Annotated in this window: 53 protein-coding genes and 2 tRNA genes (1 of these 55 only partly in view); 22 read left to right on the forward strand and 33 right to left on the reverse strand. The window is 62.6% G+C overall.

Going from position 1 to position 56064, the window contains the following annotated elements:
- Positions 1–39 precede the first annotated feature (39 nt).
- The gene (locus NKJ90_RS02135) at positions 40–1218 is read left to right on the forward strand and encodes a BaiN/RdsA family NAD(P)/FAD-dependent oxidoreductase (protein ID WP_023757740.1); all 1179 of its coding nucleotides are present in this window, start codon (positions 40–42) and stop codon (positions 1216–1218) included.
- Positions 1219–1245: 27 nt separating this feature from the next.
- Here the strand turns inward: NKJ90_RS02135 and NKJ90_RS02140 are convergent, their stop codons facing one another.
- From NKJ90_RS02140 to NKJ90_RS02165, 6 genes are read right to left on the reverse strand one after another with little or no spacing between them, the layout of a single operon-like run.
- Entirely contained in the window at positions 1246–1653 is a 408-nt protein-coding gene (locus NKJ90_RS02140) for a DUF1801 domain-containing protein (RefSeq protein ID WP_023757739.1), read from the reverse strand.
- A 41-nt stretch (positions 1654–1694) separates the two neighbouring features.
- A complete protein-coding gene (locus NKJ90_RS02145) occupies positions 1695–2087 on the reverse strand; it encodes a VOC family protein (protein WP_023757738.1) in 393 nt (130 codons plus the stop codon).
- Positions 2084–2557: a DUF1801 domain-containing protein gene (locus tag NKJ90_RS02150; RefSeq protein WP_023757737.1), complete on the reverse strand. Its 474-nt coding sequence runs from the start codon at positions 2555–2557 to the stop codon at positions 2084–2086. Before NKJ90_RS02150 ends, NKJ90_RS02145 begins: the two co-directional genes overlap by 4 nt.
- Positions 2558–2567: 10 nt before the next feature.
- Positions 2568–2783 (reverse strand): hypothetical protein, encoded by a 216-nt coding sequence (locus NKJ90_RS02155; RefSeq protein ID WP_023757736.1) that lies wholly within the window; start codon positions 2781–2783, stop codon positions 2568–2570.
- Between the two features lie 55 nt (positions 2784–2838).
- Positions 2839–3249, reverse strand: a complete 411-nt coding sequence (locus NKJ90_RS02160; protein ID WP_023757735.1) for an SRPBCC family protein — start codon at positions 3247–3249, stop codon at positions 2839–2841.
- Entirely contained in the window at positions 3246–3569 is a 324-nt protein-coding gene (locus tag NKJ90_RS02165) for an ArsR/SmtB family transcription factor (protein ID WP_023757734.1), read from the reverse strand. Before NKJ90_RS02165 ends, NKJ90_RS02160 begins: the two co-directional genes overlap by 4 nt.
- 153 nt (positions 3570–3722) lie before the next feature.
- On the opposite strand from NKJ90_RS02165, the gene NKJ90_RS02170 reads away from it, so the two are divergent.
- The 3 genes from NKJ90_RS02170 (at position 3723) to NKJ90_RS02180 (ending at position 7103) form a co-directional block, all read left to right on the forward strand.
- A complete protein-coding gene (locus tag NKJ90_RS02170; protein WP_023757733.1) occupies positions 3723–4283 on the forward strand; it encodes an RNA polymerase sigma factor in 561 nt (186 codons plus the stop codon).
- A gap of 2 nt (positions 4284–4285) precedes the next feature.
- A complete protein-coding gene (locus NKJ90_RS02175) occupies positions 4286–6472 on the forward strand; it encodes a vWA domain-containing protein (RefSeq protein WP_023757732.1) in 2187 nt (728 codons plus the stop codon).
- A 361-nt stretch (positions 6473–6833) separates the two neighbouring features.
- A complete protein-coding gene (locus NKJ90_RS02180) occupies positions 6834–7103 on the forward strand; it encodes a hypothetical protein (protein WP_023757731.1) in 270 nt (89 codons plus the stop codon).
- 13 nt (positions 7104–7116) lie between these two features.
- On the opposite strand, the gene bmt is transcribed toward NKJ90_RS02180, so the two are convergent.
- Positions 7117–8139, reverse strand: coding sequence for a betaine--homocysteine S-methyltransferase (bmt, locus tag NKJ90_RS02185; protein WP_023757730.1), 1023 nt, complete (start codon positions 8137–8139; stop codon positions 7117–7119).
- 117 nt (positions 8140–8256) lie between these two features.
- Positions 8257–9114: a helix-turn-helix domain-containing protein gene (locus tag NKJ90_RS02190; protein ID WP_023757729.1), complete on the reverse strand. Its 858-nt coding sequence runs from the start codon at positions 9112–9114 to the stop codon at positions 8257–8259.
- Positions 9115–9343: 229 nt separating this feature from the next.
- Between NKJ90_RS02190 and NKJ90_RS02195 the strand changes: the two genes are divergently transcribed.
- A complete protein-coding gene (locus NKJ90_RS02195; RefSeq protein ID WP_031259663.1) occupies positions 9344–10354 on the forward strand; it encodes a fatty acid desaturase in 1011 nt (336 codons plus the stop codon).
- Between the two features lie 81 nt (positions 10355–10435).
- A complete protein-coding gene (locus NKJ90_RS02200; RefSeq protein WP_023757727.1) occupies positions 10436–11263 on the forward strand; it encodes a phosphate/phosphite/phosphonate ABC transporter substrate-binding protein in 828 nt (275 codons plus the stop codon).
- Here NKJ90_RS02200 and NKJ90_RS02205 read toward each other — a convergent pair.
- The 3 genes from NKJ90_RS02205 to NKJ90_RS02215 form a co-directional block, all read right to left on the reverse strand.
- Entirely contained in the window at positions 11228–12583 is a 1356-nt protein-coding gene (locus NKJ90_RS02205; RefSeq protein WP_352485600.1) for a M24 family metallopeptidase, read from the reverse strand. The genes NKJ90_RS02200 and NKJ90_RS02205 overlap by 36 nt on opposite strands.
- A gap of 9 nt (positions 12584–12592) precedes the next feature.
- Entirely contained in the window at positions 12593–15163 is a 2571-nt protein-coding gene (locus tag NKJ90_RS02210) for a GcvT family protein (protein WP_352485601.1), read from the reverse strand.
- Between the two features lie 137 nt (positions 15164–15300).
- Positions 15301–16878 carry a trimethylamine methyltransferase family protein gene (locus NKJ90_RS02215; RefSeq protein ID WP_023757724.1) on the reverse strand — a complete coding sequence of 526 codons (1578 nt, stop codon included), beginning with the start codon at positions 16876–16878 and terminating at the stop codon, positions 15301–15303.
- A 303-nt stretch (positions 16879–17181) separates the two neighbouring features.
- Between NKJ90_RS02215 and NKJ90_RS02220 the strand changes: the two genes are divergently transcribed.
- The 6 genes from NKJ90_RS02220 to NKJ90_RS02245 all read left to right on the forward strand — a co-directional run bounded on the left by NKJ90_RS02220 (position 17182) and on the right by NKJ90_RS02245 (position 23398).
- Positions 17182–18360: an MFS transporter gene (locus NKJ90_RS02220; RefSeq protein WP_023757723.1), complete on the forward strand. Its 1179-nt coding sequence runs from the start codon at positions 17182–17184 to the stop codon at positions 18358–18360.
- A gap of 61 nt (positions 18361–18421) precedes the next feature.
- On the forward strand, positions 18422–20491 hold the full coding sequence (locus NKJ90_RS02225; protein ID WP_023757722.1) for a prolyl oligopeptidase family serine peptidase: 2070 nt from the start codon (positions 18422–18424) through the stop codon (positions 20489–20491).
- A gap of 99 nt (positions 20492–20590) precedes the next feature.
- Positions 20591–20731 carry a capsid protein gene (locus tag NKJ90_RS02230; RefSeq protein ID WP_084025154.1) on the forward strand — a complete coding sequence of 47 codons (141 nt, stop codon included), beginning with the start codon at positions 20591–20593 and terminating at the stop codon, positions 20729–20731.
- 51 nt (positions 20732–20782) lie between these two features.
- Positions 20783–22162, forward strand: coding sequence for an aspartate aminotransferase family protein (locus NKJ90_RS02235; protein ID WP_023757721.1), 1380 nt, complete (start codon positions 20783–20785; stop codon positions 22160–22162).
- A gap of 141 nt (positions 22163–22303) precedes the next feature.
- A complete protein-coding gene (locus tag NKJ90_RS02240; RefSeq protein ID WP_023757720.1) occupies positions 22304–22669 on the forward strand; it encodes a hypothetical protein in 366 nt (121 codons plus the stop codon).
- A gap of 81 nt (positions 22670–22750) precedes the next feature.
- On the forward strand, positions 22751–23398 hold the full coding sequence (locus NKJ90_RS02245) for a cytochrome c oxidase assembly factor Coa1 family protein (protein ID WP_023757719.1): 648 nt from the start codon (positions 22751–22753) through the stop codon (positions 23396–23398).
- 303 nt (positions 23399–23701) lie between these two features.
- On the opposite strand, the gene mmsB is transcribed toward NKJ90_RS02245, so the two are convergent.
- Both mmsB and NKJ90_RS02255 read right to left on the reverse strand, forming a co-directional pair.
- Entirely contained in the window at positions 23702–24586 is an 885-nt protein-coding gene (gene mmsB, locus NKJ90_RS02250) for a 3-hydroxyisobutyrate dehydrogenase (RefSeq protein WP_023757718.1), read from the reverse strand.
- Positions 24587–24611: 25 nt separating this feature from the next.
- Positions 24612–25778 carry an isobutyryl-CoA dehydrogenase gene (locus NKJ90_RS02255; protein ID WP_352485605.1) on the reverse strand — a complete coding sequence of 389 codons (1167 nt, stop codon included), beginning with the start codon at positions 25776–25778 and terminating at the stop codon, positions 24612–24614.
- 158 nt (positions 25779–25936) lie between these two features.
- Between NKJ90_RS02255 and NKJ90_RS02260 the strand changes: the two genes are divergently transcribed.
- Together NKJ90_RS02260 and NKJ90_RS02265 are read left to right on the forward strand one after the other, a co-directional pair.
- Positions 25937–26551, forward strand: a complete 615-nt coding sequence (locus NKJ90_RS02260; protein WP_352485607.1) for a dimethylsulfonioproprionate lyase family protein — start codon at positions 25937–25939, stop codon at positions 26549–26551.
- Complete coding sequence (locus NKJ90_RS02265) at positions 26551–28026, forward strand: cobyric acid synthase (protein WP_352485609.1); 1476 nt, start codon at positions 26551–26553, stop codon at positions 28024–28026. The genes NKJ90_RS02260 and NKJ90_RS02265 overlap by 1 nt, the downstream gene beginning before the upstream one ends.
- Positions 28027–28034: 8 nt before the next feature.
- Here the strand turns inward: NKJ90_RS02265 and NKJ90_RS02270 are convergent, their stop codons facing one another.
- The 4 genes from NKJ90_RS02270 to NKJ90_RS02285 form a co-directional block, all read right to left on the reverse strand.
- Positions 28035–28454 (reverse strand): VOC family protein, encoded by a 420-nt coding sequence (locus NKJ90_RS02270; protein WP_023757714.1) that lies wholly within the window; start codon positions 28452–28454, stop codon positions 28035–28037.
- 72 nt (positions 28455–28526) lie between these two features.
- The gene (locus tag NKJ90_RS02275) at positions 28527–29357 is read right to left on the reverse strand and encodes a helix-turn-helix domain-containing protein (RefSeq protein ID WP_023757713.1); all 831 of its coding nucleotides are present in this window, start codon (positions 29355–29357) and stop codon (positions 28527–28529) included.
- A gap of 102 nt (positions 29358–29459) precedes the next feature.
- Positions 29460–29630 (reverse strand): hypothetical protein, encoded by a 171-nt coding sequence (locus NKJ90_RS02280; RefSeq protein ID WP_023757712.1) that lies wholly within the window; start codon positions 29628–29630, stop codon positions 29460–29462.
- Between the two features lie 53 nt (positions 29631–29683).
- On the reverse strand, positions 29684–30469 hold the full coding sequence (locus NKJ90_RS02285; protein ID WP_023757711.1) for a TSUP family transporter: 786 nt from the start codon (positions 30467–30469) through the stop codon (positions 29684–29686).
- Positions 30470–30586: 117 nt separating this feature from the next.
- On the opposite strand from NKJ90_RS02285, the gene NKJ90_RS02290 reads away from it, so the two are divergent.
- Together NKJ90_RS02290 and NKJ90_RS02295 are read left to right on the forward strand one after the other, a co-directional pair.
- Positions 30587–31018: a TerB family tellurite resistance protein gene (locus NKJ90_RS02290; RefSeq protein WP_023757710.1), complete on the forward strand. Its 432-nt coding sequence runs from the start codon at positions 30587–30589 to the stop codon at positions 31016–31018.
- A 45-nt stretch (positions 31019–31063) separates the two neighbouring features.
- On the forward strand, positions 31064–31549 hold the full coding sequence (locus tag NKJ90_RS02295) for an NUDIX domain-containing protein (protein ID WP_023757709.1): 486 nt from the start codon (positions 31064–31066) through the stop codon (positions 31547–31549).
- A gap of 158 nt (positions 31550–31707) precedes the next feature.
- Here the strand turns inward: NKJ90_RS02295 and NKJ90_RS02300 are convergent, their stop codons facing one another.
- The 5 genes from NKJ90_RS02300 to NKJ90_RS02320 all read right to left on the reverse strand — a co-directional run bounded on the left by NKJ90_RS02300 (position 31708) and on the right by NKJ90_RS02320 (position 38319).
- A complete protein-coding gene (locus NKJ90_RS02300; protein WP_023757708.1) occupies positions 31708–33330 on the reverse strand; it encodes an ABC transporter ATP-binding protein in 1623 nt (540 codons plus the stop codon).
- On the reverse strand, positions 33327–34196 hold the full coding sequence (locus NKJ90_RS02305; protein WP_023757707.1) for an ABC transporter permease: 870 nt from the start codon (positions 34194–34196) through the stop codon (positions 33327–33329). The genes NKJ90_RS02300 and NKJ90_RS02305 overlap by 4 nt, the downstream gene beginning before the upstream one ends.
- A complete protein-coding gene (locus tag NKJ90_RS02310; protein ID WP_023757706.1) occupies positions 34193–35140 on the reverse strand; it encodes an ABC transporter permease in 948 nt (315 codons plus the stop codon). The genes NKJ90_RS02305 and NKJ90_RS02310 overlap by 4 nt, the downstream gene beginning before the upstream one ends.
- A 256-nt stretch (positions 35141–35396) precedes the next feature.
- The gene (locus NKJ90_RS02315; RefSeq protein WP_023757705.1) at positions 35397–36875 is read right to left on the reverse strand and encodes an ABC transporter substrate-binding protein; all 1479 of its coding nucleotides are present in this window, start codon (positions 36873–36875) and stop codon (positions 35397–35399) included.
- Positions 36876–37038: 163 nt separating this feature from the next.
- A complete protein-coding gene (locus NKJ90_RS02320; protein WP_023757704.1) occupies positions 37039–38319 on the reverse strand; it encodes an acetylornithine deacetylase/succinyl-diaminopimelate desuccinylase family protein in 1281 nt (426 codons plus the stop codon).
- Between the two features lie 221 nt (positions 38320–38540).
- Here NKJ90_RS02320 and NKJ90_RS02325 point away from each other — a divergent pair, with 221 nt between their 5' ends.
- A complete protein-coding gene (locus NKJ90_RS02325; protein WP_023757703.1) occupies positions 38541–38969 on the forward strand; it encodes a L,D-transpeptidase in 429 nt (142 codons plus the stop codon).
- A 70-nt stretch (positions 38970–39039) separates the two neighbouring features.
- On the opposite strand, the gene NKJ90_RS02330 is transcribed toward NKJ90_RS02325, so the two are convergent.
- The 10 genes from NKJ90_RS02330 to NKJ90_RS02375 all read right to left on the reverse strand — a co-directional run bounded on the left by NKJ90_RS02330 (position 39040) and on the right by NKJ90_RS02375 (position 49719).
- On the reverse strand, positions 39040–40023 hold the full coding sequence (locus NKJ90_RS02330) for a lipid A biosynthesis lauroyl acyltransferase (protein ID WP_023757702.1): 984 nt from the start codon (positions 40021–40023) through the stop codon (positions 39040–39042).
- A 13-nt stretch (positions 40024–40036) separates the two neighbouring features.
- The gene (locus NKJ90_RS02335) at positions 40037–41065 is read right to left on the reverse strand and encodes a zinc-binding dehydrogenase (protein WP_023757701.1); all 1029 of its coding nucleotides are present in this window, start codon (positions 41063–41065) and stop codon (positions 40037–40039) included.
- Between the two features lie 36 nt (positions 41066–41101).
- On the reverse strand, positions 41102–42379 hold the full coding sequence (locus NKJ90_RS02340; RefSeq protein ID WP_023757700.1) for a beta-ketoacyl-ACP synthase: 1278 nt from the start codon (positions 42377–42379) through the stop codon (positions 41102–41104).
- A gap of 51 nt (positions 42380–42430) precedes the next feature.
- Positions 42431–43621 (reverse strand): beta-ketoacyl-ACP synthase, encoded by a 1191-nt coding sequence (locus tag NKJ90_RS02345; RefSeq protein WP_023757699.1) that lies wholly within the window; start codon positions 43619–43621, stop codon positions 42431–42433.
- A 56-nt stretch (positions 43622–43677) separates the two neighbouring features.
- Positions 43678–43959 carry an acyl carrier protein gene (locus tag NKJ90_RS02350; RefSeq protein WP_023757698.1) on the reverse strand — a complete coding sequence of 94 codons (282 nt, stop codon included), beginning with the start codon at positions 43957–43959 and terminating at the stop codon, positions 43678–43680.
- A gap of 230 nt (positions 43960–44189) precedes the next feature.
- Positions 44190–45332: a slipin family protein gene (locus NKJ90_RS02355; protein ID WP_023757697.1), complete on the reverse strand. Its 1143-nt coding sequence runs from the start codon at positions 45330–45332 to the stop codon at positions 44190–44192.
- A gap of 336 nt (positions 45333–45668) precedes the next feature.
- Positions 45669–45743, reverse strand: a tRNA-Leu gene (locus tag NKJ90_RS02360).
- Between the two features lie 2 nt (positions 45744–45745).
- Positions 45746–45819, reverse strand: a tRNA-OTHER gene (locus NKJ90_RS02365).
- 228 nt (positions 45820–46047) lie between these two features.
- The gene (locus NKJ90_RS02370) at positions 46048–46596 is read right to left on the reverse strand and encodes a histidine phosphatase family protein (RefSeq protein ID WP_023757696.1); all 549 of its coding nucleotides are present in this window, start codon (positions 46594–46596) and stop codon (positions 46048–46050) included.
- 96 nt (positions 46597–46692) lie between these two features.
- The gene (locus NKJ90_RS02375; protein ID WP_352485615.1) at positions 46693–49719 is read right to left on the reverse strand and encodes a caspase family protein; all 3027 of its coding nucleotides are present in this window, start codon (positions 49717–49719) and stop codon (positions 46693–46695) included.
- Positions 49720–49817: 98 nt separating this feature from the next.
- Here NKJ90_RS02375 and NKJ90_RS02380 point away from each other — a divergent pair, with 98 nt between their 5' ends.
- The 3 genes from NKJ90_RS02380 to NKJ90_RS02390 all read left to right on the forward strand — a co-directional run bounded on the left by NKJ90_RS02380 (position 49818) and on the right by NKJ90_RS02390 (position 53556).
- Positions 49818–50765, forward strand: coding sequence for an AEC family transporter (locus tag NKJ90_RS02380; RefSeq protein ID WP_023757695.1), 948 nt, complete (start codon positions 49818–49820; stop codon positions 50763–50765).
- A gap of 225 nt (positions 50766–50990) precedes the next feature.
- Complete coding sequence (locus NKJ90_RS02385) at positions 50991–52448, forward strand: NAD-dependent succinate-semialdehyde dehydrogenase (protein ID WP_023757694.1); 1458 nt, start codon at positions 50991–50993, stop codon at positions 52446–52448.
- 85 nt (positions 52449–52533) lie between these two features.
- Positions 52534–53556, forward strand: a complete 1023-nt coding sequence (locus NKJ90_RS02390; RefSeq protein WP_023757693.1) for an aldose epimerase family protein — start codon at positions 52534–52536, stop codon at positions 53554–53556.
- Between the two features lie 141 nt (positions 53557–53697).
- Here NKJ90_RS02390 and NKJ90_RS02395 read toward each other — a convergent pair whose 3' ends face one another.
- A complete protein-coding gene (locus tag NKJ90_RS02395; protein WP_023757692.1) occupies positions 53698–54618 on the reverse strand; it encodes a sugar kinase in 921 nt (306 codons plus the stop codon).
- 150 nt (positions 54619–54768) lie between these two features.
- Here NKJ90_RS02395 and NKJ90_RS02400 point away from each other — a divergent pair, with 150 nt between their 5' ends.
- Together NKJ90_RS02400 and NKJ90_RS02405 are read left to right on the forward strand one after the other, a co-directional pair.
- Entirely contained in the window at positions 54769–55218 is a 450-nt protein-coding gene (locus tag NKJ90_RS02400) for a FixH family protein (protein ID WP_023757691.1), read from the forward strand.
- 7 nt (positions 55219–55225) lie between these two features.
- Positions 55226–56064 carry the 5' portion of a cytochrome c peroxidase gene (locus NKJ90_RS02405; RefSeq protein ID WP_023757690.1) on the forward strand. Its footprint extends 361 nt past the window's final position, so 839 of the gene's 1200 nt are visible here — the first part of the coding sequence; it begins with the start codon at positions 55226–55228; the stop codon falls past the right edge of the window.

A 56064-nucleotide genomic window follows, 5' to 3' on the forward strand; every position in this document is an offset into this window, starting at 1 on the left:
CGGCCCCGGATGAGCGGGTCGAGCGGGAACGAATAGCTGATGCAATCCTATGATGTCGTGATCATCGGCGCGGGTGCCGCCGGAATGATGTGCGCCGTGGAGACGGCCAAACGCGGCCGTTCGGTGCTGATCCTCGATCACGCGGCAATGCCTGGCGAAAAGATCCGCATCTCCGGCGGCGGCCGGTGCAATTTCACCAACATCCATGCCAGCCCGAAAAATTTTCTCTCGGGCAATCCACATTTCTGCATTTCGGCGCTCAGCCGCTACACACAGCGCGATTTCATCGCGCTCGTCCAACGCCACCGCATTGCCTACCACGAGAAGACGCTTGGGCAGTTGTTCTGCGACGGCTCCGCACGCCAGATCATCGACATGCTGGTCTCGGAAATGCAGGGCAGGGGCGTGGAGCTGGCACTGTCGACCAAGGTTGAGGATGTCCGCAAAACCGCCGAGGGGTTTATGCTCACCCTCTCCACGGGCACGGTCACTTGCCAGTCCGTTGTTGTGGCCTGTGGCGGCAAGTCGATCCCCAAGATGGGGGCGACCGGTTTCGGCTATGAGCTTGCGGAACGGTTTGGCCTTGCTGTTGTCGAAACGCGGCCGGCGCTGGTACCGCTGACCTTCGACGCCAACACGCTCGAGCGGTTGGCGCCCCTGGCTGGCAACGCCGTCGACGCGGAAGTCGCCTGCGGCAGCACGCGGTTCGCTGAAGCGATGCTGTTCACGCATCGCGGCGTCAGCGGACCGTCCATCCTGCAGATATCGTCCTATTGGCGCGAGGGCGATGAAATCCGCGTCGCCATGCTGCCGGGGATGGATGTGGCGGACCTCATTCGCGCCGCCAAGCACGGCAATGGACGGCAAGCGGTGCAGACAGTGCTGGCAAATCATCTGCCGAAGCGGCTTGCACAATCGATCGCTGAGCGAACCGGGCTCGACGGTAACCTCGCCGATCTTTCTGACGCCCAGATCAAAACCGTCGCCGCCGCGGTCAATGAATGGCGCATCAAGCCGGCCGGTTCAGAAGGCTACCGCACCGCCGAAGTGACGCTGGGCGGGGTCGACACCAACGGACTCGACCAGAAGACGATGCAGGCGAAATCCGTGCCGGGCCTGTTCTTCATCGGCGAAGTCGTCGATGTCACGGGTTGGCTGGGCGGCTATAATTTCCAATGGGCATGGTCGTCGGGCTGGGTGGCGGGGCAGGCAGCTTAGCGCCGATCCACGACGGGCTTGGTAGTTTTACTTCTGTGGCTTTGCTCCAGTAACCACCGGCGCCTTCTTCTTCTTTTTGGCCTGATTGTAGTCGATAGCGGCACGGACGAGCTCTTTCAGGGCATCCTCATCGAGCTTATCGCCCTCAAAGATGTCGATTGCCCGCCACACCTTGCCGCCAAAACCGTTGTTGAACAGCTTGTCTGGATCGGGCAGGCTGGCGCCATGGGAAAAGGTGAGCTTCACCTTGTCCTTGTGCGCGTTGCCGACCACGATGTTTCCGTCGAGGCACCATACCGGGCTGCCCATCCACTTCCATTCCTCGACGATGTCCGGGTTGGCTGCAAGGATGGTCTTGCGGATGCCGGCGAGCGTCTCGCCGCGCCAGTCAGTGAGGCCGGCGATCAGCTGGTCGATCTGTTCGGATGGGCTCATTGTGTGCCTTCCTGCGCTTTGACGCGTTTTCAATTGCCGCCTTACCAGCGCGCCAGCTGGGTGATCTGAACGAGGTTACCACAGCCGTCGTTCAGCTGGGCGATCGTTGAACCCGTGACCTCGGTCGGCGCCATCGTGAATGCTGCGCCCTTCGCCTTGATGCGCTCATGGTCGCCCTTGACGTCGTCGGTGAAGAACATAACCGCGGGCTGGCTCTGTTTGAAGATGGCTTCCTGATAGGCCTTGGCGGCCGGGTTGTCATTGAGCGCGAGCTGCAGCTCGGTCCCGTCGGGTTCTTCGGCAGATGCAACGGTCAGCCAGCGATAGGGCCCATTGCTGAAATCGGCTTTCTTGATAAAGCCGAGCACGTCGGTATAGAAGCGCAGTGCATTTTCCTGGTTGTCCACGTAGACGCTGGTCAGCTTGATCTTCATCGCTCTTTCTCCTCTGTCGTATTCGGTCGCTGCGGGATCCAGCCGGGCAGGGCCGCGGCTTGTTTCACCCAGTCCGCCATCCGCGCCTCGTCGAACTGGTCTTCGCGGATGTCGATCCAGCGCACATCCTTGCTCTTTGCCGTGCCGCCGGGCGGGATCGGCCGCAATGACGTGCCGCTGAAGAAGGTCACCTTCACGTAATGGGTGAAGACATGGAACGACACGAACCAGCCCTGGCCCTCGATGCCGTAGAATGGCGAGTTCCATCGCACGGCCTTGCGCACGTCAGGCACGTTGCGCTGGATGAGTGCGTCGAGGCGCTCGCCTAGGCCGCGCTTCCAGCCCGGCATTGCGGCGATGTATGCCTGCACCGGGGCGTCGCCGTCGCCTTTGGCTATCTGCGGGTTGCCGCCCGACAGCAGGACCGGTGCGGCGCTGGCCTTGGTCGATTGTCCCGGCGTCTTGGCCATTCTGCCACTCCTATCCGCCCGCATGCTGCGCGCGGTTGGCGGCATAGGGCAGCACGAACATGTACAGACCGCTGAACAGCAGCAGGAAGAGCGGCAACAGTGGTGAGTAGACCACCCAAGCGGGAGGCTGCCCGAATGCCATGGTGACGAAGTTGGCGATGACGGTCAGCGTAAAGATGATCGACAGCCAGCGATGAATTTGCCGGATCCATTTGTTCCAGTCCAATGAGACCTCCCGTCAGGCGAGCCGAAGCGGACCAGCGATCCGCTTGCCGACAGTTTCAATCCAGCCGCGCCAGCACATCCTCCAGGGCAGTGAGGAACCTTTGCCAGCCTACCGTGGCGCCGCGGAAGTAAGGCTGCTGATCCGACCGGAAGCCCGTCTGCTCCATGCGCAGATGGGTCCCCTTGCTCGTAGCGGTAAGCGTCCAGGTGACCACGCTCTCGAGATCCTTGGTATCCCAGGTGTAGGATAGCGTCTTATTGGGCTCGACTGTCTGGACCTGACAGGTGACGCCGCCCCAGTCGGCGCTGAGATTGAACCGGTGGTCCACGACTGGCTTGAAGTTGTTCTTCATCAGCCACTCCTCGATCAGATGCGGTTGGGTGAGCGCGCGCCAGATCTTTTCCGCCGGATAAGGTATCTCGCGTTCGACGACGACGGAGCGCGTTTCGGTTGCAGTGTTGGTCATTGGTCCATTCTTTTGAGCAAATTTTCGAGGTCGTCGAACCGGCTCTGCCAGAACGCGTTCATCTGGTTCGTCCAATCGGTCAGTGGGGAAAGCGCTGCGAGCTGGGCGCTATAGTGGGTCTGCCGTCCCTCATGGCGATCGCGCACCAGCCCGGCCTGCCTGAGCAGACCGAGATGTTTCGACACCGCCGGCTGTGACACGCCGGATTGAGCCGTCAACGCCCCCACCGTCTGTTCACCCTCGCGGCACAGGCGCTCGAAGATCGCCCGACGCGTCGGATCGGAGAGCGTCCTGAAGAGGACATCATGAGCGTTGGTCATTGGATTGATAACTCACCAGCTATTGATTTGACGTATAACCGCCGAGATATAGATGTGTCAAGCGGGCGTTGATGGTCACGATCCGGCTGTTTCCAAAAAAATCTTTCCATTGCCCAAAGGAATCGCCATTAGCCTTCGTCCAACAGGCAAATGATGGCGATGATGCTGGATGAAAGCGAAGCCTCCGACGCCGAACTGATAGGGCGTGCGAAGGGCGGAGACAGGGGGGCCTTCGGCACATTGCTGGAAAGGCACTATGACTTCGTCTATCGCGCCGCCTATCGCTGGTGCGGCAAGAAGGCGGACGCCGAAGACATCGCCCAGGAAGTCTGCGTGCGGTTGGGCAAGGCGATCCGCGATTATCGCGGCGGCGGCGCCTTCACGACATGGCTCTATTCCGTGACGATGAACGCCGCGCGAGACATGATGCGCAAGACCGCGCGCGAGACTATCAAGACCGAGGCCTATGGCATCCATGCGCTGATCGCGGGCGAGGCTTCGGCGGAACCGGAAGACCCGGCCGATGCGCTTTGGGCAGCGGTGCGGCAATTGCCGGACAAGCAACGCGACGCGGTGCTGCTGGTCTATGGCGAAGGATTGAGCCACGCGGCCGCCGCCGAGGCGATGGCGATCTCGGAGACGACGGTTTCCTGGCACATCCATGAAGCGAAGAAACGGCTGAAGACGCTGATGCGCACGGCCGGGGAAGTGTGACCATGGTCGACGACAACGAACTCAAGAGACTGCGCGATATCGCGGCGCCGGCGCCGGGCGGGAGCGCGAAGGCCCGTGCCTTCGAAGCTGCTCTGCGCGCATACGATCAGGAAAATATTTCTGCTGTCACCCAAGGAACGGTTGGCGGGCTTCGTCTCACAGAGCGAGCACAAAAGCTCTGGAGCGAGATCATGCAAAAGAAACTCATCGCCACACCGGCCCTTGCAGGGCTCGTCGCCCTGCCGATCGCCGGATACGCCACCTTCCATCTGCTGAGGGAACAGCCGCCTAAGTTCGGCGGCGACGAGAAGATCAGCGAGACACTGGCCGACAAGCCGGCGATCGTGAAGCCGTTGGCCGAGCCGAAGCCGGCTCGCACCGAGTTGGAGAAAGACAAGAAGACCGACGCCGATGTGGAAAGCCGCGACGCCACCGATGCGCTCGTGGCGCCGACCTCGCCGCCGAAATCCGAATCGACCGTTACCGGCGGTGCGACACAGCAGGAATCGGCGACGGGCGCTCCCCGCCAGGACGCCGCTAACGCTGGAAAGATGAACATTGCACCTCCGGCGCCAGCCCCGACGGGCGAGTTCGCACTGGATAGCCGAGCCGCGCCGTCTGGCAGAGTGGTGACGGGCCTTATGCCATCTCCAAATGCCGATGGCACGTCGCGTGCCGCCCGTATCCAGGCCGAATCCAAGCTGGTGGCGCCGCAGCAACCCGCCACCATGCCGGCCGACCAGCTGGCGCCACAGGAAGAGAACCGCGACCGCATCGAGGATTTCAAGACCAATCCGGTGCATGCCGCGCTCGAGGATCCGGTCTCGACCTTCTCGATCGACGTCGACACAGCCTCCTATTCCTTCGTGCGCAGCTCGCTGAAGCAGGGCACCCTGCCGCAGGCCGATACGGTGCGCGTCGAGGAGATGATCAACTACTTCCCGTATGACTGGAAGGGACCGGAGTCTGCGTCGACGCCGTTCAACGCGACCGTCAGCGTGATGCCGACGCCGTGGAACACACACACCAGGCTGATGCATGTCGCCATCAAGGGGTTTGACGTCAAGCCGACCGAGCAGCCGAAGGCCAATCTGGTCTTCCTGATCGATGTCTCGGGCTCGATGGACGAGCCGGACAAGCTGCCGCTGCTCAAGTCGGCTTTCCAGCTGCTGGTCAGCAAGCTGAAGGCTGACGATACCATCTCAATCGTCACCTATGCCGGTGATGCGGGCACAGTCCTGGAGCCGACCAAGGCGTCCGAAAAGGACAAGATACTCAGTGCCATCGACAATTTGACGCCCGGTGGTAGCACGGCCGGCGAGGCGGGCATCAAGGAAGCTTACAGGCTGGCGCAAAAATCCTTCGTCAAGGATGGCGTCAACCGGGTGATGTTGGCCACCGACGGCGACTTCAATGTCGGCCAGAGCGACGACGATGATCTGAAGCGGCTGATCGAGAGCGAGCGCAAGACCGGTGTCTTCCTGTCGGTGTTCGGTTTCGGCCGCGGCAATCTGAACGACCAGATGATGCAGACCATCGCCCAGAACGGCAACGGCACCGCCGCCTATATCGACACACTGGCCGAGGCCGAGAAAGTGCTGGTCGAGGATGCCTCCTCGACGCTGTTCACCATCGCCAAGGATGTGAAGATCCAGGTCGAGTTCAACCCGAACAAGGTCTCGGAATATCGCCTGATCGGCTATGAGACCCGGGCGTTGAACCGCGAGGATTTCAACAATGACCGCGTGGATGCCGGCGATATCGGTTCGGGCCATTCCGTCACCGCGATCTACGAGATCACGCCGAATGGCAGCGGTGGCGAGCAGATCGATCCGCTGCGCTATGGCCAGGCGTCAGTGGACAATGGCGGCGTTGCCAATGCGGACGAATATGCCTTCGTCAAGATACGCTACAAGCTGCCCAATGAAGACGTCTCGAAGCTGATCACCACGCCGGTGACCTCGGCCAACGAGATTTCGTCCTTCGACCAGGCCAGCACCGACCAGCGCTTCTCTGTCGCCGTTGCCGCCTTCGGCCAGAAGCTGCGCGACGAGGATGCGACCGCGAAGTTCGGTTACGACAAGATCATGGAGATCGCCACTGCCGCTCGAGGAGCCGACCCGTTTGGGTACAGGTCCGAGTTCCTCTCGCTTGTGCGCCTTGCCTCGGCGCTGGGCGGTAACCGGTAGCGGTGATAACGGCCGGTTTCTTCAGACGGGATCGTTCCGACAGGGGAACCGACCAACGGGCGGGTGAGGCAGGCCGGTGAGGGGTTATTCCCTTGCCGGCCTTTTTTCGGATCTATTGATATTCAGGTGAGACCGGCCTGCAAATGGAGGTTCTCTGCGCTTCCGGTGCTCGCGTACTTTAAGTACGCTCCACTCCGGTTCTCGAAAACCACCATTTTCGGCTCGGTCTGACCTGAATCTCAACAGATCCGAAGCGCGGCGTTAACCTGCATGATCGTTAAATTGCTCGGCATTTCCGGTACCGGATCGCAACCTCCTCCTTGCTACACGGGATAGGTCTACGGGGCTTGAGGAGGCGAAATTGCAGATCAGGACTATCGCCAACTCGATGCCGCCGGCACGAGACGCTTCGGCGGTTCCATCTGCCCCGTCATCCGAATCCAGGCGCATCGGCGACGATGTCGCGCAGGCGCGCCACACCGCCATGTCGGCGCTGAACAACGACCGCTTCCGCATCATGCTGGAGCAGATCACTGATCCGACTTCATCCGGCGCGCTGATGACGATGCGCAGCGACAGTTTGGTCGATTTCAAGTCGGCGCAGTCGAGCTACGCCGACAACAGCGAGTAAAAGACCCACAGGATCAGGCGCGGCTGCGGCGGCGCTCGCGGCGGGCTTCACTGGTCTCGGCGGTGTTTTCCGTCGCCACCTTGTTGCGCATCGGACCGATGCGCTCGACGATCTTTTCGACGGTCGGACGATCCGCCTTGGTGTGGGCGTCGAGCGCCTTGCGCATCGCGGCAAGGTGCTGGAACGAGGTGCCGCAGCAGCCGCCTATGATTTTGGCGCCGCCATCGACGGCGAGCCTGACATAATCGGCCATCAGTTCGGGCGTGCCGGAATAATGGATTTCGGTGCCGCGGAATTCAGGAATACCGCAATTGCCCTTGACGATCACCGTCGCCTCCGGCTTCGCCTCGGTCATGTCGAGCAGCGAGGCCAGGATATCGGATGCTCCGACACCGCAATTGGCACCAACGCCGAGCGGCGCCTGCGACAACCCATCGGTGACGCCGTGGATATCCCTAGGCAGCAGACCCATCATAGTGCGGCCGGCGGTGTCGAAGGAGCCGGTGTAAGTGTAGGGCAGGCCGACGCGGATGGCAGCCTCGGCAGCGGCGCGGATCTCGTCGGGAGCCGACATCGTCTCGATCCAGGCAACTTCGGCGCCGCCGGCCTTGAGGCCCTCGATCTGCTCGGCGAAGGCGTCGACCGCCTCGTCATAGGTCATGGCGCCAAGCGGTACCAGCAATTCGCCGGTCGGGCCGACCGAGCCGGCGACGATCACCTTGCGACCGGCCTTGTCGGCGACGGCGCGCGCAAGTTCGGCCGCGCGCTTGTTCAGCGCATGCGCGCGGTCCTGCGCATGGTGCAGCTTCAAGCGATGACGAGTGCCGCCGAAAGAGTTGGTCAGGATGATGTCGGCGCCGGCATCGACGAAATTCTGGTGCAGGCTTGTGATGGTGTCGGGCGCCGTCTCGTTCAGCAGTTCGGGCGCCTCGCCGGCCTCGAGCCCCATGGCGAACAGATTGGTGCCGGTGGCGCCATCGGCGAGCAGCACACCCTTTTCAGCCAACAGCGCATCGATCGGGTTGGTGGTCGTCATCGGATTGGCTCTCATGTTTCGAATTCGAATAAGGATATAAAGAAGTCTTTATGTGCAGTCAATGAAATAGCAGTGACGGCAGGATCCAGTCCGCCCATGGAATCATAATCCCGAGGCTCAGACAGTGCCTGATGGGAACGACATGCCGGCCAGTCTGTGCGCGAAGCCTGCCGCCTCGTGCGCGTTGATGTCGGCGGCGCGGATCAGATTGTCGAAATGCTGGATCAGCGTCTGGATCGGCTGCGTGGCGTTGAGCACCAGATACATGTCGCCGACATAGATGGCGGCGCGATAGGGCCCGAAGATTGTGTAGGGGATCGAATAGCGCATCCGCCCGTCATAGAGAAACAGCCGGAATGCCGGATAGAGATCGTCGAGCAGGGTCGCCATGTGCAGCAGCTGGGCGCGCCGATCGGCTTCCGGGAAACGATCCCAGACGCCCAGCCCGCGCGCGAATATCTCCAGCGTATGGCGCGGCATGCAGACTTCCATGTCGGTTTCCGGCCGCCTGTTATAGTCGATGCGGTATTGCGTTTCGCCGGCCTGCGCCAGGCGGCTCTTGTTGGTGATGCCCGCTTCGTACTCGACCAGCGCTTCGGTGCGCAGGAGATCGGGAATGCCGGCCGGCACGTAGCGGATCTTGGTGCCGGCGGCCTCGGCATGCCATTTGGCCAGCAGCGTGCGATCGAAGCCATCGGGTGCCTCCTCGATCTCGAGGCTCTCGCGGATTTCGCCGGTGAGGCCCTCGTCCTGGCTGAGGCCGAGAAGCCAGTCGAGCGACACTTTGAACTCGGCAGCGATGTTGAGCAGCGTCTCGGCGCGAGGCAGGCGGGTCGAGGCGCCTGACAGCAACTGCGACAGCGCCGAGCGATCGATGCCGACCGCAGTCGCGAAAGCCGACTGATTGAGGTCGGAGCGTGTCAAGAGCATTTTCAGGCGTTCGCGAAAGATGGTCGACAGATCACGCTTGTCCATATCGGTGCTCCGGTCCGATTGAGGAAAAATTTGCGCCGAAGCGTCTTCGAGCGCTCCCTAGGCGTAAATGAATCCCTAAGTCTGTTTACAATGTATAACATGTGCGGTCAAAAATGCGCAATCGCAACAGCTTGTGCACTTTGTCGCGTTGAGTGGAATCATTTCTCCTGACACAATGCTGTCAGGAACCAGTTGGGGTTCCGGCGACTGAGGGGCAGTGGTCGATAGCATGACGGGCAAGAGCATCAGGCGACAAAGCATACCGGCTATCGAATGGCCGACAGTGGCTCTCGCTTTCTTCTGTTACGCAACATGGCTAGCCGCCGGTTTCCTGCTCTGGCCATCATACCCCATCCCCGCGCTCGCCGTCCTCGCCTTCACCGCCGCACTCCAATCCTCGATCATGCACGAAGTGCTGCACGGTCATCCGACGCGCAATGCGCGGGTCAACGAAGCCTTCGTCTTCCTGCCGATCGGCCTGGTCTGGCCGTTCCGACGCTTCAAGACCATACATCTGCGCCACCACGCCGACGAGCGGCTGACTGACCCGTTGGACGATCCGGAAAGCTATTATCAGGCGCTGTGGCAGCATGAAGAGCTGCCGCCGACGATGAAGTTTCTCCTCAGGATCAACAACACCATGACCGGCCGTCTGGTGCTCGGCCCCTGGCTGTCATGCATCGGTTTTTTCATCGACGACACCAGGCAAATGATCGCCGGCGAGAAGGTGGTCCGCAGAGCTTGGCTGCTGCACGCGATCGGGCTTGCCATCGTGGTGCCGATCGTCCAGTTCGGCTTCGGCATTCCGCTGTGGCTTTACATTCTCGTGCCGGTCTGGCTCGGCCAGTCGCTGATTTCGATCCGTACGTTTGCCGAGCATCAATGGTCGGAACACCCGGAGGGCCGCACGGTGATCGTCGAGCGCTCGCCGCTGTCGTTCCTGTTCCTCAACAACAATCTGCATTTCATCCACCACAAGAGCCCGACAGTAGCCTGGTACCAGCTTCCAAAGCTGTTTCGCGACCGTCGCGACGAGTGGCTGCGGATGAACAATGGCTATGCCTATCCAAACTATTTCGCGCTGATCAAGGCCTATGCCTTCAAGGCGAAGGAGCCGGTCGTGCACCCGGTACTGCGGCGCCAAGCGGAGCCCGGCAGGGCGTTCAAGCCGCGCGTAAGGGCGCGCAGCATCAGCGGGCTTGGCAGCGCGCCGGTTCCCGCCGAGCCGCCCAAGGAATGAGTTTTGCGGCAGGCAGGTGCTGCCTGATTGACTGGCTGGGATCGGTTCCCTTCAGTCCAGACATAGTGGTCAGATTCGGTCATGAGTGAATTGGTTGCGGCGTTGCCGATGTATGATTGGCCTGAAGTGCGCGCCCAGATCGACGCTCAATGGGCGGGATTGCGCGATGCATTCCGGCAAAAGGCCATCGACGCGCCGGAAACCATCGTGCGCCGCAATGGTGACCTGCCGCCGATGCCGGGCGGGATTCACGATGCCCAGGGAGCACTGATCGCGTCCGACCCGGCGACATTGCCGCCGGACGAACTCGATTTTCACAGACTGTGGCTGCACCCGGCGCTGCTGTTCGCGCAGACCTGCTGGGGGCCGATGGAGCTTGGCCTGTCCAGGCATGTGCAGGTGATCGGCCAGCCGAGCTACGACGGCTATGAAGGCGGGCAGGGCGAGCTCTACTCCAGCGCCATCGTCATGCTGGCGGATGGCGCGCCATCGGTTGCCTCGCCAGCTGACGGCGGCCCGCTGATCCCGCTCGATCGCATCCGCGGCAAGCGCTTCACCTTCAACAATCTCGATTCCATGTCCGGCCTGATCGGACTGACGCGCGACCTGGAGGCGATGGGCGAGAGCCTTGACCTCTTTGCCTCGCGCAGCAAAAGCGGCGGGCACCGTTCCTCGATCGTCGCAATTGCAGAGGGCAAGGCCGATGTCGCGGCCATCGACTGCGAGAGCTGGGTGCTGGCGCAGCGCTTCGAGCCAGCAGCTCGGAAAGTAAGGGTCGTTGGTTGGACGGGACGGCGCAAGGGCCTGCCTTACATCACCGCCGCAACGACACCGGAAAAGACGGTAACCTCACTGCGCGAGGCGCTTGCCGGCCTACCCGAGCAACCGCTGGTCAAGCGGATAGGTTGAAAGCTGCTCGTTGCCGGTCTCAGTGATGAGGATCTGCTCCTCGATCTTCACGCCTTCGCGCCCGCCAAGCCTGCCGATATAGCTTTCGGCGCACAGCACCATTCCCGGTTCCAGCGCGCCATCCGGCGTATCCGACGTCCAGTCGCCGGCATGCGGCAAGGTCGGGTATTCGTCGGCCAGACCGACCCCGTGATAGAGCACGCCGTAACGAGCCGGGTAGCTGTCTCCCGGTGGCACCGCCGAGTGCTCGACGAGGTCGCGGAACGACATGCCGGGCTGCAACAATCGCGTGTTGTGCTCAATCTGGCCGGCGGCGATGCGAAACAGCTCGCGCTGCTCGTCGGACGGCTTTGCATCGCCGCACAGCCATGTGCGCGATAGGTCAGCGCAAAAGCCGTAGGGACCGATCAGGTCGGTGTCGAAGGCGACGAGATCGCCTGATACAATTTTGCGTGACGAGCATTCCTGGAACCACGGATTGGTGCGCGGGCCTGACGTCAGCAGCCGCGTCTCGATCCATTCGCCGCCGCGGGCGATGTTGCCGCGATGCAGTTCGGCCCATAGCTCATTCTCGGAAATCCCTGGCTTCAGAGCCTGTTCCATCTCCCCCATCGCCGCCTCGCAGGCTGCGATAGCGCGGCGCATGGCAAGGATTTCGTCCGGCGACTTGATCAGCCGCGCATTCTCCATCACCGCCTCGCCATTGCCGATCGAAACGCCAAGGCGCGCCAGTTCCTCGACGCCTTCAGGGTTGATGTGGTCGACTGCGATGCGGCTGTTGGCGCCGCCATGTTCCCGAACCAGATCGGCGATGCCGGCGGCCCAGCGGCGGACCTTTTGCTCCGTAAGCTCGCCGCTATAGAGGTACATCCACGACACAGCGGGGCGAACCTCGTCAACGATGCCGGAATGGTCGGAGAGGTGTTCGCAGGAGAAATAGTCGAACAGCACCACCGGTCCGTCGGTGGCAACGAAGCAATGCCGCGTCGGATTGTGCGCCACCCACGACTGCATGTTGGTGGAGTCCGTCGCGTAGCGGATGTTGACGGGGTCGTAGAGCAGGGCGCCGGCATAGCCGCGGCGCCTCAACTCGGCGCGGATACGCTCCAGCCGGTATTGACGCATCGCAGGCAGATCGGGAGCGGCAATGCCTGCCGCGGCCCATTCAGCCTCCGCCTGCGCGCCATAGCCCAGCACATGCCGGTTGAGCGCCGCCGCCTTCTGCCGGGAGGCGTCGCGCAGCGCCTCGATCGAGCCCGGCTCGAACGGCATGATCTTGCGATGCCGGCCAAAGCTGCCCTTTGGCCCCGCGCTGTCCATGATCGAACCTCAGGTCCGCATCTTTTCGCCGCTCGGATCGAAGGGTGCTGCGACATTGATGCGGGCCGGGCGCCGATGTCCGAGGATTTCGATTTCGAACAGGCCCGCGCTTTCGTCCTCGGCAAGAGCCGCCGGCACGTAGCCCTGCGCCATCGACTTCCTGACATAGTGGGCATAGCCGCCCGACGTGACCCAGCCGACCACGCGCCAGTCGCCGTCGACGATGCCGCGCACGGCCGAAGCGCCTTCGGCCGCCTTGGAGCCGCGTATCTCCTTACCGCCCGTGTCGAAGCGCGGCGCGCCATAGCCATGCGGCTTCTCAACCGTGCCGTAATCCTTGCTGACCCTGGCCCAGATCGGCTCGTCGCCCATGACATCGGCATCCGCGGCATCGACGATGAAGGAAACGCGGCGCAGTTTCGGCCCCTCGGCGTGTTCCTTGGCGGCAGCCTCGCGGCCGATGAAATCGTTCTTCTCCAGCTTGATGAAGCGGTCCATCGCCCCTTCGAACGGTCCGTAGATCGGCCGCAGCTCGCGGAACCAGGTCGGAAAGTTCTTTTCAAGACGCATCGACAGCAGAGCCCGCATGCCGAAATCGACGAGGCCGAATTCCTCGCCGGCATCCTTGATCTGATGATAGACGAGGCGTTGGTAGGTTGGCGCCATCCAGATCTCATATCCGAGATCGCCGGTGTAGGTGATGCGGTTGACCAGGCACGGCGCGCCGCCGACCGCCATCTCGCGGAAATCCATGAAGCGGAAGGATTTGGTCGAGATGTCGATATCGACCAGCTTCTGTAGCAAATCCCGCGATTTCGGTCCGGCGATCGACAGGCCGACCAGCGTCTGGTCGAAGCGGTGGATGCGCACCGAACCGTCCTTCGGCAAATGCTTCTCGAACCAGCGCATGTGGTATTTCTGCGCCGCCGATGAGCCCCAGATCATGAAGCGGTCTTCAGCGGCCTTGGCGATGGTGAAGTCGCCGATCAGCTTGCCGAATTCGTTGAGCATCGGCGACAGCACGATGCGGCCGGTCTTCGGCATGCGGTTGGTCATCAGCCGGTTGAGGAAGTCCTCCGCCGCCGGTCCCGACACTTCGTATTTGGCGAAGTTGGCGATCTCGGTGACGCCGACACGCTCACGCGTGGCGCGCACTTCCTCGCCGATCGGCCCAAAATCGTTGGAGCGATGGAAGGAGACGATATCCCTGGGCTCCTGGCCTTTCGGTGCGAACCAGAGCGGTGTCTCGAGACCCCAGGAGTCACCCATGACGGCGTTGTTGGCCAGCATGATGTCGTAGAGCGGCGTTGTCTGCGCCGGGCGTGCGGCCGGGAGTTCTTCATTGGGGAAGCGGATGGAGAAGCGGCGCGAATAATTTTCGCGCACCTTGGCGTTGGTGTAGCGCAGCCCGGCCCATTCGCCGAAGCGGGTGACATCCATGCCCCATACGTCGAAGCCGGGATCGCCATGAACCATCCAGTTCGACAGCGCCAAGCCGACGCCGCCCCCCTGGCTGAAACCGGCCATGACGGCGCAGGCGCACCAGAAATTGGTCAGGCCCTGCACTGGGCCGACCAGCGGGTTGCCGTCCAGCGCGAAGGTGAAGGGGCCGTTGATGATCTGCTTGATGCCGGCCTTCTCGATGCCGGGGAAATGCTTGAAGCCGATTTCCAGCGACGGCGCGATGCGGTCGAGGTCGGGCGGCAGCAATTCGTGGCCGAAATCCCACGGCGTGTTGACCGGCGACCACGGCTTGCAGGCCTTCTCATAGGTGCCGAGCAGGATACCGTTGCGCTCCTGGCGCGTGTAGATCTCGCCCTTGAAGTCGAGCACGCCGATCATCTCGCGGCCGGTCGATTTGTTGAATTCCTCGACCTCCGGCATCGGCTCGGTCAGGAGATACATGTGCTCCATGGCCAGCACGGGCAGTTCGACGCCGACCATGCGGCCGATCTCGCGCGCCCACAGGCCGCCGCAATTGACGACATGCTCGGCCTTCACCGTGCCCTGTTCGGTGACGACATTCCAGGTGCCGTCGACCTCCTGCGTCAGTTCGACGACGCGGTTGCGCAGCACGATCTCGGCGCCGAGTTTCTTGGCCGCCTTGGAATAGGCGATCGTCGTGCCGGACGGATCGAGATGGCCTTCGACCGGATCCCACATGGCGCCAACGAAATTGGTTTCGTCCATCAGCGGAAACATCGCCTTGGCTTCGGACGGGGTGATCAGTTCGGTGTCCATGCCGAGATAGCGGCCCTTGGCGTGGGCAAGGCGGAGGAAGTCCATGCGTTCGGGCGTATCGGCCAACATCACGCCACCGGTCAGATGCAGCGAGCAGGATTGGCCGGATATTTCCTCGATCTCCTTGTAGAGTTGCACCGTGTAGGCCTGCAGCTTGGCGACATTGGGGTCGCCGTTCAGCGTATGGAAGCCACCGGCCGCGTGCCAGGACGAGCCGGAGGTAAGCTCCGAGCGCTCGATCAGCATGATGTCGGTCCAGCCGGCCTTGGCCAGATGGTAGAGAACCGAGCAGCCCACGACGCCGCCGCCGATCACAACCGCTTTTACATGAGATTTCATCTAGATAGGTCCGTTTTTGAAGGGAATGAATCGATTGAGAGCGGCGTGCGCCCTTCCTCTACCCCGTCGATCGGGGGAGAGGTGTCGAGCGCCGCTCGACGGAGGGGGGGTCGACTGTTCATCAACAACACAGATGATCAAAAATCGGTCGGGGCGCCGCCCTCGGACCGGCGCTTGGCGACGAAGGCGTTGAGTTCCTCGCGGATGGCCGGGTCCATGTAGGGCTCTTCGTAGGACGTGAGCCGTTCCTTCCAGACCTTGTTGGCCTTTTCGAGTGCCGTCGGCGAGCCGGCTTCCGCCCAGGTCTCGTAATTGCGCCAGTCGGACAGGATCGGCGAGTAGAACGCGGTCTTGTAGCGGTCCTGCGTGTGCTGGGTGCCGAAGAAATGGCCGCCGGGACCGACCGACTGGATCGCGTCGAAGCCAAGCGCCTCGTCGGAAAGGTCGAGCGGGGTCAGGAATTCAGCCACCATCTGCAGCAGGTCTATGTCGAGAATGGTCTTCTCGTAGGAGCAGCGCAGGCCGCCCTCGAGCCAGCCTGCGGCATGCATCATCAGATTGCCGCCGCCCTGGATGGCACCCCACAGCGAGAACACGCTTTCATAAGCCGCCTGGGCGTCGACCGTGTTGGCGGCGCAGGTGTTGGAGGTGCGGTAGGGGATGTTGTAGCGGCGGGCAAGCTGGCCGCCGACGAGCTGCGCCTTCATGTATTCCGGCGTGCCGAAGGCCGGCGAGCCGGACTTCATGTCGACATTGGAGGTGAAGCCGCCGTAGCCGACCGGCGCGCCCTTGCGCACCATCTGGGCGAAGGCGATGCCGGACAGTGCTTCGGCGTTCTGCTGCACCAGCGCGCCGGCGATGGTGACCGGCGCCATGGCACCCGACAGGGTAAACGGCGTCACGACGACGACCTGGCCCTTGCTCGACATCTGGATGATGCCTTCCATCATCGGCACATCGAGCTTGAGCGGCGAATTGGTGTTGATGATGGTGAAGACGGACGGCTCTTCGAGCAGCTGCTCGTGGCTGATGCCGCGCGCGATCCTTGCGATCTCGATGCCGTCCACATTGCGCTCCTTGCCGAGCGAATAGATGTGGAACACCTTGTCAGTGAGCACGCTGAGATCGCGGATGCATTCGAGGTGGCGCACGGACGGATGGATATCCGTCGGCTCGACCGGATAGCCACCCGTGCAGTTCAGGATGTTGTGCATCTGTGCGAGTTTTAGAAAGTTGCGATAGTCCTGCTGATTGCCGGGCCGGCGGCCATGATCGAGGTCGGAGCAATTGGGCGCCGACGCCATCATCGAGATGATCACATTGTTGCCGCCGAAGCGCACATTGTGCGCCGGATTGCGGGCATGGATGGTGAATTCCGACGGGCAGTGCGACACCAGATCCAGGATCATGTCGCTGTCGAAGCGCACGCGCTCGCTGCCGTCGCGCACGTCGGCGCCATGTGCCTTCATGATGCGGCGGGCTTCGTCATGCAGAACGTCGACGCCGATTTCCCGCAGCACGCGCAACGAAGCGAGGTGGATCGACTCCAGCTCGTCGTCGGAGACCAGCCTGGTCGGCGCCAGCGGGTTTTTCAGTTGGCGGAAAGCCGGCTGCTCGAACGCGGCCGAGCCGCCGGCGCGCTTTCCGGCGCGGCCGCCGCGGCGGGCACGATCGGTGGCCAATGCCGGTTCTGCTGGTTGTAGGGCGGCGGTCATGGTGGTCCTCGTACGATGCGATAGCGGGCGGCATAATGGACCGGCGGCTGTCCAGCCATTGCGGAGGCGGCGACCACTAGGGCTAGGGAAGCGACATACCGGAACGGCAGTTGCGCGGCCAAATGCGTTGCCCCGTTGGCGCAAACGGATTTCGCCGGCCGGCCCTTCCTTTCCCCGGATCGAACCGGTAGCCAGTCGGGCTTGCCGGCCGGATGGCCAGCACATTTCACACGGATGACGGCATGGTCGCGACCACCACGTAGCTCAATCGATAATCCTGCAACCCCGATAGCGGTGCGCACAATGAACCTGGCGGAATCGAACGACGAGACGATGCAGTGGGCTGGTATCACCGGCGTGATCGCGACCGTATCTGTGTTCGCCATCGCGCAGGGCCTGTCCTATCCGCTGCTGAGTTTCATCCTGCAGCGCCAGGGCGTTTCTCCAGCGATGATCGGCCTTTCGGCGGCGATGACGCCGATCGGCTTCATCGTGTCGTCGCCATTGATCCCGTCGCTGGCGCGGCGGTTCGGGGCAGGGCGTACGGCGCTCATTTGTGCCGCGCTTTCTGCGGTTGTGCTGGCGCTGGTCGGCTGGACGCAGAATGTTTATCTCTGGTTTCCACTGCGCTTCCTGATCGGCGTCGTCACCAATCCGCTTTACGTGCTGAGCGAGATCTGGGTGATCGCGCTGGCGCCGCCGGCGCGACGCGGTCGCGTCATGGGCGTTTACTCGACGATCATCTCGGCCGGTTTCGCGGCTGGCCCGCTGTGCCTGCTTGCCGTCGGCACGGAGGGCTGGCCGCCATTCCTCGTCGGCATTTTCGCCTTCGTGCTATGCGGCATCTGCCTGGCCTCGGTGCTGCCGCGCTTGCCCAAGGTCGACGAGGCCGGGCATCAGGTTTCCGTCCTAGGTTTCGTGCCGCTGGCGTGGCTGCTTTTGTTTGCCGTCATCGTGGCCGCCGGTTTCGAACAGGGCGCGCTGGCCCTGCTGCCGGTCTATGGCACTCATCACGGCATCGCCGAAGCCCGCATGTCAGCGCTGTTGTCGTTGATGATCGCCGGCAACATCGCCATGCAGGTGCCGCTCGGATTGCTGGCGGAAAGGCTTTCCGCACACCTGGTGCGGCTTGCCTGTGTTGCGCTGACGGTGCTCGGCTGCGTGCTTCTGCCGCTGCTCATCGAGACGCCGCTGATCTGGCCGATGATTTTCGTCTGGGGTGCTGTTTCCTACGGCATCTACACGATGTCGATCATCGAGCTCGGCGAGCGCTTCACAGGCTCGACACTGGTCGCCGGCAACGCAGCATTCTCCTTGATGTGGGGCGTCGGCGGCATCGCCGTGCCGCCGCTGGCGGGCGGCGCCATGGATATTCTGGGCGCCGGCGGGCTGCCGATCACGCTCGGCCTGATGTGCCTGGCGCTGGCCATCGCGAGCCTGGCTGGCCGGCGGAAAGCCTCAATTGTGCGCCGAACATATTGAATATCGGACATAGCATATCGATGTTGGCAATCCCCAAAGCGACGCGTTTATCGGAGACCTCATGACCAAGCCCATCCAAAAACCAGGATCCGCCACCGAGACCAACGATCCGTTTCTCTGGCTGGAAGACAGGACAGCCGCGCAGTCGCTTGACTGGGTGCATCGCCAGAACGAGGTCACGGTTGGCGAGCTGCAGGGTGATCCTTCCTATCAGGCGTCGTTCCAGACCGCGCTCGATCTGATGACGGCCGAAGACAACATTGCAGTCGGCGCATCACTCAAAGGCCATGTCTATAATTTCTGGCAGGACAAGACTAATGTGCTCGGCCTCTGGCGCCGCACGACGGTTGCTTCCTACAAAACCGAAAAACCCGACTGGGAAACGATCATCGACTTCGACCAGCTTGCGGCGAAAGAGGGGATCAAATGGGTGTTCGGAGGCGCAAGCCGACTCTATCCGGACTTCAATCGCTGTCTGGTGAGTATGTCGCCGGATGGCGGCGACGCCAGCGAGATGCGTGAATTCGACATCGAAACGAAATCCTTCGTGGAAGGTGGGTTTCGCGCGCCCGCATCCAAGTCGGGTTTCAGCTGGCTGGACAAGGACACGGTCATCGTTTCGGCGGCGTTCGAGGAGGCCGACAAGACTGAGTCCGGGTATCCGCGCGTGATCAAGCTCTGGAAGCGCGGCACCAAGCTCGAAGACGTGACACCGATCTTCGAGGCGCAGAAAGAGGATCTCGCCGTTGGCGCAGCTGTCGAGTTCGACGGCGACAGGCGCTATTTGATCTTGGCCCGGACGCTGAATTTCTTCGCTTCGCACATCTTCCTGCGGCTGCCGTCCGGCGAAAACAAACAGCTGCCGGTGCCGGACGACATGACCGACACCGCGATCTTCAGGGATCAGCTCGTCTTCGGCCTGCGCAGCCCGTGGACGGCGCCCGATGGCACGTTGTGCAAGCCTGATGGCCTCTATTCGCTGGATCTGGCGCTCTGGGTCGAGACCGCTACGCTCGGTCCGGTGGAAACCGTGTTGGAGCCGGCATATCGGGTGTCCATCGCCGGCATTGCCCGCACGCAGGACCGGCTGTTCATCAACCTGATGGACAATGTGCGCGGCAAGGTCGTCGTCTGCGAGCGCAAGGAGGGCGGCTGGTCGCTGAAACCGGTCGCGTTGCCCGAAAACGGCAATGTAGGCATCAGCCATGCCGAGCAGTTCGGGTCGAGTGTGTCGTTCTCCTTCACCGATTTCCTGACGCCGAGCTCGATCATCTGGTCGGACGACAATGGCGAGACACTGGCAACCGTGAAGTCTCAGCCGGCGCGTTTCGATGCCTCGCCGCTGATCTCAGAACAGTTCGAGGCGCGCTCGAAGGACGGCACGATGATCCCCTATTTCGTCGTCAGGCGGCGCGACCAGAAGAGTCCGGTGCCGACGCTGCTCTATGGCTATGGGGGCTTCGAAGTGCCGTTGCTGCCTGGCTATGCCGGCGTGCGCGGCAGGCTGTGGCTGGAGAAGGGCAACGCCTATGTGCAGGCCTGCATCCGCGGCGGCGGCGAGTTTGGCCCGGCCTGGCATCAGGCGGCGCTCAAGGGCAATCGCCAGAACGGCTTCGACGATTTTGCGGCAGTAGCACAAGACGTCGTTAGACGCGGGATTGCGACAGCAGCCTCGCTCGGCATCCAGGGCGGCTCGAATGGCGGCCTGCTGACCGGCGTTTCCTTGACGCAGCGCCCCGAACTCTTCGGTGCCGTCATCATCGAGGTGCCGCTGCTCGACATGCTGCGCTACACTGAATTGCCGCCGGGTGCTTCCTGGATGGCCGAATATGGCGACCCGTCGAAACCGGAAGACGCGAAGTGGCTTTCCGCCTATTCGCCCTATCAGCATGTCGATGCCGGTGCTGCCTATCCGCCGGTTTTGCTGACCACCTCGACCGCCGACGACCGGGTCCATCCCGGACATGCGCGCAAGATGGCCGCCCGTCTGCAGGAAGCCGGTCATACCAAGACGATGTTCTTCGAGGAGACCGAGGGTGGGCATGGCGGCCGAGGCGACCGCCGGCCGCAGGCGGCGCAGACCGCGATGAAATATGTCTTCCTGCAAAGGGCGCTGGGTGGAACGGCATAGACGGCAGATTTTGATGCAATTCCCGAGGAAGAGCACTACGCACTTTCCTCCGGGAAAACCGTTTCACACTTTTCCCGAAATTGCTCTAAGGTGCCATCCATGGCTCTCGAAGGGACATTGGCTGGCGCATTCGGGCTTCGCGCATTGCGGGTCGCGGTGACACCGTCACCGCGCACGCTGCGCGCCGAGCTTTTGCGGCTGTGCGCCCGCATCGGTTATTCGCCACCTGTCTGCCTCTGACGCATTCGCCCCGGCTTGGGCCGGATAGAATCCAGAGGAAAGATCAGATCCATGACTTATCAGAATTATTCGCTGAAGCAGCTTCAGCAGATCGATGCCGCGCATCATCTGCATCCGTTCACCGATCACAGGGAACTGCGCGAAGTCGGCTCGCGTATCATCACCCGCGCCAATGGGCCGTTCATCTATGATTCCGAGGGGGCTGAAATCCTCGACGGCATGGCCGGGCTGTGGTGCGTGAACGTCGGCTATGGGCGCGACGAACTGGCCGAGGCAGCCTATGCCCAGATGAAGGAGCTGCCCTACTACAACTCCTTCTTCAAATGTTCGACGCCGACGCCGGTGCTGTTGTCACAAAAACTGGCGGAAATCGCACCGAAGAACGTCAGCCAGGTGTTCTACGGTTCGTCCGGTTCGGAAGCCAACGACACGGCGCTGCGCCTTGTGCGCCATTACTGGGTGTTGGAAGGCAAGCCGGAGAAGAACCGCATCATCTCGCGCAAGATGGCCTATCACGGCTCGACCGTTGCCGGCACCTCGCTCGGCGGGATGGATGCCATGCACAAGCAGCTCGGCGGTGCGGTGCCCAACATCGTCCATGTGATGATGCCCTATGCCTATGAGCTGGCGCTGCCGGGCGAGAGCGATCATGATTTCGGCTTGCGCGCGGCCGGGGCTGTCGAGGTCGCGATCCTCGAAGCCGGCGCCAACAAGGTTGCTGCCTTCATCGGCGAGCCGGTCATGGGAGCAGGCGGTGTGAAAATTCCGCCGGTCAGCTACTGGCCGGAGGTGCAGCGCATCTGCCGCAAATATGATGTCCTGCTGATGCTGGACGAGGTCATCACCGGCTATGGCCGCACCGGCGAGTGGTTCGCCGCGCAAACGCTCGGCATCGAGCCGGACACGATCACCACGGCCAAGGCCCTGACCTCCGGCTATCAGCCGCTGTCGGCATTGTTGGTCGGCGACCGCATAGCCTCTACGCTGGTCGAGAAGGGCGGCGAGTTCAATCACGGCTACACCTATTCCGGCCACCCGGTGGCCTGCGCCGTGGCGTTGAAGAACCTCGAGATCATCGAGCGAGAAGAGCTGGTCGACCGCGTCCGGAACGATACCGGCCCCTATTTCGCCAAGGCGTTGCAGGAGCGCATTGCCGGGCATGATCTGGTCGGCGAGGTGCGTTCGATCGGGCTGATGGGCGCGATCGAGATCGTCAAGGACAAGGCGACCAAGGAGCGGTTCCTGCCGGCGGGAAGCGCGGCGGTGACCGTGCGCGACCACGCCATCGCGCACGGCATGATGCTGCGCGCCACAGGCGACACGATGATCCTGTCGCCGCCGCTGATCTGGACCCGTGATACGATCGATATGGCTTGCGAGCGCATCTCGAAGGCGCTGGATTTGGCGCAAGCCGATCTGCGCAAGCGGTAGGGCTCGAGCCCCGACCGGGCGTTCCTCGGCAGGAGCGCCCGGTCTCGACAACATGATCAAGCGGCGAGTGAACGAAATGCATCCCCATCGCGTAGTGTGTGGGGCAGCGGCTGATTCGGCCGCGACAAGGGGTTTGTCTGGATGAGAAAGATCGGCAAGAGCCGACGGACGCAACAAGCGGCCAGCATCGGCGGTGATCTGATGCTGGCGCCGCTGGTGGCGATGATGCGGCTGCCGCTGATGGCCATGGATGGCGGGAGCAGCCAGCCATGGGGCACGGAGACGGCGCGTGCGGTAAACGAGAAGACCGCCGCCATGGCCGAAGGCGCGTTTGCGGCGCAAATGTCTTTCCTGCAGTCGGCATCGCGGTTCTGGCCCGAGGTCTTTTCCGGCCGCACGCCGTCGCTGTTCAACGGTGTTGCGGCGGAACGCTCGATCAGCGCTGCGCTGAAGCCGGCAAGCCGTGCCGTGAAGGCGAATTTTCGTCGACTGTCCAACAAGACCTGACCGAGTTGCAGACCTTTGATTTTGCGCATCGAGGAGTGCATGCGCTAGAACCAGTCGGTACAGTTACCGATGGGGGACACGATGGCCGGACAACCGCTCAACCAGCCGGCTGAAATTCCAGCCGAACTCGACCGCTGGAATTGGGGCGCCTTCTTCCTCAACTGGATCTGGGGCATCGGCAACAGCACCTTCATCGCGCTGCTGGCGCTGATCCCGTTCGTCAACATCATCATGATCATCGTGTTGGGTGCACGCGGCAGTCGCTGGGCCTGGCGGAACCGCGTCTGGCGCGACGCGGAACAGTTTCGCAGGACGCAACGCAACTGGGCAATCGCCGGCGTTGTCGTGTGGGTGGTCGGGATCGGCGGTTGTGCGACGATGGTCGGCAGCATCCCCTACGTCCTGAAAGGCAGCGATGCCTATCACATGACCATGGACAGACTTCGCGCCGACGATCGCGTGAAGGCCGCGCTCGGTGATGATGTGGCGGCCGACAGTTTCTGGGTCGGTGGCCATCTCAATATCAATGCGAATGGTTCTGGCGACGCCCTGTTCAGCATTCCGGTCCACGGCGCCAAGGGCAAGGGCACTGTCTACTCAACCGCAGTCCGCGCTGCCGGCACGTGGAGCCTGCGCCTGCTGGTCGTCAGGCTCGAGGGGGCCGATGCACCGATCGTGCTGATCAACGAAGATCATGTCCCGATCCCGAATGCGGCAATCGGAATATAAAAACCAGACAGTGCGGATAAACTGGCGGAAACGCAAAAACCGCGCTCCATCGGGAACGCGGCTTTGCCAGATACGCATGGCGCTTCGCTACTCAAATACTTTGCGAAACCAACGGCATTTGTCGAAACTTACAGGCTCCGGTACGCGAGACCTGATCCGGAGCGCCGGGCGGATGCGATATGTCCGCCTCGCAATCCGTTTTATAGGAACATCGTTACCGCAGAGTTATCGAGAGCTTAAGCAAATCTAAATTTGCATTTTTTCTGCCGAAGGAAATCGGAAAAAGCCCGCCAAGTCCGTTGGTTACGCTGGATTGCCGCGCAGAAAATTAATTATGCCGGAGAAATCGGCGCCGCCATGTCCCTGGGCGTTGAACAAGGCATAGAGCTGGGCTGCTTCGGCGCCAAGCGGCGTCACCGCACCCGCGCTTTGTGCTGCTTCCTGGGACAATTTCAGATCTTTCAGCATCAGTGCCGCTGCAAACCCTGGCTTGTAGTCCCTGTTGGCGGGTGAAGTCGGCACAGGGCCGGGCACCGGGCAATAGGCGGTCAAGGACCAGCATTGCCCCGACGAGGTCGAGGCAACATCGAACAGTGCTTGGTGCGAGAGGCCGAGCTTTTCCGCCAGAACGAAGGCTTCGGCGACACCGATCATCGAGATGCCGAGGATCATGTTGTTGCATATCTTTGCCGCCTGTCCGGCGCCGTCGCCGCCGCAATGGACGATGCGGCCGGCCATCGGCTTCAGGACCGGCTCGGCGGCGGCGAAGGCATTGCCGGAGCCTCCGGCCATGAAGGTGAGCGTGCCGGCCGCGGCACCGCCTGTGCCGCCCGAGACGGGCGCATCGATGGACAGCAGGCCGTGTTTGGCGGCAACGGCATGCGCCTTGCGCGCCGATTCGACGTCGATGGTCGAGGAATCGATGAACAACGCGCCTTTTTTCGCCTTGGGCGCGATGTCCTGATAGACCGACAGCACGTGCTTGCCGGCCGGCAGCATGGTGATCACCACGTCGGCGCCCTTCACCGCGGCTGGTGCGTTGGCCATGACGACCACGCCATGCTCGCGCGCGACGGTAAGGTTCTCCGGCACCAGGTCGAAGCCGTGCACGGCATGCCCCGCCTTGACCAGGTTGGCGGCCATCGGATTGCCCATGTTCCCGAGGCCGATGAAGGCAATCGTCGTCATTGTCTGTCTCCCAGAGTTGCTGGCTTCAGCGGCCAATCAGCGCGCGAGCGATGATGACGCGCATGATTTCGTTTGTGCCTTCGAGGATCTGGTGCACGCGCAGGTCCCGCACCAGCTTCTCGATGCCGTAGTCGTGCAGGTAGCCATAACCGCCGAGCAGTTGCAGTGCATCGTTGGCGACATTGAAGCCGGTGTCGGTGACGAAGCGCTTGGCCATCGCTGACCATTTGCCGGCATCCGGCGCCTTGCGGTCGAGCTTCGAAGCGGCGGCATAAAGGAAGATGCGCGCCGCCTGTAGCTCGGTCTCCATGTCGGCCAGCTTGAACTGCAAGGCCTGGAACTGATTGATCTTCGAGCCGAAGGCCTTGCGCTCGGCAGTGTAGGCAAGCGCCTTGTCGAGCGCCGACTGTGCGCCGCCAAGCGAACAGGCGGCGATGTTCAGCCGGCCGCCATCGAGGCCCGCCATGGCAATGCCGAAGCCGGCGCCTTCGCCCGACAGAAGGTTCTCCGCCGGCACCTTGCAATCCTCGAAGATGACCTGGCGGGTAGACTGCATGTGCCAGCCCATCTTGTGCTCGTTGGCGCCGAAGGAGAGCCCTGGTGCATCTTTCGGCACGACGATGGTGGAGATGCCTTTCGGCCCCTCAGTGCCGGTGCGCACCATGACGGCATAGACATCGCTGTCGCCGGCACCCGAGATGAACTGCTTGGTGCCGTTGAGGACATAGTCGCCGCCACTCTTGACCGCGCGCGTCTTGAGCGCCGCGGCATCGGAGCCCGAGCCCGGCTCGGTCAGGCAGTAGCTCGCCAGCCATTCCATCGAGGTAAGTTTCGGCAGGAAGCGCTGGCGCTGTTCCTCATTGCCGAAACGGTCGATCATCGAGGCCACCATGTTGTGGATCGAGATGAACGACGAAAAGGCCGGATCGGCGTGCGACAGCGCTTCGAAGATCAGCACGGCATCGAGCCGGCCCAGCGCCGAACCGCCGACATCGTCCCTGATATAGATGCCGCCGAGGCCAAGCGGCCCGGTCTCGCGGATCACATCGGCGGGAAAGTGTTTCCGTCGATCCCAGTCGAGCGCATTCGGCGCGACGCGGTCGGCGGCGAAGGCCTGCGCCATCTCCTGGATGGCGCGCTGTTCCTCATTGAGTTCGAACTGGCTGGTGCTCGCATCGACCGAGGCGTCCATTGGCGTGCTCCCTATGTGCTGGCCCAGCTAGCCCGCTGGCCCGTCGTTTTTGGCTTTGCGCGCGCCCCAATCTAGACCAATGATGCCGCCGCGCAACCCGACCCATCAACCGCCCATTTGGGGAGCGGCTGTGCATCAATGCCTGTCCGGAGCATGACGTGACGACAAAATTCGATGATTTGCTGGGGCAGTTCCACGCATACCTTGCGTCCGTCGATCACGCCCTGGTGCGCGATGCCGTGGCGCGGATCGGCTGGGACATGCCCGCCCGCACGCTGGAGCCGCATCCGCTTGCCTGCCTGCGCCATCTCGATCGCGTCGTGGAACTGGCGCCGCCGGATGCCAAGCCGCTGGTGCGGCTGCTTGCCGAGCATCGGAACGATTTCCGCTGCGGGCAGACCTACAGCGAGGCGGATTTCGGAAAAGAGTTCATCGACAATTACGGCTGGCTCGAAGTGTTCGGCACGCGAGGCCACTTCGCCAATGACGAGGTCGCCGCCGGCCTGCTGATCCTTGGGCCCGACATCGTCTATCCCGACCACCATCATGTTGCCGAGGAAATCTACATTCCGCTGACCGGTGGCACCGAATGGCGCATGGGCGAGAGCGCTTTTTGCCCGCGTATGGCCGGCGAGGTCGTCCACCACGCATCCAACGTCAATCACGCCATGCGCACCGGCAAAGAGCCGTTGCTGGCGCTCTACATCTGGCGCGGCGGGCCGCTGGCGCAGAAATCGAACATCACCGGAACCGTGACGCAGGGCAGGGGCTGATGGCCAGAGCGATCATGCTGCAAGGCACGGGTTCGGATGTCGGCAAGACGGTTCTGGTCGCCGGCCTCTGCCGCGCGGCAAAAAAGCGTGGGCTGAAGGTGCGGCCATTCAAGCCGCAGAACATGTCGAACAATGCTGCCGTCGCCGACATTCCGGGTGACAACAACCATGGCGGCGGCGAGATCGGCCGTGCCCAATGGCTGCAGGCGATCGCTTGTGGCGTCGCGCCATCGGTCCACATGAACCCGGTGCTGCTCAAGCCGCAGACCGATGTCGGTGCGCAGGTCATCGTGCAGGGCAAGGTGTTCGGCGAAGCGCGGGCGCGCGACTACCAGGCGCTGAAGGGCCGGCTGATGGATGCCGTTCTGGACTCCTGGGGCAAGGTCGGCGAGGGCGCCGATCTGGTCATCGTCGAGGGCGCCGGCTCGCCGGCCGAGATCAATCTTCGCAGCCGCGACATCGCCAATATGGGCTTTGCCACGCGCGCCGACGTGCCGGTGGTGCTGGTCGGCGACATCGATCGCGGCGGCGTCATCGCTTCGGTTGTCGGTACGCATCTGATCCTGTCGGAAGAGGACCGGCGCATGATCGTCGGCTATCTCATCAACAAGTTCCGCGGCGACGTTTCACTGTTCGATGACGGCATCAGGTCGATCGAAAAATTCACGGGATGGCGCTGTTTCGGCGTCGTGCCGTGGCTGAAGGCAGCGTCACGCCTGCCTTCGGAGGATTCGGTGGTGCTGGAACGGCTGGCGTCCGGCGAAGCGCGCGCGTTGAAAGTCGCCGTGCCGATGCTTGGCCGCATCGCCAATTTCGACGATCTCGACCCGCTCAAGGCCGAGCCGCAGGTCGAGGTGGTGTTCGTGCCACCGGGAAGACCGCTGCCAGCCGATGCTGGGCTGGTGGTCATTCCAGGCTCGAAGTCGACGATCGGCGATCTCCTGAAGTTCCGCGAAAACGGCTGGGATCGCGACCTTCTCGCGCACGCCAAGCGCGGCGGCCATGTCGTCGGCATCTGCGGCGGCTTCCAGATGCTCGGCCGTATCGTGCGCGATCCCGACGGCATCGAAGGCAGCGTCACCGAGGCAGAAGGCCTCGGCCTGCTCGACATCGAAACGGTGATGGAACCAGAAAAGACGGTGCGCAACGTCAGCGCCCGTTCGGTCCTGTTCGACCTGCCGCTCGAAGGCTACGAGATCCATCTCGGCCGCACCACCGGACCGGATACGCTGCGACCGTCGGCAGTCATCAACGGCGTCGATGACGGGGCAGTCTCGGCCGATGGCAAGGTGATCGGCACCTATATGCACGGGCTGTTTGGTGCCGACGGCTTTCGCGGGAAATTCCTCGAAAGCCTCGGCATCAAGGGCGGTGGCATCGACTATCGGGCCGAGGTCGAGCGGGCCTTGGACGAGGTCGCAGCCGAGCTGGAGACCCATCTCGACTGCGACGCGATCTTTGGCTTGGCGCGCTAAGGTCCAATTCAGGCTTTTTCGCCTGCCTTCGGCCAGTAGGTGCCGAACGACCAGACATTGCCTTCCGGGTCGCGGCAGATGAATTCGCGGCTGCCATAGTCGCGGTTCGTCAATTCCTGGATGATCGTGGCGCCGGCCTTCCTGGCCTTCGCATAGGCGGCATCGGCGTCGTCGACGGCGATGTAGATAGACTTGCCGCCGCCTGAGCCGGGTTCGCCGACCATCTTCCCGTAGTCGTCGTCGCGCACCGTGCCGAGCATGATCATCGAGGAGCCGAAGACCAGTTCGGCATGGTGCACGACATCGCCTTCGCCATAGCGGGCCTGGACGCTGAAGCCGAAAGCCTCGCTCAGCCAGTCGATCATCTCTGCCGCGTTCTTGTAGCGCAAAGCGGGGTAGAGGCGGGGCGCTTCGTTGCTGGTGGTCATGTCGATCTCCTTCAATGGGGTTGGTCGATGCCCCACTCTGGGCGAAGGCCGTTCCAGCGTCTTGAAGAAATGTTACCTGACTGAAAGCGAGGTCGGCGTCTCGCCGGCAAGGTCACGGAACTCGCGCACCAGATGCGCCTGGTCGGCATAACCGCAATCGGCGGCGATATCCGCCCAGTCGGCGGTCTGCTGCCTCGACAGGCCGAGCGCGCGGTTGAAGCGCACGATGCGCGACAGCGTCTTGGGGCCGATGCCGATGGCGTTGGAAAAACCGCTGGCGAGATGCTTGCGGCTCCAGCCCAGTCTTTCTGCAATCGATGAAATGCGGGTCCGGCCTCCGGATGTGATGATGCGGTCATACGCCCAGGCGATTTCGAGGGGTGTTTCCGCGGCATTCTTGAGACGAGCGGTGACGAAGGCTTCGGCCATGTCGAAACGTGCCGTCCAGTCCGGCGCGTTGCCGAGCCGTTCACGCAGCGCCATGCCCTGCGCGCCAAGCACGTCGTCGAGAACGACCATGCTGTCGGCTAACTCGCTCATTGGCAGGCGGAAGAAACGGCGCGCGCCAAGCGGCGTGAAGTTGACCTGGACGCAGCAGGCGCCGCCGAAGGATTCGATCACTACCGGTCCGGCATAGAGACCGGCGGCGAAACTCGCGAAGCGGTCATTGTCGCCGGGCGCCTTGCCGAGCCCGATGGCGAAAGCTTCGGCGAAGCTGATGACCAGGGGTACGGTGAGCGACGCGTATTCGACGTTACGCATATGGCCGGGCGCCATTTCGCGATAGCCGCAAATGTCCGACACAATGCCCTGAAGTCGAGGATCGGGCAGGCGCCGGCGCATCTCGAACCGCCCGGCGACGGATTGGTCCTGCTCTTGCTGGAGTTGCATCTCGACTGGCATCGGCCATCCTTGCGCCAAGTCAAATCTAGCAGATCCAGGGCCGGAAACAAAAGCGCCCGGCTTTTGGCCGGGCGCTCTTCATCCCCACTTCAAGGGAATTGGTCAGGCGCCGCGCATCAAGCAGCCGCCGGCAAGCACGATGAAAGCAATAAGAACAATCCACACCGATGCGAGTGGAATGAACGCAAGAATGCCAAGCGCGGCGAGAACGCCGATGATGGCGATAACAACGGAAATGATAAAAACGATCTGGGTGGGTGCGCTAAGATTCATGTTTGGCTCCTCGCAACATGATTCGAACAGCGGCAGTCTATCAGTGCACGTGATCACACACCAATCATGGCACGCAGCGGATTCGCCGGGTCGGCCAGAAGCTTCGCGGCCAGCGCCAGACAGACGATCACCAGTAACGGCTTGATCAGTCTTGCGCCGATGCGCATGGCCAGGCTGGCGCCGACGCGGGCGCCGAGGAACTGGGCAATGCCCATCATCAGGCCGATCTTCCAGTAGACGACGCCGACCGCGGCGAAGACGATGAAGCCGCCGATGTTGGAAGCGAAGTTGAGCAGCTTGGTGTGCGCCGTCGACTTGAGCACGCCGTAGCCGGCAAGTGCCACGAAACCCAGCATGTAGAAGGAGCCGGCGCCTGGCCCGAACAGGCCATCGTAGAAGCCGATGGCGGGCACTAGTGTCAGTCCGAACAGGAACGGCGACAGGCGCTCGGCGCGGTCGACATCGTTCATGTTGGGTTTGAATGCGAAGTAGACCGCGATGGCGATCAGCACGATGGGCAAGGCCGCCCGCAGAATGTCACCGGGCACGATCGTTGCCAGCAAGGCACCGATGGCGCTTCCGACAAGGGCCAAAAGCGCCGACGGCAATTGCCGGCGCAGGTCGACATGACCCTTCGACGCGTAGTGGATAGTCGCCGAGCCCGACCCGAACATACCTTGCAATTTATTGGTTCCAAGCGCCTCGACCGGCGAGAAACCGGCAAGCAGCAGTGCTGGAATGGTGATCAGTCCGCCGCCGCCGGCGATCGAGTCGACAAAGCCTGCAGCAAAGCCGGCGAAGGCGAGCATGGTGACGGTCTGGATGCTAAGGTCGATCATCTGATGTATGGAGGGATCCGGCTGGCTGAGATGTCGGGCGTTCGACCACGACCGCCCTGTTTGCGCAAGACCGATTCCGCGCTACCTCTATTCAAGAGGAATCGGAAAGGGACCCTGATGGCGTTCGCATTGCTGGACCAGATACGTCAGATCTTCGACGGCGACCCGGGCGTGCGCAAGGTGGCTGACGATCCAGTCCTGTCGGCGGAACTGCTGATGCTGTTTCGCATGATCCTGGCCGATGGGTCGGTCAGTGAGAGCGAGATGGTTGCCTTCCGGCGCATCTGCAGGGACGCCTTCGGAATTGCGGAAACCAGCGTCGACAGCGTCATCCAATATCTCAACGAGTTCGGCTACGAGACCAATGGCTCGCAAGCGATCGCGCTGTTCCGCGACCTCGACATCGAACGACGCAAGCAATTGGCCCGCCATATGGCTGACATCGCCAAGGCGGATTCGCAACTGGCCGAGAGCGAGGTGCGCCTGCTGCGCCGCACGCTCGACCTGCTCGATATCAACCCGGTCGATTTGGTGAAGCCGGAAGGCTAGGCATTGCCTGGGCAACGGTTCGCTGACGTCAAAGGGGGTATTCAAGTGGCCTTTGCCGACAGCTATCTGGGACAATTGCGGGCATTGATCGGAAGCCGTCTGGTGTTGATGCCGGGTGCGCGCATCGTCATCGAACGCGCCGACAGCCGCATCCTGTTGCAGAAACGGACCGATTTTGGCCTGTGGGGCCTGCCCGGCGCCAATGCCGAGGAAGGCGAGGGCCTGGAAGCGGTGGTCATCCGGGAGGTGCTCGAGGAAACCGGGTTGATCGTCAGTGATGTCGAACCATTCGGGTTCGGCTGCGACCCGCACTATGAAACCTTCCAGTTTCCGAATGGCGACCGCGCTCAGTTCTTCGCGCTGATGTTCTATACGCGCTCGTTTGAAGGCGAGCCGGCGGTCGCCGATGACGAGAGCACCGCTGTCGGCTGGTTCGCGCCTGACAGCTTGCCCGAGATGCTGCCCAACATGGCGCGCAGCATCGAGGCCTATCTCCGGTTCAAGGCCACCGGAAAATTCCAGATGATCTGAGAGACTGTTTGGAAATTCTACTCCGGCGGCCATCTGGAGGCGTTTTCTGCGCTTCTCACGGACCCAAATGTCCGCTGCGCTCGTCGCTCCGCGACCCCGAAACAACCACCACCTGGCTCGCCAGAGCGAATTTCGAAACAGTCTCTGAGACGCTTTAGTTAGCCCTGTTCCCGCATCCGCCGAGCGATCGCCCGGTACAAATCAGGGGCGGCGGTGACAAGCGCCTTGGCCGCCTCGGACTGCGGGTGATCGAGCACGTCGCTGGTCTTGCCGCGCTCGACGATCTTGCCATCATGCATGACCAGCACCTCGTCCGTGATGGCGCGGGCGACGGTCAGGTCGTGGGTGATGAAGAGATAGGCGATGCCGAGCTTCTGGTTCAGCTCTGCGAACAAATCAAGGATCTGGGCACGGATGGAGACATCGAGCGCCGAAACCGGCTCGTCGGCGACGACCAGTTTCGGGCGCGTGATGATGGCGCGGGCGATCGACAGACGCTGGCGCTGGCCGCCGGAAAATTCGTGCGGGTATTTGTCCATGTCGCGCTGGTCGAGGCCGACTTCGTGCAGTGCGTGCGCCACCATCTCGCGGCGCTCGGCGCGCGTCGGCTTTTTGTCCAGCACATGCAGGGGTTCGGCGACCAGTTTTTCGACCTTCTGGCGCGGATCGAAGGAACCATAAGGATCCTGAAAGACAACCTGCATGTCACGGCGCGCCGGCTTCAGCTCGGCTTCGCTCTTGCCGGTGATGGTTTCGCCGCGAAACCGGATGGTGCCCGAGCTTGGCCGGTCCAGCGCCAGGATCATGCGGGCGAGCGTTGACTTGCCGCAGCCGGAGCGGCCAACCAGCGCCAGCGACTGACCCGGCGCCATCGACAAGGACACCTGGTCGACGGCGCGGATATCAGGCGCCCGCCTGAACAGCGAGGTGCGCCGACCGGCATAGTCGCGGGTCACGCCCTCGACCTGGAGCAAAGATCGGCCCGTCTCGAGACCATGCGGCTTCGAGCGCGCCGGCACATGGATCGAGGCCTGCGCCAGCTGGCGCGTGAAGGGGTGGAGCTGTTCGGACAGCGTGCGCGCCGTGTCGCCGGTTTCCATTACCTCGCCGCGGCGCAGGATGGTGATACGGTCCGCCATCTCGGTAACCACGGCAAGGTCGTGCGAGATCAGCAGCAGCCCCATGCGGCTCTCGGCGACGAGGTCGCGCAGGAGGTCGAGGATCTGGGCCTGCAGCACCACGTCGAGAGCCGTGGTCGGCTCGTCGGCGATCAGGAGCTTCGGCTTCAGCGCACAAGCGATGGCGATGACGACGCGCTGGCGCTGGCCGCCCGACAGTTCGTGCGGATAGCGCGACATTGGGAATTTCGCCGAGGGCAAGCCGACCCGGTCGAGCATTTTTCGCGCCCGGTCTTCGGCTTCGGCGCGGCTTGCCTTGGTGTGCCAGCGAATGCCTTCGGCGACCTGTTCGCCGATGGTCTTGACCGGATTGAGCGCCGTCATCGGCTCCTGGAACACCATGCCGATGTCATCGCCGCGCAGTGCGCACATCTGGTCCTCGGTTGCCGCGAGGAGGTCGATGCCGTCGAATGTGACGCGTCCAGTAGCGCGCGCGGCATAGGGCAGAAGCTGCATCACCGTCAGCGCGGTCATCGACTTGCCCGAGCCGGATTCGCCGACCAGGCCCATCACTTCGCCGGGCGCGACGGAAAGTTCCATACCCTTGAGGATCGGCGTGTCGTCGATGGTCAGCGAAAGGTTCTTGATGTCGAGCAGGCTCATCGCTGCCGCCGCGATTTTGGATCGAGAATGTCGGCGATCCCATCGCCCAGGAGGTTCAGGCCGAGCACGGTGACGACGATCGCCATGCCGGGAAAGATTGCCATCCATGGCGCCACTACCATGCGGGTCTGCGCGTCGAACAGCATGCGGCCCCAGCTCGGCATTGGCGGCTGGGCGCCCAAGCCTAGATAGGAAAGCCCGGCCTCCGCCAGGATACCCAGCGCGAACTGGATGGTGCCTTGCACCAGGAGCAGCGTGGCAATGTTGGGCAGCACATGTTCGATGGATATCTGCGTGCTGCTCTTGCCGGCGGCGCGCGCGGCAAGAATGAACTCGCGTGGCCAGATCGCCAGCGCGCCGGCCCGGGCGACACGGGCAAAGACCGGTATGTTGAAGATGCCGATGGCGATGATGGCGTTGACGGCGCCCGGCCCGAAGATAGCGGTGATCATGATGGCCGACAGCAGCGCCGGAAAGGCGAAAACGAGGTCGTTCAGCCGCATCAGCGCCTCGTCGACGAGGCCGCCGCGTGCTGCGGCAAAGGCTCCGAGCGGCACGCCGACCCCCATGCCGATGCCCACAGCGACCAGCGCCACGGCAATCGAATTGCGGGCGCCGACCATGACCATCGACAGGATGTCGCGACCGAAATGGTCGGTGCCGAACCAGTGCGCCAGCGAGGGTACTTGGGTCTTGTCCGATATCATCAGTTTCGTGACGTCGTAGGGCGTCCAGGCATAGGAGACGATTGCCATTGCCAGGATCAGCACGGTGATGACGAAACCGGCAACGAAGGCGGTGTTCCTGAATGCCTTGGCCAGGATGGTGCCGAAGGTCTCTTCGGGAATGTCGATGTGCAGCGTCATTGCCGGGTTCTCAGGCGCGGATCGACGACCGCATAGGAAAGGTCGACCAGAAGGTTGACGGCGATGACGGCGGCGACCAGCAGCATGACGACGCTTTCGACGACGATCAGGTCGCGCTGGGTGATTGCCTGGAACACCAGCCGGCCGAGGCCGGGCAGGTAAAAGACATTCTCGATGATGATGGTGCCGGCAAGCAGGAAGGCGAATTGCAGGCCCAGGATGGTCAGCACGGGGATCATCGCGTTGCGCAGCGCGTGCCGCCACAGCACGGCGCGATAGGGCAGGCCCTTGGCGCGGGCGGTGCGGATATAGTCCTCGTTCAGCACCTCGATCAGCGCCGAGCGGGTGACGCGCGCCAGGATCGCGGCTTGCGGCAAGGCAAGTGCAACCGCCGGCAGCAACAGCGATTTCAGTGCCGGCCAGATGCCGGCACTCCAGCCGGGAAAGCCGCCGGCCGGAACCAGCTGCAGCCAGACGGCGAACACATAGATCAGCATCAGGGCGAACCAGAAATTGGGCACGGCGACGCCAAGCTGTGCGGCGCCCATGGAAATCGTGTCACCGGCGCGTCCACGCCGGCTGGCGGAAAACAGGCCAACGGGAATCGCGATCATTGTGGAGAGCGCAAGCGCAATCAGCGCCAGCGGCAGCGAAACGGCAAGCCGCTCGCGCACCAGGTCGATGACCGGCACCGAATAGGTATAGGAGCGGCCGAAATCGAGACTGAGCAGGCCGCCGGCCCAGTGAAGATAGCGCAGGGCCAGTGGTGCGTTGAGGCCCATCTGGTTGCGCAGCAGTTCGACCTGGTCGGCGCTGGCGTTCAAGCCCAGCATCAGCCGTGCCGGATCGCCGGGCAGGACTTCCAGCACGGCGAACACCACCATGGAGGCCAAGATCAGAGTGGCGATGGCGATGGCGAGGCGTTTTAGGAGATAGGCGGTCATGGAAGGTCGGGGACCGCTGTTTTGCCGGGGGCAGGCAAGAGGTGACTATAGCGTTCTACGGCGCCCCCCTCTGTCCTGCCGGACATCTCCCCCTCAAGGGGGGAGATTGGAAGTTTCAGCGCCGGTGGCACAAATACAGCGTTGATGATTGGCGAAAGCAGCAGCGAGAGCGCAATCTCCCCCCTAGAGGGGGAGATGCCCGGCAGGGCAGAGGGGGGCGCGAAGGAACGCAAGGGTCGCCTTTTGGCCAGCAACCTCACTCGCTCCACTTCACCTTGGTCAAATCATTGGCCTGGATGGGTGCGTTTTCCCACAGGCCTTGCAACTTGGCGTCCCAGACGCCGACCTTGGGCAGTTCGTAGAGGAAGCCGACCACGGCATCGTCGGCCAGGATCTTCTGCGCCTGCCCCAGCAATTCCTTGCGCTTGGCCTCGTCGGAGGTGACGCCGAGATCGGCGATCACCTTGTCGAAGGCCGGATTGTCGTAGTTGAAATAATAATCCTTGCGCGAATAGATATCGATGTCGTTGGGTTCGGTGTGGGAGACGATGGTCAGGTCGTAGTCTTTCTTGGTGAACACCTGATCCAGCCACTGTGCCCATTCGACCGGGATGATCTCGAGATCGATGCCGACGTCGCGAAGCTCGGAGGCGATGATCTCGCCGCCAAGCCTGGCATAGGTGGGCGGCGGCAATTTCAGCGTCGCCTTGAAGCCTTTCTCCAGCCCCGCCTCCTTCAGCAATTCCTTTGCCTTGGCGACATCATGCGGATAGCGGCCGGTGAGATCGACATAGTCCTTGTTGGCGGGCGACATGTGCGAGCCGATCGGCACGCCGAGGCCGGCCGAGGCGCCGTCGATGATCGCCTTGCGGTCGAGCGCATAGGAGATCGCCTGTCTCACCTGCAATTTGTCGAAGGGAGACTTCTTGTTGTTGATCGACAGGATGGTTTCGCCTTCGGTCGCGCCGATCACCACCTTGAAGCGCGGGTCGTCCTTGACCTGCGCGACGCTGTCGGGATCAAAGAAGGGAAAGGCCTGGATATCGCCGGAGAGCAGCGCCGGCACGGCGGCCGCGGCATCCGGAACGATGCGGAACTCAGCCTTGTCGAGAGACGCCGGCGTGCCCCAGTAATTGTCCGATTTGACCAGGGTGATCGAGGATCCCTTGGCCCAGCTCTGGAACTTGAACGGGCCGGTGCCGATCGGCTTCTCCTTGTTGGTGCCGGCAGTCTCAGGCGCCACGATCACCGCGTCGCCCCAGCCCATATTGTAGAGGAAGGAGCCCTGCGGGTTCTTGAGCGTGACCTTGACTGTTGCGGGGTCGACGATTTCGACCGTGTCGATGGCCGCGAACAGGCCCTTCTGCGCATTGACCGAATTGTCGGCGCGGGCGCGGTCGAGCGAGAATTTCACGTCACTGGCATCGAAGTCGGTGCCGTCGTGGAATTTCACGCCGGTGTGCAGCTTGAAGGTGTAGACCTTGCCGTCATCGGAAATGGTCCAGCTTTCGGCCAGATCCGGCAGCACCTCGCCATTCGGCCCGATGCGCGTCAGGCCCTCGAACACGTTGGCGTAAAGCACCTCGTCGATCGCCGCGGCGGCCCCGGCGGTCGGATCGAGATGCGGTGGTTCGAGCGCGATGCCGATGACCAGGTCGGTTCGCGCGGCAAACGCGGAGGTGCTGGCGGCCAGTGACAGCACTGCGGCGGCCAGGATGGTTTTCCACAATTTCATCGTGCAACTCCCCATGCGTTTCAGACAGGTGCTCAAACCCGGGCGATAGAAGCGTGATTTCGCCGCGGAGTAAATTGCGTTTCGTTCTGCCCGTTGGCATCGTCGGGAATGTTTTTGTCCTGGGGGCCTCATCGGCAGGTCGAAGCTTGTCGCCGTGCGCGCCTTATCCCGTGGCTGTGCCACGCAACAGCACGTTGAGCCCGATCGCCATCACCTTGGCCGCTTCCACCATGTCCGATATCCCGACCCATTCGTCCGGCCGGTGGGCAAGGTCGAGAATGCCTGGACCATAGGCGATGCAATCGTAGATGTGGCCGATACGGGCAATGTGCTTCTGGTCGTAGGTGCCTGGCGAGATGACGTAGTCGGGTTCGCGGTCGAACACCGCCATGATGCCTTGCGCCACCGCCTTGACCACCGGCGCGTCGCGCTCCGTCATCAGCGGCAGCACTTCCATCAGGTCGCGGATTTCATAGTCGAATTTTTTCCGCTCGCGCTTCAGGCGCTCGAGAATGCCGGTCACTTCACCTTTGACGGTATCGAGATCTTCCTCGAGCAGGAAGCGACGATCGATGGTCAGCCGGCAGGAATCGGGCACGTTGGGCGAGGGCAGGCCTGGCCGGAAATCCTCGGTCTGGCCGCCGTGGATCGAATTGATGTTCATGGTCGAGCGTTTTGCGCCTTCGGGCACGACCGGCATGCGCGTCATCTTGCGGTCGAGTGCGGGGAACAATTCGTCCTCGAATGCCCTTAGCACGGCACCCATGTGGCGCACCGCATTGTCGCCGAGGAACGGCATGGAGCCGTGCGCGATCTCGCCCTTGGTCTCGATCTCCGCCCACCAGACGCCACGATGACCCAGACAGATGCGGTCCTTGTTCAGCGGCTCGGGAATGATGACGTGGTCGACCCTGGGTTTCGAGAAATAGCCGAGGCTGGCCAGATGGGCCACGCCGCCGAAGCCACCGGACTCCTCGTCGACCGTGCCGGAGATTTCGATAGCGCCGGGAAAGTCGGGGAAGACTTCCAGGAAGGCCTCGGCGGCGATGATCGAAGCGGCCAGGCCGCCCTTCATGTCGCAGGCGCCGCGACCATAGACCTTGCCGTCCTTGACGACACCGGCAAAGGGATCGACCGTCCAGCCGTCGCCGGCTTCGACCACATCGATGTGCGAGTTGAAGTGGACGCAGGCACCGGGCGACCTTCCGTCGAAACGGGCAACGACATTGACGCGCGGGTAGCGGTCGGTGTCGCCGGGCGTGCCTTCGGCGCGAATGAATTCGGTCTCGAAACCGCTCTTCTTCAGCCGCGCGCCGAGATATTCGGCGCATGGCCGGTAGGCATCGCCGGGCGGGTTGATGGTCGGAAAACGGATCAGATCGGCGGTCAGCGCGACGACATCGTCGCGCCTGATATCGATTGCCTGGAGGAGTCGCTCGTTCATGCGCAGAGTTGAGCAACGATCGTCTTGATTTTGCAAGCCCACCGGTGACCAAGCCCGAGCGGCGTGTCGTTGCGGCAACTATTGCGGGAAATCGTTCAAATTGGCTGCTTTGGATTGGCGAATTGGTCAAGGAGTGTGTGTTACCCGGTTCACCTGCCATTAAAAAGGTGAAAACAACGTGATGGCAGGCAAGTAAGGGGCAATCAAAGGGGTTTGATCGCATGAAAAAGACAGTTCTCATGGCGGCCATTTTTGTCGCGATGCTGTTCGGTGCTTCGGGGCAGGGCTGGGCAGCCAGCCTCGTTGCAAACATAGACGTGTCGTCGCAGACGATGACGGTCAGATATGGCTTGTCGGTTTACCGGTGGAGCGTGTCCACCGCGCGTCCCGGTTATTTCACGCCGCGCGGCAGCTATAAGCCGCAGCGTACGGCACGGATGTGGTATTCGCGCAAATACCATATGTCGCCAATGCCATACTCCGTCTTCTTCCATGGCGGCTATGCCATCCACGGGACCGGTGCCGTCAGGCAACTCGGCCGCCCGGCGTCGCACGGCTGCGTGCGGCTGCACACGGCCAATGCCGCAACTTTCTATGCGATGGTGCGCGAAGTGGGTTTCGGCAACACGCGGATTGTCGTGACGAACTGAGGCGATCCAGAGTCGCTGAAGTCGGCATTATCGGCTGGTGTAGGACTAATCTCCCCGCCAGCGGCGAGGCTTAAGCGTTTGCGGCCGGAGCGGGCTTCGGCCGGCGCTTTCGTCGTCCGCCGCCGATCTCCCACCTTTTGTGGAACCACATCCACTGGCCGGGATCTTCGCGTACCCAGCGTTCGACCACGTCGTTGAGACGCTGGGTGGTGGCGCGGACATCAACGCTGCCGTCAGCGGTGCGCGGCAAGGTCAACTTGTCCTCGATCTCGAGCCGGAAGCGGTTGCCTGGCAGCCTGACGCAGCGCGCCGGATAGACGTCGCAGTCGTAGTGACGGGCAAGGGTGGCCAGCACCCGATTGCTTTGGCAGGGGCGGCCGAAGAATGTCGTATCCAGGCCGTTGGAGAATTTCTGATCGACAAGGATGCCGATGTTGCCGCCATTCTCCAGGACCCCAGCCAGCGCGAATGAGGCGCCGGCCATCGATGGCAGCAATGAGCCCATGGTCGAGCGGCGCGTTGAGAGGATGTAGTCGGCGAGATAGGGATTGTTGGGCGGCCGAAACAGCGCCGTGATGTTCATGCCGAAGGTCGCCGCCGCCACCGGCAGCAACTCGAAATTGCCGAGATGGCCGGTGAAAACGATATGCGGCTTCCGTTCACCTGCGATCTCGACGAAATGCTCTGTTCCCTTGACCTCGACGCGGCCGGGCTTGCTGGCCGCAGGATCGTAATCGAACAGGGCGTCGAGAAAGATGTATTCGGCGGCAAGACGGGCCATGTTGCCCCACATGTCGGAGGCGATCGCCTGGATTTCGGCTTCGCCCTTTTCCGGATAGGCCTTGCGCAGATTGTCGACGGCGACCTGATGGCGTCCCACCCAGGGGCCGATGCGGCGTGCGACGCGGTCGGCGAAATTCAGCGCACTGTCGGCCGGTAGCAGACGCAGGATCGAGATGATCATCATCGCCGCGCGCGCAACCAGCCAGTAGTTGAACTGGCGCAACTGCCTGCCGTAGCGAAATTTGAGATCTCGGCGAAACTTCTTGAACACAGAGGTCAAGGCTCTAGCCGACGCGCAGGATGATCTTACCGAACACGTCGCGGCCTTCCATGCGCTTCAGGGCGGCATCGATACCGTCGAAGTCGACCTCGGTGTCGATGACCGGTGCGACCTGTCCCGCCGCCATTTTCTGCATGGCGTTGGCCATGTTCTCCATGCGGCAGCCGAAGGAACCGAGCAGTTTCAGTTGCTGCTGGAAAAGTTGCATCAGATTGATTTGCGTCGATACGCCGGAGGTCGAACCGCAGGTCACAAGGCGGCCGCCACGCTTCAGGCACAGCATCGAAGCGGCAAAAGTATCGGCGCCGACATGTTCGAAGACGACATCGACGCCTTTCTTTTTGGTCAGCTTACGCACGACGCCCTCGAAACGGTCGTCACGGTAGTTGATGACATGGTCGGCGCCGAGCGCCTTGGCCTTGTCGATCTTGTCGTTCGAACCGACCGTGGTGATAACGGTGCAGCCCATCCGCTTTGCCAGCTGGATAGCCGCCGAGCCGATGCCGGATCCGCCGGCATGGATGAGAATGGTCTCGCCGGGTTGCAGCCTGGCATTGTCGAACAGCATGTGCTCGACGGTACCGAAGGTGACGGGCGCCACCGCGGCACCGACGTCGGTCACGCCGGGTGGCGCAGGAACCAGCAGGCGAGCCGGCAGGTTGATTTTCTCCTGCGCGAAGCCGTCGAGATGGAAACCGTGAACACCCGAAACATGCTCGCAAAGATTGTCTCGGCCTTCGCGGCAGGCTCGGCAAAGGCCGCAGGTGCGGGCTCCATAGATCGACACCAATTGTCCGGGCAGCAGCCTGGAAACACCGGGGCCGACCGCTTCGACCTCGCCCGAGGCTTCCGCGCCGACGACCAGCGGCAGCTTGCGCTTGGCGAAGGCCATGCCGCGCCAGCCCCAGACGTCGATGTGGTTCAGCGCCACCGCCTTGATGCGCAGCGTGACTTCGCCGAGTGCCGGCGGTGGGGGAGGCGGCAGGTCCACCGTTTCAAGACGGCGGTCCTCGATAAGTTGCAATGCGCGCATGGGGCCTGTCGGTTCAGTCTGGCTGAAAAAGGTCGCTTAGACCGGTTCCCGCGCCATGACAAGGCAAGTGTTCTGGCCGCCGAAGCCGAAGGAGTTCGACAGAACCGTGCGTACCTCGGCATTGCGCTTCTTGTTCGGCACCACGTCGAGCACGATCGCGGGATCGGGATTGTCGTAGTTGATGGTTGGCGGAATGACGCTTTCGCGCATCGTCATCAGCGAGAACGCCGCCTCGACTGCGCCCGCCGCCGACAATGTGTGGCCGATCATCGACTTGTTCGACGAGACAGGCATCGAGCCGATCCGCTCGCCGAACACCGTCGACAGTGCCAGATGTTCCATCTTGTCGTTTTCTGGCGTCGACGTGCCATGGGCGTTGACATAGTCGATCTCGTCTTCCCTCAGGCCGGCATCGGCGAGGGCAGTGCGAACCGCGGCGATGGCCGGCGAAGCGTCGGGCTTCGAACGGGTGCGGTGGAAGTCGTCGGCCTTCTCGCCGCAACCGCCCAGGATACCGAGGATGGTCGCGCCGCGAGACAATGCCGCTTCGAGCGATTCCAACACGAGCGCCCCGGATCCCTCGGCCAGCACGAAGCCGTCGCGGTCCTTGGAGAAAGGCTTCGATGCCTTTTCGGGAATGTCGTTGTGCGTGGAGAGCGCCGAAAGCAATGAGAATCGGATCAGTGCCTCGGCGGTGGCAGAGCCATCGGCGCCGATCGACAGCGCGCGTTCGCATTCGCCGCGTCTAATCGCCTCGACCCCGAGCTGAATCGCGGTGGCACCCGAAGCGCAAGCCGTCGACAGGGTGATCGGCAGGCCGCGTGTGCCGAGGCGTTCGGCAAGGCGGTCGGCAATCGAACCGAACTGAGTCGTCTCGAAGATATCCAGCTCTTTCAAGCTGCGCGCCACCCGAAGCAGTTTTTCGGCGGCGGTGTCATCTTTGTCCTTGCCGGAATTGTAGAGCGAGAAGCGCTCGGCCCAATCGAGTTCGACCGGTGGCGAGGCGAGGAAGAGCGGTCCGCCGAAATCGCTGGAATCAAGACCGGCTTCGGCCACCGCTTCAAGGCCCGCAAGCTCGGCCAACTCGTATGTGAGGGGGCTGGCGCCCTGCGAACTCGACGGCAGGAAATCGACCATGCCGGAGATGCGGGTGTTCAGTTGATCGATCGGAAAGCGCGTGATCGGGTGGATGCCTGACTTTCCCGAGGTCAACGCCGCCCAATTGTCTGTCTTGCCGACACCAAGCGAGGTCACCACGCCGATGCCGGTGACGGCGACAATCGGCCTGCCCTTGTGATCGTTCAGATTGGCCATCCGGGAGTTCTCGACTTCTTATCGTTGCAGCATGGATTGCGGAGCGCCGTCTCAGGCGGTGTTGACCAGCGCCATGCCCTCGAATTGGTGATAGCCGACCGCCGTTGCAAGGACAGTTGCGGGAACGCCTTCGAACGGCTTCTCGGCTGCGGCATCAAAAACAGGATAGGCGGCCCTGCGGTGGACAGCGAGAGCCGCCAGCGCTACGGCGAAGGGAAACTGTGCTTCCTTCATGTGTCCGGTCAGCGTCGAGAAACCGCGCGCTGATATCGCCGGATTGGCATCGAGTGCTGCTTTCTCGGCTGATGTCGCGGCATGGGCGCCCGATGCGCCCGACAGGGCCAGCAATTTGCCGTTCGGCAATACAGCCTGCTTGAGCAGCGCGGCGATCGCCATATCGAGTTCTCCTCGCTGCCGCCTGGAGCGGCCGGAGACCACCGGCCCGAGCTCGGCATAGATTTTGCGCCCACGGCTTATCGCGTGTTCGCGCTGCTCCAGCACCAGGAAAGCGCCGCCAGACCCGGTCACGACGCCGCCGCCCTCGCCACCCTGTCTTTGCCAGACGGGTTTCCACGGGCCGCGATGCAAATAGCCGGCAAGCTCATAGCCCAGCAGCATGTCGGAATGTTCGGTCTGGAAGGCGCCGCCGACCAGGATGTGCGTCGACTGGCCGGAACGGATGCGTGCGGCGGCGGTCTCGACGGCGGCGACGCCGGCACCTTCCTCACCCATGAAAGTTCTGGACGATCCCGTCACCTTGTGGACGATGGAGATGTTGCCGGCGAGCAGGTTGGAGAGTTGGGCCAGGAACAAAGTAGGCCGCAATTCGGTGGTCAGCTTCTCGTTGAGCAGCACGTCGCGGTCGTTGCGGCTTTCCGAAGCGGCGAGAATGGCAGCATCGACCGCCTCGTCGCGCTCGCCGCCACCGGCGGCGACGACCATGTCCATGGTTGTGCAGAGTTCGTCATTGCCCTTGATGCCGGCGTCGTCCAGTGCAAGTCCCGCGGCATAGGTGCCAAGCCTCTGCCAGGTTTCCATCTGGCGCTGGTCGCCACGCTTGGCGATCTGCAGGTTCCAGTCAATCTCCGGCAAAGGATGGATAGTGTAGGGCGAAAAGCGCGCGGTTTCGAGCACCGGTTCCAGGCCCGGCTGCGCGAGCTTCTGCCAATGGGCGTCCGGACCTTCCCCCAAGGAGGAGACCAGGCCGATACCAGTGATGATGACGTCGCGGGGGCTGCTCATGGGCGGCTTTGTGGGTCAGGCGGCAGAGCGCGTCAAGGTCGCGCGCTCAACTGACGTCAGGCGGTTTTGGCGGCGACCAGTGCGTCGATCTTGGCGCACAAGTTCTTCATGACGAAGTAATCGTCGGTCGAAGCCTTGCCGTCATTGACCTCCTGGGTCCACTTTTCAAGCGGCACCTTGATGCCGAATTCCTTGTCGATGGCGAAGACGATATCGAGGAAATCGAGGCTGTCGATGCCGAGATCGTCGATCGTGTGGCTCTCCGGGGTGATGGTGTCGAGATCGATCTCGCTGGTGTCGGCAATGATCTTGGCGACTTTGTCGAACGTGCTGGACAAGGGCTTTTCCTTCGGTTGCGGGCGGAATCTGTCCGCATCTGGTTTCGGCGCTGTCTAATCGGTTTTTCCCTGCAGGAAAAGGCCTCATACGCCGGGCGCAGATGGGAACCCGCTCTGCAAAGGCAAGAAGGGCCGCTGGCTGACCGGCGGCCCTTCCCTTGACGTTACGTCAGCCTTTGTTTCGATGCAGGTCGCTTTCCCAAGCTGGAACCAGTCTTGGGCGGCATGCATCAGCTGTCGCGGAGCTTGACCAGGTCGTTGAGCAGTCCGCCCGTTCCGTTGTGGACGGTCAGCCGCTCGACCTTGCCGGCGATGGTTTCCAGAGCCTCGAGCTCCTTCAGCCGCAGCATTACCGGGTTTTCCGCCATCACCCTGGCCGTGTTGAGCAGCGAACGCGTGGCGTTCGTCTCCTCGCGGCGACGGATGATGTTGGCCTCGGCCTGCTTTTCGGCCGACACCACCTGGTTGAGGATCTCGCGCATCTCGCCCGGCAGGATAACATCCTTGAGGGCGATATCGCTGACCTCCACTCCGATCTCGGCCATATCGGCGCGAACCTTGGCCGCCGCCTCCTCGTCGATCGTCACCTTCTTTTCAAGGATCTGGTCGAGCGTCAGCGCGCCAAGCGTCTTGCGGAAGGCATACTGCAGGGCGCGGTAGAGGGCTTCGGAGAAGTCCTTCACCATGCTCACCGCCTTGACCGGGTCGACGACCCGGTATTCGGCGGCGATGTTGACGCGGATCGTCACGCGATCCTTGGTCAGCACTTCCTGCCCGGCAACGTCAAGCGACTGGCGCTTGAGGTCGACGACCTTGATCTGCACCATGCGTCCGACGTTCCAGAAGCCATGCACACCCGCCGTCAGCGTCCTGACCAGGACACCGTCGATGAACAGCAGTCCGGCCTGACCATCGACGACCGGATGGACGGACATCAATTCCGCCTTCCGGGCCTGGCCGAGCCGGCGCATGACCGCCGCATCGATGGCGAGGTCGACCGATGTGTCGATCAGCGTCACCTTCCACGGACCGGCATCCGTCCACAGCACCAGCTTGCGGTCCGGCGCCAGCACAGCGTGCAAATTGCCGTCACGTTCGATGATTGCGACGTCCGTGCGCCCGGTGCGAACGACGGTGAAATGACGCGCGGCCACCTCCGGGAGCTTGTCGAACAACGCCTTCTCGTATCCCGAAACGAATTCCGGGTTCTTTAGGTCGTGCCGGGACACTTCGAGGCTGCCGCGCCGGTTGGCGAGCCAATGCTCGCCCGGCATCAGGACAGCCTTGATCTCACCCTTGTGCAGGGTCAGGGCACGTTCGTTTTCCCTTACGAGGACGCGCTCGCGTCCAAGAACCTGATCGAGAATAGTCATTGTCTTTCACTCCAGTCGGGCATGGCCCCATGCGAGGCGTCAAGTCATGCGTCGATCGTCCTTTTCGTTTCTCGTTTCACATCGTTTCGTCCGGGCACGAATGATCCGGGGACTGGTGGCATCAATCCGTGGCGGGCCTGCGGGAGCGGATCGCGAGGCAGCGAAGCGAGCGCCGGAGGCCTTGGCCTCCCTTGCCGGCGACACTGCGCCTTGATCGTCACCGCGGGCCTGGCCGCGAGCCGATGGCGGAAGACGCTCAGGATGATCCGTGCCCGAGGGCCTGGGCCATCCGTCCAGTCTTTCGCATTCCAATCCCCGGACCGTTTTCGAATGGCTTGGAAGCCAATGGAGAAGGAATCGAACCTTCGACAGTCAGATTCTCGATCTGATGCTCTACCCAACTGAGCTATCCGTGGTGCAGATGAAGGGAATTGAACCCCCGACCTCCGGACCCAAATCCGGCGCTCTCCCGCTGAGCTACATCCGCGATCCCAATCCCCAAAGCGGCGCCGTATACAGGGCGGCAAAGCCGCCTGCACGGGCGGAGACGAAAGCTCCAACCGTTGTGCTCACTCCAGTTCTCGTGACCGGGAGCGCGCCTATAGCCCCTGCGACGGGTTGTCGCAAGCGGGATTGTCGCGGCTGATTTGCGGCGTCTTTCAATGGTGGCATTTCGGCAACACTGCTTCAAACCATCCGTGATGGAGTGCAGTGCCTAAAAGGTGACCCGGCCGAGTACGCGCAGGCCATCGTCCTGCGGTTCGACGACCACGGCCTCGCCTTCGCGGGGCGAAACGCCGGTCAGTGCCTGGATATTTTCCAGATGGGTGACCATGACCAGATTGTCGGAGCCGGAATAGGCGCGGATCTCCTTCAGGATCGCTGCGATCTGAGAGGCTTTTTGCGCCGCGTCGCCCTTCAGGAGATCGAGCGGTGCAAACAGCTTCGGTTCGGCCTCGAAAGCAATGCGGGCGGTGTCCACGCAGCGGCAGTAGCGGCTGGACAGCACGCGCTCGATAGGAGCTGCACGAGCGGCGAACAAGGCGCCGATCTTGCTCGCCTGCTGCTTGCCGCGTGCGGACAGGTTGACCTGGGTGGCACAGCTGTCGATGTCGAAATTGACCGGATCGGTGGTGCCGGTGACCATGGCATGACGCAGTAGTACGACATGGCCGCCATCGCGTAATAGTGCCCAGCCGGCGTCCGTGGCGTGGGTTGCGGCCGGGATGGCCAGCAGAAGCAAAGCCAGCACAAGTCGAATCATAGGCTATCCTTCTCCGGTTCCCGGCAATGGGTTCCGGTGACCGGACATATAGGGACGTAAAGCCAGCCGAAAGACAAGGCGCGGTCGGGCGGAGCCTTACTTCTTGGCCATCTGCTTCTTCGCTAGATCGATTTTCTGGTCGGTCAACGGAATGGGCATCGTGTAGCCGGCTTCGGTAAACCCCCGCTTGGCGCTCTCGAAGAATTCGATGGCTTTCAGATATTCCAGCCTACCCGCGCCATAACTGGCGTGGTTCCAATGGACGTCGCCGAGGTTGTTCTGTTCGAACGCCCACTGCAAGGGCTGACTCTCGCGGGTGAATACCTTCAGCGTCGCCGTGAAGGCTGCCTCTGCGTCATCGAGGTATTTGTCCGTGCGTTCGAGATTGCCGAGGTTGAGCAGACTCAAGCCTATGCCGTTCTGGGCGTTGGCCCAATCGATGGGGGCGGCTTCGATAGTCAGCACCTCAAGCGCTGCCCGCCGGGCCGCGATTGAATCCTGCAGGGTTTTGGGATTGGCATCGCTCATGCTCAGCCAGTGCAGCGCCGACCCGAGACCGGCCTCACTCAGCGCCCATTGCCGCGGGTTCGTCTCGCGCTTGTACTCGCGCAACGCATCGCGATAGGCGGCGATCGCCTCGCCGTAATGTTCGGGCTTGTCCGTGACACCGGCGAGAAGCTGCAGCGTGTTGCCGAGATTGTAGTGGCTCATCGCCCAGTCGAGGGGGAATTTTCGCCTGACATAGACGTGCCGCGCGGCCCGGAAGGCGCTCACCGATTGCTCGAGCTTGGCCGCGTCGCGGGTGCGCTGGCCAAGCGTCTGGTAGATCGAGCCGAGATTGTTCTGCGCCGACGCCCAGTCCATCGGGAAACGCTGCCGAGTAAACACCGTCAGAGCATCGTCATAGGCCGCCGCTGCCTCTTCGAGCGCGCCGGTTCCCATATCGAAGCGGGCGACACCGCTCAGTGCGTTGCCGAGATTCAGCCGGCTGGTTGCCCACGAGACCGGGAAGGTTTCGCGGGTTCGCACCTCGAGCGCGGCACGGAATGCATCGGCCGCCTTGTTGATCTTCTCCTTGGCGTTGAGCTGAATGCCGAGCGACACCAGCGTGTTGCCGAGATTGTTCTCGACCATCGCCCATTCCACCGGCGCTTTTTTGCGGGTGTATTCCTCGAGCGCCAGCCGGTAGGCGGCTTCGGCTTGCATCAGATGCTCGCTAGTGGGTTCGCGTTCGGAAAGCGCATAGAGCGCCAGACCGAGATTGTTTTGCGAAGCCGCCCAGTCGAGCGGCACCTTGTCGCGCGGGCGCTTCTCGAGTGTGGCGCGCATCGCCACCACCGCTTCATTCAGGCGCTTCGGGTCGCTCTCGCGTTCGCCGATCTTCAACAGCACATTGGCCAGATTGTTCTGCGCGGCGGCCCAGTTGAGGTCGTCCTTCTCGCGCTCGAACACGACAAGGGAATCGCGAAAGATCCGTGCTGCCTCTTCAAGGCGCGCGGTCTCCGTCTCGCGCTCGCCGATGGTCTGCAGCACCACCGCCATGTTGTTGCGGGTGATCGCCCAGTCGCGGTTCTGTTCGCCATTGGGAATGAAGTTGAGGATGATGCGATAGGCCTCGATGGAGTGCTGCAGCGCATCGAGGTCACCGGTGGCGTAGCCGTAAGCGTTCAGCGCCTCGGCTTCCTGGTTCTTGTAGTTCCAGCGCAGCTTGTCGTCCCATTTTTCCGCCAGCGAAAACGCCTTGGCATAGTCGCCGGCGGCGGATTTGTAGTCGAAGACCAGTGCCGAGGCACCGGCGCGCCTGGCGTAGATCGCGGCATCGGCAAGACGCTTCTGCTTGACGAGATCCTCGGCCTCATCAACTGCATCGTTGGTCTGCTCGACCCGGCCGACGGCGTCGTCGAGGAATTTCCGCGCCGTCACGATGGCGCCCTGGCCGATCGCCTTGTCGGCGGAGGCGACCAGCCGTTTGATCTCCGGATCGTCGGTGCGCAGTGCGGCGCGCTCGGACATCATCTTCTTCAGGCGCTCGGCCTGGGCGTCGAGCACTTTTTGCAGGTCGGTCGGATCTTCGGGGATCTTTTCCGTGCCTAGCGCCTTCAGCACGCCATAGAGTGCGTCGAGCGGCACGCCTTCCTGCAGCGACGCCAGTTCCACCTGTGCCCGTTTTGGGTCGGGCAGCTCGGAAATCGTCAACAGCAGCTGGCGCCGTTCGCCGGTGATCAGCCCGTCGTCGCCGGTCGGCTCCGCTGGTGCGACGCCGAAATAGAGCAGCCGGCGCAGGCTTTCATTGACCCAGGGACGCTGTTTTGCCTTGGTGTCGAGATAGACCTCCTCGGTCACCATGCGCATGACCGAGCCGAACTCGGTGCCCTTCATCGCCGCGAGGTGGCGCAGCAGGGCGGCCGCGTAGGGGCTGTTTTCGCCGGCGGCGCCATCGAGCGCCGGACGGCCTGGCTCGGCGGCAAAGCCGACCACCGTGCCCAGGCTTGCGTCCGTCGCAGGCGCATTGCCGAGCGCCTTGGCGCCGCGCACCGGTTCCAGCCCGCCGGCACCGATCGGCGAGGCGGAGGCGGTCGGGGCGTGCCGCACCGCGGCGCCCGCGGGAAACGGGTTAGTGCGGCATGCATCGAGCAGCACGATCGTCACCGGCACGGTCGTTTTCAGCGCGTCCATGACGGCGGATATCGGCACCAATGCCTTGTCGGCATCTCTGAGTGACGACACGTCGGCATCGACCGGAACCAGATAGTTCTCGCCGCCGGCCTCGATGCCGTGACCGGAATAATAGATGAAGGCGACATCTGCACCTTCGGCATCTTCCGTGAAACGCTCCAGGTCGCGCTTCAGCTTGGCGGCGTCGCGATCGGTGACGCTGCGGGCGTCGAAGCCGAGATCAGTCAGCATCTTGGCCATGTCGCGGGCGTCATTGGCCGGGTTGGGGAGGGGGGCGATGTGCTCGTATTTCGACTGGCCGATGATCAGCGCCACGCCCTTGAGGTTCTTGGTTTCCGCGGCCTGAGCCATACCAATCCCGAGGCAAAGCAGCGCGGCGACGAGAGCTGCCAACCGTCGGACAAGATTGCCGTTCCAAGTGCCGACAAAGGCCATTTGTCGTTTCATCCGCCCGATGCTTCAAACCCTCTATAAGCCTGCCAGCCGACGATGATCAAATTCGGGCGCGATTGCGCCGCGACCATGGCTCGCCTATCACGGGAAAAATGTCTCCGCTCACCGAAACCGTCCTTTTTGTCTTCAGTCTTGTCGCGCTCGGCTATCTCGCCGGGTTTACCGGCTATCTGAAGCCGGCGAGCGGCGAGGGCATAGCCGATTTTGCGGTGAGCGTAGCGATGCCGCTGCTGTTGTTCCAGACCATGGTGAACGCGGATTTCCACGGAGTGGCACCTTGGTCGCTGTGGGGCGCCTATTTCGCGGCCGTGGCAATCACCTGGGCCGCCGGGCATCTCGTCACCAGGCGGATATTCGGGCGAGATGCACGCGCCGGCGTCGTCGGCGGAGTTTCGTCGGCCTTTTCCAATATCGTGCTGCTCGGCGCCCCCTTTATCCTCGGCATATTCGGAGCGGATGGTTTCGAGGTACTGTCGTTGCTGGTGTCAGTGCATCTGCCGATCATGCTGATGGCCTCGATCGTGTTGTTCGAAGCCTTCGGGCGCGCCAGCGGCGAACCGGTGCATCCGTTGCGCGTTATCCATAGCTTCCTCAAGCGGCTTTTCATGAATCCGTTGATCATCGGCATTCTGGCAGGACTTGCATGGCGCATCACAGGTGCGCCGCTGCCTGATGTCGCCATGCGCCTGGTCGATGCATTGGCCGGTACGGCGGGGCCGGTGGCGTTGTTCGCCATGGGGCTCAGCCTGCGCCGCTTCGGCATTTCGGGCAATATCAGGCCGGCGCTGGTGCTTTCGGCGTTGAAGCTGTTCCTGATGCCGGCGCTGGTCCTCGCCTTCGTCTGGCTGCTCGGCCTGCCGCCCTTGACTGCCAAGGTGGCGGTGATGGTTGCCGCGATGCCATCCGGCGTCAATTCCTATCTGATCGCGGTGCAGTTTAACACGGGCCAGGCGTTGGCGTCGAACCAGATGATCATCGCGACCGCCTGCGCCGCCATCACCACCGCTTTCTGGCTGACGGTGGTGCTCCACGTTTTCTGATACCATGTGTGCCGATTTTCGGGCGATGCCCGCCTGCGATCGGCATCTCATAAGCGAGCCTGCTCTCGCCCCCGACTGGCCCAACCCCTATATGCCATGTAGCGATTGCTTGCGGGCCTTGCCCTAGGTAAAGAGCAATGGCTCCGGCGTGCGGGCTTCAGTCCATGGCGCGCGCTCACCGAAGACTTCACAGACCGGCCGTCAGTGCCGAACGGAGGATAGACCATGCTTCAGAAAACCAGCCATTTCATGCGGCAGGCCAATCTCATCAACGGCGAATGGGTGCAGGCCGACAGCGGCCAGACGGTCGACGTCAACAATCCGGCCACCGGCCTCAAGATCGGCACTGTACCGAAGTCGGGCAAGGCCGAGACCCGCCGCGCCATCGAAGCCGCCGCAGAAGCTTTCAAGAGTTGGCGGAAGACGACTGCGCTCGAGCGCTCGAAGCTGCTGCGCAAGTTGCACGACGCGATGATGGACAGCCAGGACGTGCTGGCCGAGCTGCTGACCATCGAGCAGGGAAAGTCGCTGTTCGAATCGAAGGGCGAGATCGGCTCCGCCGCATCCTATGTCCTGTGGTTCGCCGAGGAAGGTCGCCGCACCTATGGCGACGTGGTACCATCGCCGTGGGCGGACCGCCGCATCCTGGTGACCAAGGAGCCGGTTGGCGTCATCGCCGCCATCACGCCGTGGAATTTTCCGTCCTCGATGCTGGCCCGCAAACTCGGCCCGGCGCTCGCCGCCGGCTGCACCGCGGTGGTAAAGCCCGCCTCGCAGACGCCTTACTCGGGTCTTGCCTGGGGCGCGCTCGCCGAGGAAGTCGGTTTCCCGAAGGGCGTCATCAACATCCTGACCGGCTCGGCCAATGAGATCGGCGACGAGATCTGCGCAAATCCGCTGGTGTCGAAGATCACCTTCACCGGCTCGACCGAGGTCGGAAAGCTTCTCATTCAGAAGTCGTCGGTCACCGTCAAGAAGGTGTCGATGGAACTCGGCGGCAACGCGCCGTTCATCGTCTTCGACGACGCCGACCTCGATCGTGCCGTCGCCGGTGCGATCACCGCCAAGTATCGCAATTCCGGTCAGACCTGCGTTTGCACCAACCGCTTCCTGGTTCAGTCTGGCGTCTATGACAAATTCGTCGAGAAGCTCGCCGCCGCCAGCAACGGGCTGAAGGTCGGTTCCGGCCTCGAGGACGGCGTGCAGCAGGGACCGCTGATCGACGAGAAGGCGGTCGAGAAGGTCGAGGAACTGATCGCCGACGCGACGTCCAAGGGCGGCAAGGTCGTCGCCGGCGGCAAGCGCCATGCGCTCGGCGGTTCCTTCTTCCAGCCGACGGTCATCGCCAACGCGACACCCAAGATGCGCTTCATGAAGGAAGAGATCTTTGGCCCGGTGGCACCGGTGTTCAAGTTCGACACCGAAGAGGAAGCCGTCGCGCTCGCCAACGACACCGAATTCGGTCTCGCCTGCTATTTCTACACCGGCGATCTCGGCCGCGCCTTCCGCGTCATGGAAGGACTGAAATACGGCATGGTCGGCGTCAATGAAGGCCTTATCACCACACCGGAAGCTCCGTTCGGCGGCGTCAAGGAATCCGGCCTCGGCAAGGAAGGCGGACATCAGGGCATCGAGGATTATCTCGATACCAAATATGTCTGCATTGGCGGCCTCGGCCTCTGATAATCTATTCCTGAGATGGGGAGGCCGATGGCCTGCCCGTTTTGTGCGGGAAACCAGCCGACTGGATCAACTGGCATTTGCGGGCATGGCGATGAAGGACGGCGAGGTTTTCGGTACGACGCAGGCAGGCGAGGCGGTGCGTCGCTTCACGATCAGGGGCGGCGGCATCACTGCCAACATCCTTGGCCTGGGAGCGATCATCCAGGATCTGCGCCTAACCGGGCACGATGCGCCGTTGGTGCTCGGCTATGACAATCTGGGATCCTATGAGACCGATAGGGCCTTCTTCGGCGCGGTCGTCGGCCGCTATGCCAACCGCATCCGCGATGGCCGTTTCACCATCGCCGGCAGTCGCTATCAGACCGAGCAAAATTTCCTCGGGAAACATACGTTGCATGGCGGCTCGCAGGGCTATTCCCACAGGCCGTGGACGGTTTCGCTGCATGGCAGGGATTTCGTCACCCTGACGCTGCATGACCCCGATGGCTCGATGGGCTTTCCCGGCGCGCTCGACGTCACCTGCACCTATCGGCTGAAGATCCCGGGCACGCTCAGTGTCGAGCTGACTGCCACCTGCGAGGAGCCGACGCTGTGCAATCTCACCCAGCATTCCTATTTCAACCTGGATGATGGCGGCGCCGGCGACATTCTCGACCACAGGATGATGCTGAATGCCGGTGCCTATCTGCCGGTCGATGGCGACATGATCCCGACCGGGGTGGTCAAGCCGGTTGACGGCACGCCGTTCGATTTCCGCCAGGCGCGGCCCTTGCGCATGGAGATCGAGGGCGAGCAACTGCCCTACGACCAGAATTTTTGCCTTGCCGCGTCACGTGGACCGCTCAAGCAGGCGGCATGGACGCAAGGCGCCAGTTCCGGTGTCGAGATGGAAGTCTGGACCACCGAGCCCGGCGTTCAGCTCTATACCGGCCAGTACGTGACGCTGCGTACCGGCCTCGAAGGCCGCAACTACAAGGCCTTTTGCGGTTTCTGCCTGGAGCCGCAGATATGGCCGGATGCGCCGAACCGGCCCTACTTCCCGCAGGCAACCTTGTGGCCGGGCGCGATCTATCATCATGTGACGGAGTATCGCTTCCGCCTGCCTTAAGGTCCGCCGATATTCAGGTGAGACCGGCCTGCAAACAGCCGTTTCCTGCGCTTCCGGTGCTCATATTCCCAAAAAGGACGTCCGCTCCGGTTCTCGGAACCTGCTGTTTTCGGCTTGGCCTGACCTGAATCTCACCGGACCTTAGCCTTCGAAAGCGTTTCGCAGCGTCTCGAACGGCGCCAGTGCGCCGCGCACCTGCACCACGGCGGCGGCGACGCGATGGGCACGGCGTGCGGCTTCCAGCGCCTCATGGCCGGCAAGACGAGCCGCAAGATAACCGCCGTTGAACGAATCGCCTGCGCCGGTCGTATCGACGGGGTCGGCGACATGGATCGCCGGGACCTCGCACAGCGTTTCTCCTTGGGCAATCAGTGCCGGCGCTTCGCCATTCTTGACGACGACCTCACCGACGAGTTGCCCGAGCCGCTCGGCCGTCGCCCGCGGTGTTTTATCACCAAACAGCATCTGCTCGTCGGGGTAGGTCGGCAGTGCGATATCGGTGACGACAAGGGCTTCGGCGATCGCGGCCTGCGCCTCCTCGCGATTGCGCCAAAGCCGCGGCCGGTAATTGGGATCGAACGCGACAGTCGAGCCGGCTGCCCGCGCCTTGGCGACAGCCGCCAGCAATGTGGTGCGCGCGGCCTCGCTCAGAATTGCCAAAGTGATGCCGCTGAAATAGACAAGGGCCTGATTTTCCAGGTTTTTCGATAGTGCTGCAGGATCCGAGGCAAGCTGCCGGGCAGCAGCGTCGGAACGCCAGTACGTGAAGGAGCGCTCGGCGCCGGTGAGCGTGATGGCATAGAGACCCGGTCGCGCCCCCGCTATGATGGGGCTGGAGCCGATGCCGATGCCGTTTTCCGCGAAGAAGCCGATTTGGCCTTGGGAAAACGGATCGTCGCCGAAGGCCGAGACATAGGTTGCGGGCCGCTCAGTGCTCAACGCGTGCAGTGCCCAAAGCGTGTTGAACGTGTCGCCGGCAAAGCCCATGCGCCAGTTTGGTCCCGTCTGACCCGACAGTTCGAGCATGCATTCGCCGATCGAGGCGACGCCGTTTCCCGCCATCTGCAATCCTCCAGTGATCTCGCTGCTGTAGCTTTTTGCCACCGGCAGCGCCATGCTTGGCAAGCAGGGTTTTTTCCGCCATGGCGTTTTCCCACAGCTGGCGGGATGCGATCCGTCCGGCAGAGCGTTGTCTGCAGAAGAGGAAACGGTTTGGCATCGATATGGCGCTATCTTCTCGCAGGTTTTGGTCTGGCTGCCTTGCTGGTCGGAATTCTCGCGGTGGTCTATCTGACGGCGCCGCGGTCGTCGCACCCTGCCGGCCCGGATGTTTCGCGCACGAAGAACACCGACAACGGGCTATTCGTGGCTAGTTTCTTGCCGGAGCGGGGCGTTGTGCGGCAAGGCCAGCTGCAATCGTGGCTGCTGACGCTGAAGACAAAGTCTGGAACTCCGGTCGAGGGGGCCGCGATCACGATCTCCGGTGGCATGCCGCTGCACAGTCATGGCCTGCCAACCAGCCCGCAGGCGACCGACTATCTCGGCGACGGACGCTATCGCATAGAGGGGGTGAAGTTCACCATGAGCGGCTGGTGGCAGCTGCATTTCGCCATTTCGGCCAATGCCGGCTCCGACACCGTGCTCTTCAATGTGGTGCTGTGAGCGAGAAATGAGGTGGCTTTCACGTTTTCTGGCAATGATGGTTGCCGTTATGCTTGCCGGTTGCGGCGAGCCTGACTTCTCCGACGCCGAGAAGAAGACCATCGCCTCGCTGGCGCTGTCCTCACTGCCGCCGCCCAAGCCCGACACCACCAACCGCTTTGCCGACGTGCCGGCCGCCGCCGCACTCGGTTCGACGCTGTTTTTCGATCAGGGCATGAGCCGTGATGGCACGGTATCCTGTTCGACCTGCCATAAGATCGACCGGCAATTCCAGGACGACCTGCCACAAGCCGTCGGCGTCGGCCACACCAACCGGCGCACCATGCCGCTGGCCGGAGTGGCGCGCGATCCCTGGTTCTTCTGGGACGGCCGCCGCGATAGCCTGTGGGCGCAAGCGCTAACACCGCTCGAAAATCCACTGGAGCAGGCAGGAAACCGCGCTGCCTACGCCCATTACATCAAGGCGCGCTTCGGCGAACGCTACGAGCGCATCTTCGGGCCGCTGCCCGATTTTTCCGACATGCCGTCGAATGCCAGCCCGCTTGGAAACGATGCTGAGAAGGCTGTTTGGGACGCGATGAGCGGCGTGCAGCGTGACGCCATCAACGGCGTCTTTGCCAATATCGGCAAGGCGATCGCCGCTTTCGAACGATCGATCGAGCCAGCGCCGACGCGCTTCGACCGCTTTGCGATGGACCTCGTCACCGGCGCCGAGCCGAAAGGCGACGCTGTTTTTTCGAAGGAGGAGATCCTTGGGCTAAAACTGTTCATCGGCAAGGCCAATTGCGTGACCTGCCACAACGGCCCGCGCTTCACCGACAACGGTTTTCACAACACCGGCGTGCC

It is taken from the genome of Mesorhizobium sp. M0051 (assembly GCF_040323235.1).
GTDB lineage: Bacteria > Pseudomonadota > Alphaproteobacteria > Rhizobiales > Rhizobiaceae > Mesorhizobium.

Excerpts from the sequence above, each read along its gene's own strand:
- NKJ90_RS02245 (WP_023757719.1), top strand. The coding sequence starts at position 22,751 with ATGGCCGGACAACCGCTCAACCAGCCGGCTGAAATTCCAGCCGAACTC.
- NKJ90_RS02215 (WP_023757724.1), bottom strand. The coding sequence starts at position 16,878 with ATGACCGCCGCCCTACAACCAGCAGAACCGGCATTGGCCACCGATCGT.
- NKJ90_RS02270 (WP_023757714.1), bottom strand. The coding sequence starts at position 28,454 with ATGACCACCAGCAACGAAGCGCCCCGCCTCTACCCCGCTTTGCGCTAC.
- NKJ90_RS02335 (WP_023757701.1), bottom strand. The coding sequence starts at position 41,065 with ATGCGCGCATTGCAACTTATCGAGGACCGCCGTCTTGAAACGGTGGAC.
- NKJ90_RS02395 (WP_023757692.1), bottom strand. The coding sequence starts at position 54,618 with ATGGCGGGAAACGGCGTCGCCTCGATCGGCGAATGCATGCTCGAACTG.
- NKJ90_RS02195 (WP_031259663.1), top strand. The coding sequence starts at position 9,344 with ATGACGGGCAAGAGCATCAGGCGACAAAGCATACCGGCTATCGAATGG.
- NKJ90_RS02190 (WP_023757729.1), bottom strand. The coding sequence starts at position 9,114 with ATGGACAAGCGTGATCTGTCGACCATCTTTCGCGAACGCCTGAAAATG.
- NKJ90_RS02390 (WP_023757693.1), top strand. The coding sequence starts at position 52,534 with ATGGCGATGAAGGACGGCGAGGTTTTCGGTACGACGCAGGCAGGCGAG.
- NKJ90_RS02375 (WP_352485615.1), bottom strand. The coding sequence starts at position 49,719 with ATGAAACGACAAATGGCCTTTGTCGGCACTTGGAACGGCAATCTTGTC.
- NKJ90_RS02305 (WP_023757707.1), bottom strand. The coding sequence starts at position 34,196 with ATGACGCTGCACATCGACATTCCCGAAGAGACCTTCGGCACCATCCTG.
- NKJ90_RS02150 (WP_023757737.1), bottom strand. The coding sequence starts at position 2,557 with ATGGCCAAGACGCCGGGACAATCGACCAAGGCCAGCGCCGCACCGGTC.
- NKJ90_RS02265 (WP_352485609.1), top strand. The coding sequence starts at position 26,551 with ATGGCCAGAGCGATCATGCTGCAAGGCACGGGTTCGGATGTCGGCAAG.
- NKJ90_RS02200 (WP_023757727.1), top strand. The coding sequence starts at position 10,436 with ATGAGTGAATTGGTTGCGGCGTTGCCGATGTATGATTGGCCTGAAGTG.
- NKJ90_RS02175 (WP_023757732.1), top strand. The coding sequence starts at position 4,286 with ATGGTCGACGACAACGAACTCAAGAGACTGCGCGATATCGCGGCGCCG.
- NKJ90_RS02285 (WP_023757711.1), bottom strand. The coding sequence starts at position 30,469 with ATGATCGACCTTAGCATCCAGACCGTCACCATGCTCGCCTTCGCCGGC.
- NKJ90_RS02255 (WP_352485605.1), bottom strand. The coding sequence starts at position 25,778 with ATGGACGCCTCGGTCGATGCGAGCACCAGCCAGTTCGAACTCAATGAG.
- NKJ90_RS02240 (WP_023757720.1), top strand. The coding sequence starts at position 22,304 with ATGAGAAAGATCGGCAAGAGCCGACGGACGCAACAAGCGGCCAGCATC.
- NKJ90_RS02235 (WP_023757721.1), top strand. The coding sequence starts at position 20,783 with ATGACTTATCAGAATTATTCGCTGAAGCAGCTTCAGCAGATCGATGCC.
- NKJ90_RS02145 (WP_023757738.1), bottom strand. The coding sequence starts at position 2,087 with ATGAAGATCAAGCTGACCAGCGTCTACGTGGACAACCAGGAAAATGCA.
- NKJ90_RS02355 (WP_023757697.1), bottom strand. The coding sequence starts at position 45,332 with ATGACTATTCTCGATCAGGTTCTTGGACGCGAGCGCGTCCTCGTAAGG.
- NKJ90_RS02325 (WP_023757703.1), top strand. The coding sequence starts at position 38,541 with ATGAAAAAGACAGTTCTCATGGCGGCCATTTTTGTCGCGATGCTGTTC.
- NKJ90_RS02165 (WP_023757734.1), bottom strand. The coding sequence starts at position 3,569 with ATGACCAACGCTCATGATGTCCTCTTCAGGACGCTCTCCGATCCGACG.
- NKJ90_RS02160 (WP_023757735.1), bottom strand. The coding sequence starts at position 3,249 with ATGACCAACACTGCAACCGAAACGCGCTCCGTCGTCGTCGAACGCGAG.
- NKJ90_RS02205 (WP_352485600.1), bottom strand. The coding sequence starts at position 12,583 with ATGGACAGCGCGGGGCCAAAGGGCAGCTTTGGCCGGCATCGCAAGATC.
- NKJ90_RS02280 (WP_023757712.1), bottom strand. The coding sequence starts at position 29,630 with ATGAATCTTAGCGCACCCACCCAGATCGTTTTTATCATTTCCGTTGTT.
- NKJ90_RS02135 (WP_023757740.1), top strand. The coding sequence starts at position 40 with ATGCAATCCTATGATGTCGTGATCATCGGCGCGGGTGCCGCCGGAATG.
- NKJ90_RS02340 (WP_023757700.1), bottom strand. The coding sequence starts at position 42,379 with ATGGCCAATCTGAACGATCACAAGGGCAGGCCGATTGTCGCCGTCACC.
- NKJ90_RS02210 (WP_352485601.1), bottom strand. The coding sequence starts at position 15,163 with ATGAAATCTCATGTAAAAGCGGTTGTGATCGGCGGCGGCGTCGTGGGC.
- NKJ90_RS02320 (WP_023757704.1), bottom strand. The coding sequence starts at position 38,319 with ATGAACGAGCGACTCCTCCAGGCAATCGATATCAGGCGCGACGATGTC.
- NKJ90_RS02275 (WP_023757713.1), bottom strand. The coding sequence starts at position 29,357 with ATGCCAGTCGAGATGCAACTCCAGCAAGAGCAGGACCAATCCGTCGCC.
- NKJ90_RS02345 (WP_023757699.1), bottom strand. The coding sequence starts at position 43,621 with ATGAGCAGCCCCCGCGACGTCATCATCACTGGTATCGGCCTGGTCTCC.
- NKJ90_RS02300 (WP_023757708.1), bottom strand. The coding sequence starts at position 33,330 with ATGAGCCTGCTCGACATCAAGAACCTTTCGCTGACCATCGACGACACG.
- NKJ90_RS02170 (WP_023757733.1), top strand. The coding sequence starts at position 3,723 with ATGGCGATGATGCTGGATGAAAGCGAAGCCTCCGACGCCGAACTGATA.
- NKJ90_RS02230 (WP_084025154.1), top strand. The coding sequence starts at position 20,591 with ATGGCTCTCGAAGGGACATTGGCTGGCGCATTCGGGCTTCGCGCATTG.
- NKJ90_RS02315 (WP_023757705.1), bottom strand. The coding sequence starts at position 36,875 with ATGAAATTGTGGAAAACCATCCTGGCCGCCGCAGTGCTGTCACTGGCC.
- bmt (WP_023757730.1), bottom strand. The coding sequence starts at position 8,139 with ATGACGACCACCAACCCGATCGATGCGCTGTTGGCTGAAAAGGGTGTG.
- NKJ90_RS02140 (WP_023757739.1), bottom strand. The coding sequence starts at position 1,653 with ATGAGCCCATCCGAACAGATCGACCAGCTGATCGCCGGCCTCACTGAC.
- NKJ90_RS02385 (WP_023757694.1), top strand. The coding sequence starts at position 50,991 with ATGCTTCAGAAAACCAGCCATTTCATGCGGCAGGCCAATCTCATCAAC.
- NKJ90_RS02310 (WP_023757706.1), bottom strand. The coding sequence starts at position 35,140 with ATGACCGCCTATCTCCTAAAACGCCTCGCCATCGCCATCGCCACTCTG.
- NKJ90_RS02370 (WP_023757696.1), bottom strand. The coding sequence starts at position 46,596 with ATGATTCGACTTGTGCTGGCTTTGCTTCTGCTGGCCATCCCGGCCGCA.
- NKJ90_RS02225 (WP_023757722.1), top strand. The coding sequence starts at position 18,422 with ATGACCAAGCCCATCCAAAAACCAGGATCCGCCACCGAGACCAACGAT.
- NKJ90_RS02220 (WP_023757723.1), top strand. The coding sequence starts at position 17,182 with ATGAACCTGGCGGAATCGAACGACGAGACGATGCAGTGGGCTGGTATC.
- NKJ90_RS02290 (WP_023757710.1), top strand. The coding sequence starts at position 30,587 with ATGGCGTTCGCATTGCTGGACCAGATACGTCAGATCTTCGACGGCGAC.
- mmsB (WP_023757718.1), bottom strand. The coding sequence starts at position 24,586 with ATGACGACGATTGCCTTCATCGGCCTCGGGAACATGGGCAATCCGATG.
- NKJ90_RS02380 (WP_023757695.1), top strand. The coding sequence starts at position 49,818 with ATGTCTCCGCTCACCGAAACCGTCCTTTTTGTCTTCAGTCTTGTCGCG.